The 57,671-nt window shown below is 49.9% G+C and carries 53 protein-coding genes and 17 pseudogenes (1 of these 70 running past the window's edge); 21 read left to right on the top strand and 49 right to left on the bottom strand.

Annotated features, from left to right (window positions below; all coding sequences use genetic code 11):
• The 12 genes and pseudogenes from CW267_RS15040 to CW267_RS14985 all read right to left on the bottom strand — a co-directional run.
• A protein-coding gene (locus CW267_RS15040; RefSeq protein WP_049117673.1) for an HlyD family secretion protein crosses the window boundary here: on the bottom strand, positions 1 to 901 show its 5' portion. Its footprint begins 374 nt before the window's first position; 901 of the gene's 1,275 nt are visible here — the first part of the coding sequence; its start codon is at positions 899 to 901; its stop codon lies off the left edge, out of view.
• A gap of 82 nt (positions 902 to 983) precedes the next feature.
• Complete coding sequence (locus tag CW267_RS30075; protein ID WP_123797895.1) at positions 984 to 1,265, bottom strand: hypothetical protein; 282 nt, start codon at positions 1,263 to 1,265, stop codon at positions 984 to 986.
• 2 nt (positions 1,266 to 1,267) lie between these two features.
• Positions 1,268 to 2,032: a hypothetical protein gene (locus CW267_RS15035; RefSeq protein ID WP_133124656.1), complete on the bottom strand. Its 765-nt coding sequence runs from the start codon at positions 2,030 to 2,032 to the stop codon at positions 1,268 to 1,270.
• Positions 2,033 to 2,946: 914 nt separating this feature from the next.
• Positions 2,947 to 4,055, bottom strand: a pseudogene (locus CW267_RS15030) (IS3 family transposase).
• Between the two features lie 433 nt (positions 4,056 to 4,488).
• Positions 4,489 to 4,644, bottom strand: a pseudogene (locus CW267_RS15020) (IS3 family transposase); the annotation flags it as partial.
• Between the two features lie 38 nt (positions 4,645 to 4,682).
• Positions 4,683 to 5,342 (bottom strand): ribonuclease activity regulator RraA, encoded by a 660-nt coding sequence (locus CW267_RS15015; RefSeq protein ID WP_100781737.1) that lies wholly within the window; start codon positions 5,340 to 5,342, stop codon positions 4,683 to 4,685.
• Between the two features lie 19 nt (positions 5,343 to 5,361).
• The gene (locus CW267_RS15010) at positions 5,362 to 6,147 is read right to left on the bottom strand and encodes an SDR family oxidoreductase (protein ID WP_100781736.1); all 786 of its coding nucleotides are present in this window, start codon (positions 6,145 to 6,147) and stop codon (positions 5,362 to 5,364) included.
• 40 nt (positions 6,148 to 6,187) lie between these two features.
• A complete protein-coding gene (locus tag CW267_RS15005; protein ID WP_227521861.1) occupies positions 6,188 to 7,336 on the bottom strand; it encodes a pyridoxal phosphate-dependent aminotransferase in 1,149 nt (382 codons plus the stop codon).
• Positions 7,337 to 7,456: 120 nt separating this feature from the next.
• Positions 7,457 to 8,707, bottom strand: coding sequence for a cysteine desulfurase-like protein (locus CW267_RS15000; RefSeq protein WP_206053249.1), 1,251 nt, complete (start codon positions 8,705 to 8,707; stop codon positions 7,457 to 7,459).
• A 20-nt stretch (positions 8,708 to 8,727) separates the two neighbouring features.
• Positions 8,728 to 9,456, bottom strand: a complete 729-nt coding sequence (locus CW267_RS14995) for an amino acid ABC transporter ATP-binding protein (RefSeq protein ID WP_206053250.1) — start codon at positions 9,454 to 9,456, stop codon at positions 8,728 to 8,730.
• Position 9,457: 1 nt separating this feature from the next.
• A complete protein-coding gene (locus CW267_RS14990; RefSeq protein WP_206053248.1) occupies positions 9,458 to 10,141 on the bottom strand; it encodes an amino acid ABC transporter permease in 684 nt (227 codons plus the stop codon).
• A 32-nt stretch (positions 10,142 to 10,173) separates the two neighbouring features.
• Entirely contained in the window at positions 10,174 to 10,998 is an 825-nt protein-coding gene (locus CW267_RS14985; RefSeq protein ID WP_100781734.1) for a transporter substrate-binding domain-containing protein, read from the bottom strand.
• Between the two features lie 259 nt (positions 10,999 to 11,257).
• Between CW267_RS14985 and CW267_RS14980 the strand changes: the two genes are divergently transcribed.
• Positions 11,258 to 12,366, top strand: a protein-coding gene (locus CW267_RS14980; protein ID WP_413773653.1) for an IS3 family transposase whose coding sequence is annotated in 2 segments (ribosomal slippage) — positions 11,258 to 11,513 and positions 11,513 to 12,366 — 1,110 coding nt in all. Because the reading frame shifts where the segments join, the coding sequence is not laid out codon by codon here.
• A gap of 175 nt (positions 12,367 to 12,541) precedes the next feature.
• On the opposite strand, the gene CW267_RS14975 is transcribed toward CW267_RS14980, so the two are convergent.
• From CW267_RS14975 to CW267_RS14965, 3 genes are read right to left on the bottom strand one after another with little or no spacing between them, the layout of a single operon-like run.
• Positions 12,542 to 13,468 carry a dihydrodipicolinate synthase family protein gene (locus CW267_RS14975; protein WP_100781733.1) on the bottom strand — a complete coding sequence of 309 codons (927 nt, stop codon included), beginning with the start codon at positions 13,466 to 13,468 and terminating at the stop codon, positions 12,542 to 12,544.
• Positions 13,469 to 13,479: 11 nt separating this feature from the next.
• Positions 13,480 to 14,847 (bottom strand): dihydroorotase, encoded by a 1,368-nt coding sequence (locus CW267_RS14970; protein WP_100781732.1) that lies wholly within the window; start codon positions 14,845 to 14,847, stop codon positions 13,480 to 13,482.
• Positions 14,844 to 15,506 carry an aspartate/glutamate racemase family protein gene (locus CW267_RS14965; RefSeq protein WP_100781731.1) on the bottom strand — a complete coding sequence of 221 codons (663 nt, stop codon included), beginning with the start codon at positions 15,504 to 15,506 and terminating at the stop codon, positions 14,844 to 14,846. The genes CW267_RS14970 and CW267_RS14965 overlap by 4 nt, the downstream gene beginning before the upstream one ends.
• A 199-nt stretch (positions 15,507 to 15,705) precedes the next feature.
• Here CW267_RS14965 and CW267_RS14960 point away from each other — a divergent pair, with 199 nt between their 5' ends.
• Positions 15,706 to 16,401: a GntR family transcriptional regulator gene (locus tag CW267_RS14960; protein WP_100781730.1), complete on the top strand. Its 696-nt coding sequence runs from the start codon at positions 15,706 to 15,708 to the stop codon at positions 16,399 to 16,401.
• Between the two features lie 46 nt (positions 16,402 to 16,447).
• Here the strand turns inward: CW267_RS14960 and CW267_RS14955 are convergent, their stop codons facing one another.
• Both CW267_RS14955 and CW267_RS14950 read right to left on the bottom strand, forming a co-directional pair.
• Positions 16,448 to 17,041 (bottom strand): TetR/AcrR family transcriptional regulator, encoded by a 594-nt coding sequence (locus CW267_RS14955; protein ID WP_100781729.1) that lies wholly within the window; start codon positions 17,039 to 17,041, stop codon positions 16,448 to 16,450.
• Positions 17,042 to 17,175: 134 nt separating this feature from the next.
• Complete coding sequence (locus tag CW267_RS14950) at positions 17,176 to 17,337, bottom strand: FAD-binding oxidoreductase (protein WP_264755083.1); 162 nt, start codon at positions 17,335 to 17,337, stop codon at positions 17,176 to 17,178.
• 91 nt (positions 17,338 to 17,428) lie between these two features.
• Between CW267_RS14950 and CW267_RS31330 the strand changes: the two are divergent.
• From CW267_RS31330 to CW267_RS14930, 4 genes and pseudogenes are all read left to right on the top strand, one after another.
• Positions 17,429 to 18,162: pseudogene (locus CW267_RS31330) on the top strand (IS5 family transposase); the annotation flags it as partial.
• A pseudogene (locus CW267_RS14940) lies at positions 18,161 to 18,349 on the top strand (TerD family protein); the annotation flags it as partial. The pseudogenes CW267_RS31330 and CW267_RS14940, both read left to right, overlap by 2 nt.
• Positions 18,350 to 18,526 (top strand): annotated as a pseudogene (locus CW267_RS14935) (tellurium resistance protein TerY); the annotation flags it as partial. It abuts the pseudogene before it with no gap.
• Between the two features lie 302 nt (positions 18,527 to 18,828).
• Entirely contained in the window at positions 18,829 to 20,682 is a 1,854-nt protein-coding gene (locus tag CW267_RS14930; RefSeq protein ID WP_100781640.1) for a GTPase, read from the top strand.
• A gap of 93 nt (positions 20,683 to 20,775) precedes the next feature.
• Here the strand turns inward: CW267_RS14930 and tnpC are convergent.
• The 3 genes and pseudogenes from tnpC to CW267_RS14910 all read right to left on the bottom strand — a co-directional run bounded on the left by tnpC (position 20,776) and on the right by CW267_RS14910 (position 23,180).
• A pseudogene (gene tnpC / locus CW267_RS14920) lies at positions 20,776 to 22,362 on the bottom strand (IS66 family transposase).
• Positions 22,363 to 22,392: 30 nt separating this feature from the next.
• Positions 22,393 to 22,743: an IS66 family insertion sequence element accessory protein TnpB gene (tnpB, locus tag CW267_RS14915; RefSeq protein WP_100781641.1), complete on the bottom strand. Its 351-nt coding sequence runs from the start codon at positions 22,741 to 22,743 to the stop codon at positions 22,393 to 22,395.
• Positions 22,740 to 23,180, bottom strand: a complete 441-nt coding sequence (locus CW267_RS14910) for a transposase (protein ID WP_100781642.1) — start codon at positions 23,178 to 23,180, stop codon at positions 22,740 to 22,742. The genes tnpB and CW267_RS14910 overlap by 4 nt, the downstream gene beginning before the upstream one ends.
• Positions 23,181 to 23,291: 111 nt before the next feature.
• Between CW267_RS14910 and CW267_RS14905 the strand changes: the two are divergent.
• Positions 23,292 to 23,411, top strand: a pseudogene (locus CW267_RS14905) (IS200/IS605 family transposase); the annotation flags it as partial.
• Between the two features lie 107 nt (positions 23,412 to 23,518).
• On the opposite strand, the pseudogene CW267_RS14895 reads toward CW267_RS14905, so the two are convergent.
• The 4 genes and pseudogenes from CW267_RS14895 to CW267_RS14880 form a co-directional block, all read right to left on the bottom strand.
• A pseudogene (locus CW267_RS14895) lies at positions 23,519 to 23,641 on the bottom strand (KilA-N domain-containing protein); the annotation flags it as partial.
• A 198-nt stretch (positions 23,642 to 23,839) separates the two neighbouring features.
• Positions 23,840 to 25,066 carry a pyridoxal phosphate-dependent aminotransferase gene (locus CW267_RS14890; protein WP_100781643.1) on the bottom strand — a complete coding sequence of 409 codons (1,227 nt, stop codon included), beginning with the start codon at positions 25,064 to 25,066 and terminating at the stop codon, positions 23,840 to 23,842.
• Positions 25,067 to 25,130: 64 nt separating this feature from the next.
• Positions 25,131 to 26,054: a dihydrodipicolinate synthase family protein gene (locus tag CW267_RS14885; RefSeq protein WP_100781644.1), complete on the bottom strand. Its 924-nt coding sequence runs from the start codon at positions 26,052 to 26,054 to the stop codon at positions 25,131 to 25,133.
• A 125-nt stretch (positions 26,055 to 26,179) separates the two neighbouring features.
• Positions 26,180 to 26,956: a LamB/YcsF family protein gene (locus tag CW267_RS14880; RefSeq protein ID WP_100781645.1), complete on the bottom strand. Its 777-nt coding sequence runs from the start codon at positions 26,954 to 26,956 to the stop codon at positions 26,180 to 26,182.
• A 125-nt stretch (positions 26,957 to 27,081) separates the two neighbouring features.
• On the opposite strand from CW267_RS14880, the gene CW267_RS14875 reads away from it, so the two are divergent.
• The 9 genes from CW267_RS14875 (at position 27,082) to CW267_RS14835 (ending at position 36,466) form a co-directional block, all read left to right on the top strand.
• Positions 27,082 to 28,131, top strand: coding sequence for an ABC transporter substrate-binding protein (locus tag CW267_RS14875; protein WP_100781646.1), 1,050 nt, complete (start codon positions 27,082 to 27,084; stop codon positions 28,129 to 28,131).
• Positions 28,132 to 28,228: 97 nt separating this feature from the next.
• A complete protein-coding gene (locus tag CW267_RS14870; protein ID WP_100781647.1) occupies positions 28,229 to 29,938 on the top strand; it encodes an ABC transporter permease in 1,710 nt (569 codons plus the stop codon).
• Complete coding sequence (locus CW267_RS14865; RefSeq protein ID WP_100781648.1) at positions 29,919 to 30,920, top strand: ABC transporter ATP-binding protein; 1,002 nt, start codon at positions 29,919 to 29,921, stop codon at positions 30,918 to 30,920. The genes CW267_RS14870 and CW267_RS14865 overlap by 20 nt, the downstream gene beginning before the upstream one ends.
• Complete coding sequence (gene pxpB / locus CW267_RS14860; RefSeq protein ID WP_100781649.1) at positions 30,917 to 31,633, top strand: 5-oxoprolinase subunit PxpB; 717 nt, start codon at positions 30,917 to 30,919, stop codon at positions 31,631 to 31,633. Before CW267_RS14865 ends, pxpB begins: the two co-directional genes overlap by 4 nt.
• Positions 31,633 to 32,592, top strand: a complete 960-nt coding sequence (locus CW267_RS14855) for a biotin-dependent carboxyltransferase family protein (protein ID WP_100781650.1) — start codon at positions 31,633 to 31,635, stop codon at positions 32,590 to 32,592. Before pxpB ends, CW267_RS14855 begins: the two co-directional genes overlap by 1 nt.
• Positions 32,589 to 33,266, top strand: a complete 678-nt coding sequence (locus CW267_RS14850) for a GntR family transcriptional regulator (RefSeq protein WP_100781651.1) — start codon at positions 32,589 to 32,591, stop codon at positions 33,264 to 33,266. Before CW267_RS14855 ends, CW267_RS14850 begins: the two co-directional genes overlap by 4 nt.
• 16 nt (positions 33,267 to 33,282) lie before the next feature.
• Entirely contained in the window at positions 33,283 to 34,221 is a 939-nt protein-coding gene (locus tag CW267_RS14845; RefSeq protein ID WP_100781652.1) for a dihydrodipicolinate synthase family protein, read from the top strand.
• The gene (locus tag CW267_RS14840; RefSeq protein WP_100781653.1) at positions 34,221 to 35,006 is read left to right on the top strand and encodes an SDR family oxidoreductase; all 786 of its coding nucleotides are present in this window, start codon (positions 34,221 to 34,223) and stop codon (positions 35,004 to 35,006) included. The genes CW267_RS14845 and CW267_RS14840 overlap by 1 nt, the downstream gene beginning before the upstream one ends.
• Positions 35,007 to 35,020: 14 nt before the next feature.
• Positions 35,021 to 36,466: an N-acyl-D-amino-acid deacylase family protein gene (locus tag CW267_RS14835; protein ID WP_206053242.1), complete on the top strand. Its 1,446-nt coding sequence runs from the start codon at positions 35,021 to 35,023 to the stop codon at positions 36,464 to 36,466.
• 103 nt (positions 36,467 to 36,569) lie between these two features.
• Here CW267_RS14835 and CW267_RS31325 read toward each other — a convergent pair.
• From CW267_RS31325 to CW267_RS14760, 14 genes and pseudogenes are all read right to left on the bottom strand, one after another.
• Positions 36,570 to 36,774: pseudogene (locus CW267_RS31325) on the bottom strand (hypothetical protein); the annotation flags it as partial.
• A gap of 197 nt (positions 36,775 to 36,971) precedes the next feature.
• Positions 36,972 to 38,003: pseudogene (locus CW267_RS14825) on the bottom strand (IS630 family transposase).
• Between the two features lie 407 nt (positions 38,004 to 38,410).
• Entirely contained in the window at positions 38,411 to 38,809 is a 399-nt protein-coding gene (locus CW267_RS14820; RefSeq protein WP_133124651.1) for a hypothetical protein, read from the bottom strand.
• Between the two features lie 277 nt (positions 38,810 to 39,086).
• Positions 39,087 to 39,473, bottom strand: a complete 387-nt coding sequence (locus CW267_RS14815) for a hypothetical protein (protein ID WP_100781655.1) — start codon at positions 39,471 to 39,473, stop codon at positions 39,087 to 39,089.
• Between the two features lie 229 nt (positions 39,474 to 39,702).
• Positions 39,703 to 41,358 carry a putative bifunctional diguanylate cyclase/phosphodiesterase gene (locus tag CW267_RS14810; protein WP_100781656.1) on the bottom strand — a complete coding sequence of 552 codons (1,656 nt, stop codon included), beginning with the start codon at positions 41,356 to 41,358 and terminating at the stop codon, positions 39,703 to 39,705.
• A 384-nt stretch (positions 41,359 to 41,742) separates the two neighbouring features.
• Positions 41,743 to 42,817: pseudogene (locus tag CW267_RS14805) on the bottom strand (integrase core domain-containing protein).
• Between the two features lie 368 nt (positions 42,818 to 43,185).
• Positions 43,186 to 43,404, bottom strand: coding sequence for an HlyD family efflux transporter periplasmic adaptor subunit (locus tag CW267_RS30615; protein ID WP_227521855.1), 219 nt, complete (start codon positions 43,402 to 43,404; stop codon positions 43,186 to 43,188).
• Positions 43,361 to 43,732, bottom strand: coding sequence for a hypothetical protein (locus CW267_RS14795; RefSeq protein ID WP_227521854.1), 372 nt, complete (start codon positions 43,730 to 43,732; stop codon positions 43,361 to 43,363). The genes CW267_RS30615 and CW267_RS14795 overlap by 44 nt, the downstream gene beginning before the upstream one ends.
• Before the next feature lie 328 nt (positions 43,733 to 44,060).
• Positions 44,061 to 44,447, bottom strand: a complete 387-nt coding sequence (locus CW267_RS14790) for a hypothetical protein (RefSeq protein ID WP_100781658.1) — start codon at positions 44,445 to 44,447, stop codon at positions 44,061 to 44,063.
• Positions 44,448 to 44,586: 139 nt separating this feature from the next.
• Positions 44,587 to 44,940, bottom strand: coding sequence for a hypothetical protein (locus CW267_RS14785; RefSeq protein WP_100781659.1), 354 nt, complete (start codon positions 44,938 to 44,940; stop codon positions 44,587 to 44,589).
• A 193-nt stretch (positions 44,941 to 45,133) separates the two neighbouring features.
• A complete protein-coding gene (locus CW267_RS30070) occupies positions 45,134 to 45,913 on the bottom strand; it encodes a hypothetical protein (RefSeq protein WP_133124652.1) in 780 nt (259 codons plus the stop codon).
• Between the two features lie 42 nt (positions 45,914 to 45,955).
• Positions 45,956 to 46,960 (bottom strand): hypothetical protein, encoded by a 1,005-nt coding sequence (locus CW267_RS14780; protein ID WP_100781660.1) that lies wholly within the window; start codon positions 46,958 to 46,960, stop codon positions 45,956 to 45,958.
• 12 nt (positions 46,961 to 46,972) lie between these two features.
• Positions 46,973 to 47,323 (bottom strand): helix-turn-helix domain-containing protein, encoded by a 351-nt coding sequence (locus CW267_RS14775; RefSeq protein WP_032455384.1) that lies wholly within the window; start codon positions 47,321 to 47,323, stop codon positions 46,973 to 46,975.
• A 768-nt stretch (positions 47,324 to 48,091) separates the two neighbouring features.
• A complete protein-coding gene (locus CW267_RS14760; RefSeq protein ID WP_100781661.1) occupies positions 48,092 to 48,460 on the bottom strand; it encodes a winged helix-turn-helix transcriptional regulator in 369 nt (122 codons plus the stop codon).
• Between the two features lie 101 nt (positions 48,461 to 48,561).
• Here CW267_RS14760 and CW267_RS14755 point away from each other — a divergent pair.
• Positions 48,562 to 49,272 (top strand): annotated as a pseudogene (locus CW267_RS14755) (NADPH-dependent F420 reductase); the annotation flags it as partial.
• Here CW267_RS14755 and tnpA read toward each other — a convergent pair.
• A pseudogene (gene tnpA, locus CW267_RS14750) lies at positions 49,268 to 49,501 on the bottom strand (IS200/IS605 family transposase); the annotation flags it as partial. The pseudogenes CW267_RS14755 and tnpA sit on opposite strands and share 5 nt — an antisense overlap.
• 35 nt (positions 49,502 to 49,536) lie before the next feature.
• Here tnpA and CW267_RS14745 point away from each other — a divergent pair.
• A pseudogene (locus tag CW267_RS14745) lies at positions 49,537 to 49,749 on the top strand (helix-turn-helix domain-containing protein); the annotation flags it as partial.
• A gap of 71 nt (positions 49,750 to 49,820) precedes the next feature.
• Positions 49,821 to 50,321 carry a hypothetical protein gene (locus tag CW267_RS14740; protein ID WP_227521859.1) on the top strand — a complete coding sequence of 167 codons (501 nt, stop codon included), beginning with the start codon at positions 49,821 to 49,823 and terminating at the stop codon, positions 50,319 to 50,321.
• Positions 50,322 to 50,431: 110 nt separating this feature from the next.
• On the opposite strand, the gene CW267_RS14735 is transcribed toward CW267_RS14740, so the two are convergent.
• Positions 50,432 to 50,860 (bottom strand): hypothetical protein, encoded by a 429-nt coding sequence (locus CW267_RS14735; RefSeq protein ID WP_227521852.1) that lies wholly within the window; start codon positions 50,858 to 50,860, stop codon positions 50,432 to 50,434.
• Positions 50,861 to 51,116: 256 nt separating this feature from the next.
• On the opposite strand from CW267_RS14735, the gene CW267_RS14730 reads away from it, so the two are divergent.
• Positions 51,117 to 51,359, top strand: a complete 243-nt coding sequence (locus CW267_RS14730) for a hypothetical protein (RefSeq protein ID WP_004144071.1) — start codon at positions 51,117 to 51,119, stop codon at positions 51,357 to 51,359.
• A 485-nt stretch (positions 51,360 to 51,844) separates the two neighbouring features.
• Here CW267_RS14730 and CW267_RS31315 read toward each other — a convergent pair whose 3' ends face one another.
• The 9 genes and pseudogenes from CW267_RS31315 to CW267_RS14695 form a co-directional block, all read right to left on the bottom strand.
• Positions 51,845 to 52,141, bottom strand: coding sequence for an HNH endonuclease (locus CW267_RS31315; RefSeq protein ID WP_227521858.1), 297 nt, complete (start codon positions 52,139 to 52,141; stop codon positions 51,845 to 51,847).
• 66 nt (positions 52,142 to 52,207) lie between these two features.
• Positions 52,208 to 52,477: a group II intron maturase-specific domain-containing protein gene (locus CW267_RS31310; RefSeq protein WP_227521851.1), complete on the bottom strand. Its 270-nt coding sequence runs from the start codon at positions 52,475 to 52,477 to the stop codon at positions 52,208 to 52,210.
• Positions 52,478 to 52,659: 182 nt separating this feature from the next.
• Positions 52,660 to 53,885, bottom strand: a protein-coding gene (locus CW267_RS14720) for an IS3 family transposase (RefSeq protein ID WP_165454839.1) whose coding sequence is annotated in 2 segments (ribosomal slippage) — positions 52,660 to 53,543 and positions 53,543 to 53,885 — 1,227 coding nt in all. Because the reading frame shifts where the segments join, the coding sequence is not laid out codon by codon here.
• A gap of 46 nt (positions 53,886 to 53,931) precedes the next feature.
• Positions 53,932 to 54,834: pseudogene (locus CW267_RS14715) on the bottom strand (reverse transcriptase domain-containing protein); the annotation flags it as partial.
• A gap of 419 nt (positions 54,835 to 55,253) precedes the next feature.
• Positions 55,254 to 55,490: pseudogene (locus CW267_RS31305) on the bottom strand (hypothetical protein); the annotation flags it as partial.
• A pseudogene (locus CW267_RS14710) lies at positions 55,415 to 55,570 on the bottom strand (type I toxin-antitoxin system Hok family toxin); the annotation flags it as partial. The pseudogenes CW267_RS14710 and CW267_RS31305, both read right to left, overlap by 76 nt.
• A 344-nt stretch (positions 55,571 to 55,914) precedes the next feature.
• A complete protein-coding gene (locus CW267_RS14705; protein WP_101148636.1) occupies positions 55,915 to 56,400 on the bottom strand; it encodes a GNAT family N-acetyltransferase in 486 nt (161 codons plus the stop codon).
• The gene (locus CW267_RS14700) at positions 56,388 to 56,654 is read right to left on the bottom strand and encodes a DUF1778 domain-containing protein (RefSeq protein ID WP_003026799.1); all 267 of its coding nucleotides are present in this window, start codon (positions 56,652 to 56,654) and stop codon (positions 56,388 to 56,390) included. The genes CW267_RS14705 and CW267_RS14700 overlap by 13 nt, the downstream gene beginning before the upstream one ends.
• A 133-nt stretch (positions 56,655 to 56,787) precedes the next feature.
• Complete coding sequence (locus tag CW267_RS14695) at positions 56,788 to 57,216, bottom strand: GFA family protein (RefSeq protein ID WP_004901287.1); 429 nt, start codon at positions 57,214 to 57,216, stop codon at positions 56,788 to 56,790.
• Between the two features lie 180 nt (positions 57,217 to 57,396).
• Between CW267_RS14695 and CW267_RS14690 the strand changes: the two genes are divergently transcribed.
• Positions 57,397 to 57,671, top strand: a 275-nt coding sequence (locus tag CW267_RS14690) for a helix-turn-helix domain-containing protein (protein WP_133124742.1), incomplete at its 3' end; no start/stop codon positions are given.

Below are 57,671 nucleotides of genomic sequence, written 5' to 3'. Positions count from 1 at the left end.
AGGTTTCGATATAAAAAGGAGAATTTGTACGTTGTTGAATACGCACCAATATATCTCCTGAAATTAGCATTTTTCCTCGTTCAGTATTTATGGAATCGACAGAACCATCGGTTGTTGCTTCTATAACATAGTTTCCCTCAGCTTCAGTATTCAGCTTTTCTTTTTCCAGCTCATATTTTTGTTGCTCAAGCTGATAAATTTGATGGTCATAGTCGGATGATTGTGACTGGAACTGGTGGTTAAGAATATCGATCTGGATCTGATCCTGGTTTTTTCTGGCGACCAGGTCGGAGATATTACTCTGTTGTTGATAAAGAAGGGCATTTTGGCTGCTCATTTGATCTTTAGTAACCAGTCCCTTTTTTTGATAGGAGCGGTAATCCGAAACGTTTTTTGCTATCTGGTTCAGTTCCATCTGCGCCTGAGCAAGAAGTCCGGAAGAGGTATTAAAACTGGACTGATAATGTTGTTTCTGCACCGTAAGTGAATTAAGCATGTTTTGTTTTGTCGACTTTAAATCAAGCATCATTGTACTAATGCTTTTAATTTGCAGGTCAATATCCTTTTTCTTGTTCTCATCCACGAAACCTGACTGAGTGGATATACCCGAATGGATGAGAAATAGTTTGTCACCTTTTTTTACGTGGTCTCCTTCAGAGATATATTTCTGCACAACCGTTCCCTGTGTAGGTGCATAAATATTAATCGGGCCGGGAAAGGTGGTAATCTCACCATGAACAACAACTCGCCGGGTATATGTTCCTTTTGCAAGGAAAACAGTAACCGCGCTAATAAAAAAGATGCTGAGAAAAATAATATACACAAATGGAATACCAGGAAGAAGAATAGCTTTACCTTCCCATCGTTTCTTTTGATATTCAATGGCTTCCTTGCGAAACAAATCTGGCCTCCTTTGGGTAAAGACATAGCCGCTACAGATAAGCGGCTATTAGCTATATGGCTCTATATTGTCATGTTAATTATTAGTGTCTCCCATGGTCGGTGTTGTGGCCCCCACCATGGTTAGAACCGCTATTACCTTTCGAACCACCACCACTTTTGCCACCGACGTTGACCGAACAACCGCCGCTGAAAGAGGTACTTTCAGAGTGGGAACCATCTTTGTTGGTTGTGCTGGTATGAGAATAGCTACCATTACAACCTGCGCTGCCCCCGCCAAACATCCCACCGATAGCATTACCGATAGAACCCCACATACCCGCGCCACTTACATGGCTTAATTCATTTTCATTCAGTTCACGCATAATTATTTTTCCTTGCAATAGTGAGCAAAAGGTATACCCATAATATCCATAGACTTTTTCCATATCATTTCACCATCCGTGTATGAAATGTTTTTTACGCCAAATTGCGCAAAATCCTTCTCGTTGTACGTAGACAGGCCTGTGTCTGGATCGCCAATATTTTCTTTTTGCCCACAAAGTGGCATCATCCATGACACATTTATTTTGTTATAGAATAATTTATCGGTTTTTCTTATTTCGGAGAAAATTTTATCTGTTATAGCCGGATCCGACGTTCTTGCCCCATCAACCGTAGTAATTAACTTACTGTCATCTGAATTGGGCGAGCCATGAAAACCAATGATTGAACCATAATTAATAATTTTATTTCTTGCTGCAGGGAAAAGATAGTTAGCACAGGAAGAAAGACAAAGTCGTCTCACTTCAATGCTAATTCCCCTATCATAAATAATACGACCGATATTAATTGCTGTTTCAATATCGCCACCACCACTGTTAATTGATATCGTACGGACAGGAATCAGGCTATTTGCTATTATTTCTGATAGTACTTTGTCATCGTTTTTAGAAATATTCCCATCCACATACAACGTATCAAATACAAGATGAGTGGACAATTTTTCGTTAAGCCCTTGCTTCACAATAATCTGATTCGATAGTTGATATAAAATATCTCTGCTGGCTTTTTTGAAGTGGTATGTATGGTAGGAATAAATAGCAATAGCACCGATTGTCACTATTAATAATGTCCATAATATGTACTTCATTATAATCTTCACGAAAAATGCCTTTTAGTGTAAAGTCATGTAAATTTATCAGCAATAAAGAGAATATAAATGCAATTTTTGTATCAAAATGTAAATCAGTGCTGTTTAATGTAAATTAGACAAAACCAATGAGGATGTGCCTGTTAAACCAAAGAGAGGAGATCGATAGAGCGCTTATTATTTCTTTTCTTTGTTTCATCCTTACATATTGAGGTGAACCGTTTTTGTTTAAGAAAACGGACTTTTGCTCAATTGCCGGAGAAGTTGATTCATAATCCTGGTAATTCCCTGCCAAAGCAGTTCTGAATAACCCACCGAGGTTCATACTATAAATGCAGATCCCGTCACCTCCTGACCGGACAATCACGTGTAGTTAACTGAATCTGGCCAGTAAGAAAGAACTGGGCTGATATGCTGTATTGATGCTAAAAATACAATTATAATTCATTATTTTTTCTTGATTAGCATTAATTCATTTTTATCATCAATGATGATTATTATTCAGCATAAACTCCTTACTACTTCACCAGAGATCCGAAAAAAGGTATTTTCGGAAGGCCATCTTTCCGATTTACACCAGATATCCCGGCAGAGATGTGTGCCAGCGTACATCACGCTTTTTCAGCGGATTTACAGTCTGAGTACGAAGAGGAAGCCTACAACCTGAGAATATATGACGAAATATTTCTGAATTACCAAGAGAATGCTTCTATCGTGGGATGGCCTCAGGCATCACATGAAAAAGAAACAATGGAGGTAGGATCAAGCTTGTTTTAATCTGATTTTCATAACCATACCCCGGTCTCAGATGACTACAAAGTACCTGACTTCCCCCCCGGGAATGGCAGCAGGCTTACATGCGACAGCAGATCGACTGTGTTGTTATCAGTGACCATATTGTAAGCGCACCCGTTTTAGTTCCACGCACTTTTTGAGAATTCCGGGGTTTCAGCCATCAGCCGGTATTCTTCCGGCGTCAGGTTATTCAGGGATTCGTGGGGGCGCTCGCCGTTATATTCAGCCAGCCAGCGCTCTGTAATTTCCCGTGCTTCATTCAGTATTCTGAACAGATAAAAATCCAGTATTTCTGTTCTGTATGTCCGGTTGAACCGTTCGATAAAGGCATTCTGCGTTGGCTTGCCGGGCCTGATAAACTCCAGCATCACACCATGCTCTTCTGCCCATTGTGCCAGCGTCAGCGAGACCAGTTCCGGACCGTTATCCATCCGCATCTTTAGCGGATATCCGCGGTTTGCCACGATCCTGTCCAGCACTCTCACGACCCGCTGCGCCGGGATATTCAGGTCAATTTCGATCGCCAGTGCTTCGCGGTTAAAATGATCCACCACGTTGAAGGTCCGGAAGCGTCTGCCGCACACCAGCGCATCGTGCATAAAATCGATGGACCAGTTCTGGTTCATCGCCTCTGGCGTCACCAGCGGAACCGGATTGCGCACTGGCAGGCGCTGTTTTCCCTTACGGCGAAAATTCAGTTTCAGCAGGCAGTAAATCCGGTGAACGCGCTTATGGTTCCAGCTTTTGCCCTGCCTGCGCAGCACCTGAAAAAGCTTTTTAAATCCGTATCGCGGATAGCGTTCAGCCGCCACGGTCAGCGCCATAATGACTGGCTCATCACGTTGCGTATCCGGCTGATAACGAAATACCGTCCTGCTCAGCGACAATATCCTGCATGCCTGACATAAGCTCATGGCAAACTGCGCGGTCAGATAGCTGACCAGCTCACGCTTTATCGCTGGTTTTATAGCTTTTTTCTAACGTCTTTCAATGCGCGGCACTCGAGGCTCAGGTCCGCAAACATCAGTTTCAACCGGCGGTTTTCATCTTCGAGGTCCTTCATCTTTTTGATATCAGAGGCTTCCATACCGCCGAACTTCGCTTTCCAGTTGTAGTACGAGGCCTCAGAAATCCCGGCTTCGCGGCACACATCTTTGACGGTGCGTCCGGCTTCGACGGACTTCAGAACGGCGATGATCTGGTGTTCGGTGAATCGGGCTTTGCGCATGGCGATCTCCTCCAGGAACATAATCAGTATGCAGGAAGATCTCTAAATGTGAATGGTCCGCTTTACCGGGATGCTTACATAACGTTTCAAAATCCGGACTTTACCTGTCTTTCTGTCTTCCTGGTCAACATAAACGCTGGTTAGAGGAGTGGCGAAACGATATCCATGTACAAGGACTTACAACGAATGATATTTACCTGCTGATTAACGACTGGTGGTCATCATTCTGGATCACTTCATACAGAAAGGACTATATCTGGTGTTACACACTGGCTGAATTGCTGGACGAGATTGATTATGTTCTTAGCTCTATTACAATTATGGAGTTTAACGTCTGTTTTTCGGCACTACCATTATCCCTTATATATAAAGCTGGATAGAATACAAAGCTTCAATCAGAAAAACTAAATTTTGTAAGCCCAGTATTTCTTGCCAGCGTTGCAAGCTCTACTTCGGCGCGGTTTTTCCAGCTCTTACGGTGTATCACCTCCGCTTTATAAAGACCGTTGATGCTCTCTGCCATTGCGTTGTCGTATGAGTCGCCTGTGCTGCCTGTTGATGCCAGCAGTTCTGCGTCCTTAAGCCGCTGTCTTGGTAGCGTGCTGCATGTTCGGCATTTGGAGGATATTACCCAGGTAACGGCAAACCTGAAGCCACCTGCTCCATCACCCATGACTCTAAGCGCTCTTGCTCGACAGCGAGTGCGGTTACCTCTTCCACCATGCCGCATGGAATCAGTACAGCTCCGTCTTCATCCATAACAATCATATCACCGGGAAAAACTGCAACCCCGCCGCAAGCAATCGGCTCCTGAGAACTTACATATGTGAGTCCGCCCGATGGCGCCGGCGCTGCAACTCCATTGCACCAAACTGGGAGCTCTGTAGCTCTAACGCCAGCGACGTCTCGAATCACACCATCAGTTAACAAACCTGCAATTACGCGTTTACGCATACGCGCACAGAGAATGTCACCGAGAATGCCTACATCCGACACCCCCATCGCGTCTACAACCGCAATGCACCCATCAGGCATCTCCTCGATGGCAGTACGTGTCGACTGAGCTGGGTTCCAATTGCGCGGGTCAGCAAGGTCTTCTCGACCAGGAATAAATCGCATTGTAAAAGCACGCCCAACAACTCGCTGCTGGCCGACGTCGAGGGGGCGTGCACGGCACACCCAGACATTACGGAGACCTTTTTTAAAGAGCACTGACGTGAGTGATGCGGTCGTAACCGCTGATAGAGCTGCTACCAGCTTTCCATCATCGTCAAAAGACTGGTTCATATCGCTCCTCCGCCAAGAACTAGATACTGGCGATAAGGCCGCCATCGACACGGATTACGCTACCGGTAATGTAGCTGGCACGGCTACTGGCTAAGAATGCTACAGTATCACCGTATTCACTTGGCTCCCCGTATCGGCCAACCGGGATGGCGCCAACACTCTCATCTGCCACCGCCTCAACACTGCGCCCTTCACGCTGAGCTTTCTGTTCGTCCAAGAAAGTAATTCGAGGGGTGGCGATACGACCTGGCAGTACAATGTTGGCAGTGATCCCATACTGGCCAACCTCACGCGCCAGAGTTTTAGACCACCCTACGAGGGACGTCCGCAAAGCGTTAGACAAACCAAGGTTCGGAATAGGCGCTACTACGCCCGAGGACGTGGAAGTAATAATCCGTCCCCAACCCCGCTCCCGCATGCCTGGAAGCACTCGGTCGGTCAGCGAGATTACCGACATTACCATCGATTCAAAGCTCTGCCGCCACAGTTCCGGACTTTGCCCACTAACTGTGCTCGGCTTTGGTCCACCAGTGTTGTTGACCAAGATGTCGACCGGTCCAAACGTTTCTTCGATTTTTGCGACATTGGGATCGATCTGGCTCAAGTCACCCAAATCCCACGCTAACGACAAAGCCTGGCCACCGGCATCGCGAATCGACTTCGCTGTTTTTTCTGCAGACTCAAGGTTGATGTCTCCCAGTGCGACTTTAACGCCTTCGGCAGCGAGTGCGCGCGCAATTGCACCTCCCAGCCCCCCACCAGCACCGAGAACCAATGCAACCTTTGAACTGACACCTAAATCCATTATATTAATCTCCGACGTATAAGTAAGTTAACAACACTCTTTATGAGAGCTTTTCACAAGCGACTTTGATCCTAGCACACGCAGCTTCTAGCTTTTGGTCCGACACGGCGAAAGAAATACGGAAATAAGATGAAAGACCGAAGGCGCTACCGGGCACCGTTACAACTCCAGCATCTTCGATAAGCCACATCACAAAATCCGTATCGCTTTCAATGAGTTTCCCATCCGGGCGCGTCATACCAATAAAGCCTGCGCACGAAGGGAAAAGATAGAAGGCACCATTTGGCTTACGGCAAGAGAGCCCCGGAATTTGATTCAACTGCTCGACACAGTAATCGCGCCGATCCTGAAAAACCTGATTACGCTCTTGAAGAAAGTCTAGCGAGCCACTCAAAGCTGCCACCGCTGCTGCTTGACTGACAGAGCACGGGTTAGAGGTACTCTGGGACTGCAGCACTGACATTGCCTTGATGATGTCTTCAGGGCCACCAGCATAACCGATTCGCCATCCTGTCATTGAATAGGCTTTCGATACGCCATTACAGGTAAGCACTCGGTCTTTCAATCGCGGCTCAACCGCAGCCATTGTGGAAAACTGCCAGTCGTCGAATCTGAGATGCTCATACATATCATCAGTCAACACTAAGACATCTGGATAATCCAACAAAACACTGGCAAGACTCTTTAGTTGCTCTGCCGAATACCCTGCACCAGTAGGATTACTTGGGGAATTCAGCAGTAGCATCTTAGTGCGAGAAGTAATGGAGGCACGCAGGTTGTCTGCAGTCAGCAGAAAATTATCAGACTCAGGGCATGCTACAATTACTGGAGAACCACCTGCGAGGCGCACCATATCTGGATACGAAACCCAGTACGGTGCTGGAATGATCACTTCATCGCCAGCTTCAAGCGTGGCGAGCAAGGCATTATAGATTACCTGCTTACCGCCCGTGCCCACACTAATTTCCGCAGGCAAATACGAAAGGCCATTTTCGCGCTTAAATTTGTCAATGATCGCCTGCTTCAATGCAGGCGTGCCATCAACATTAGTATAACGAGTTTGGCCGGACTCGATTGCTGCAATACCTGCCGCACAGACATGCGCCGGCGTGTCAAAATCCGGTTCACCCTGGGATAGAGCGATAATATCACGCCCCTGAGCGGCAAGATCGCTAGCCAAGCGTCCCATAGCAATAGTAGGAGACGGTTGAATCGCTGAGAGACGAGAAGATACCCTCGGCCTTGCGAGTTGGCTTCTGCTGGAAATCATAATTATTTTTACCTAAGTAATATCCAACATGAAAATTTACTAGCCGAGTCTGACAGGAGCTACGCATTCGCATGCTTTTATCAACGCCTCGACATCGGCAACAGTGTTGTAATGCGCAAGGGAAACACGCACGGCTCCTCCGTGCTCGTGAACTCGTAGCGCCTCACAGAGTCTACTAGCATGAAAATCACCGCAGCGGATTCCAATCTTTGACGCATCAACAGCTCGGCAGAAGTCCGCACTATTGATGCCTTCCAACTTGAAACTGATTATTGGCAAGCGTTTTTCATCATTCAGGAGCGCCTTGCCAATCACAAAGCAATCCGAACGTGAACTCAAGTATCTCAATAGAAGATCGCAAAGCTCAGATTCATGCCTTGCCATGATGGCAAAAGCAGCGCCTAAAGATTCCCGAACTGAAAAATAACTTCCCGAGCGTCGACCAAGCCCCACCAAATAATTTACAATCTCAGAGCTAGAGCTTGCAATCTCGTAATTCAGGTTACCTGGCTCCAATTTGGCAGGAAGATCTGATTTACCATAAAAATAATGATTTATCGAATCAAGTTCTAGAAGCAAATCACGACGACCATAGAGCACCGCACCATGAAGCCCAAAAACTTTGTACAAGCTAAAGACATAGAAATCGACATCAAACGCTTTTACATCAACTAATCGGTGAGGTGCAAACGCAACACCATCAACACAGACTTTTGCACCAACACTCTTCACGATTGAAACTATATCATCTAAAGGCATCACGGACCCCAGCACATTGGAAGCATGCGTAACGCACACCAATTTCGTGTACCGGTTAACCAAGGCCCTCAAATCATCTATATCCAGGGTCAAGCTCTCTTCACTGACACTCCAAAATCTAACCTTAACACCTCGCTTTTCCAGCGCAAGCCAAGGACCTATGTTGGATTCATGGTCCAAATTGGTGACAATGATTTCGTCCCCTGGTCTAAAACTGGTTTTCATCGCCTCTGCCAAGTTTCGCAATAGCACAGTCGATGAGCTGCCGAAAATAATTTCTTCAGGGTAATCGGCCCCCACCAGACTTTGAATGGAGGCTCGTCCTTGCGCCACCGCAGCAGTTGCTAATTGCGAAATCTCGTAAGTGCCACCAAGCTGGACGTTGTGATTGTAAAGGTAGTCCGTTAGCTTATCGACGACGCCTTTGAGTACCTGAGTTCCTCCAGCGTTGTCAAGGTATACCCATGGGGAGTCGAGGGCCGGAAAGTTTGATCGCACATACGGCATATCAATTGATAGAAGTTGGCTCACGTCAGGCCCTCGCATTGACTTCAGTGATCAAGAACAGCGCGCAAGAAGTTACGGGTTCGCTCTTCTTTCGGAGTGTCAAAAATTTCGTTGGGAGCTCCCATTTCTACAATTCGACCGCCATCCATAAATATGACTCTATCCGCTACCTGCCTGGCGAAGCCCATTTCATGAGTGACAATGATCATTGTGACCCCAGTCTGGGCAAGCGTGCGCATTACTTCCAACACTTCCCCCACCATCTCAGGGTCTAGCGCTGAAGTTGGCTCATCAAATAGCATTACCTTCGGCTCCATCGCCAAGGCTCGCGCAATTGCGACTCGCTGTTGTTGCCCCCCGGACAGTTGCTCAGGGTACTTTAACGCATGCGCATGCAACCCTACGCGCTCCAAAAGCGACAAAGCAGATTCTTCAGCCTTAACAGCTGACAAACCTCGCACCCGCATCGGTGCGATCATAATGTTCTTCAAGACACTTAGATGTGGAAATAAATTGAACCCTTGAAACACCATCCCTACTTCAGCGCGTACTTTAGAGAGATTTTTACCGGCTTTAACCTGGATTCCTTCTACTTGAATAGTACTTTCCGGAGAGAAGGCTTCTAGCTGATTGATGCAACGGATAAGCGTGGACTTACCAGACCCGGAAGGCCCGATGACGCAAATAACTTCGCCTTCACTCACCTCAAGATCGATACCATGCAAGACATGTACGTCACCGTAGGCTTTTCTAAGATTTTTTATTGAAATGATATTATTCACGCCCCCGCGCTCCAATTTTGTATCGCTTCTCCAAACGCGCCACGATGGTAACCATCGGCAGCAGTAATGCTATGTATATGACTGCAGCGCCAATCAGTGGAGTAGGATTAGCCATTAACGCCTGAGCCTGTGTCGCTTGTTTGAGAAGGTCAGGCATGGCCACGACCGAAGCAAGCGATGTATCTTTCATTACATTGATGCAGTTGTTGGTCAGTGCCGGAACAACAATTTTCACAGCTTGCGGCAAAATAATCTCGCCCATCATATGACGATATGACAGCCCCAATGCTGCAGAAGCTTCAAACTGCCCACGAGGAATTGCTTCGATGCCAGCACGGAAAATTTCCGCGGTATAAGCTGTAGAAACCAAAGTAAACGCTGTGATAGCAGACATGAAGGGAGATAGCCGTACACCCACGAATGGTAGCGCATAATAAATAACGATCATCAACACAAGCAGTGGAATCGACCGGAATATATCAATGTACATTCGCGCAAAAAATTTCGTCAGCGGATTACCGTATAGACGCATCAAAGCGACCAACAACCCCCCCACTAGGCCAGCAACAATCCCTACAACACCAAGCTTTAAGGTCGTCCACAAACCCGGCAGCAAAAGCGGCAGGGACTGATGAAGAACTGATACATTGAAGAAATTTGTTATGATGTCCATCATTAAGCACCGACTTCTTTGAGCAATCTGGAACGTTATTGAGCGCTAGACAACTGGCCAACCATCGGCATTGCTTCGACTTTAGATGTTGAACTACTTTCAGCAGGCAACGTGCCGAACCAGGTCTGGTGCAACTTAGCAATATAGCCTTCTTGCTTCAACACGGTGATGACGTCATTGACTTCCTTGGCTAAAGGCGCATCTTTGGCAAACATCATGGAATACTTTTCGCCAGTAGGGATACGATCCACGACTTTAAACTGGGGCTTATCCTTTACATAGTATTGTAGCGCTGGAATGTCAGCGACATAGCCATCGATTCTACCAGCAGCAAGATCAAGCATAGCCAGCTGCAGACCTTCATAACGGCGGATGTCAGCAATTTTATACGTCGTTTGATTGGCCGTAGCCCAAACATCACCAGTTGTACCCGTATCAACACCTACAGCCTTGCCATTCAAATCATTTACAGTCTTAATTTGACTGGTAGCCAAGACGGACAATGACTGATCGCTATCAAAGTATGGCTGTGCGAAGCTCACTGAAGCGAGCCTTTTCTCAGTAATGGTAATGCCTGAAATAGCAATATCAATTCGTTTTGATTGAACCGCCGAGAACAATCCATTGAACGGGATATTCACAACTTCAAGATTACGATTTAGGCGCTTGGCAACCTCACGCACTAGGTCAACTTCAAAACCAACAATCTCACCAGTTGCATTTTGAAATTCAAATGGGACGTAACCAACGTTAGCCCCCACTACCAAGTCTGCCGCATAGGCCGCAGGGGAAGACAATTGAGTAACAACTGCAAGGGTTACACAAACTGCCTTGATCTTACTAATAAGATATTTGTTCATCTATTACTCCCGCGCTCTATGTTGTTCTTAGCCTTCACCCAAGGCTGGTGAAGGTAGATGTTGTGAATGAAGTTTGTGATGTATTACGTAGTATATCTTATTAAACTGCAGAACAACGCCTTTCGTCAAGATGGATGGCGATGAAAATTTATTGATTTTCAAATGATCTCAAAGCCCACTTGACCCTGACCCAAAATCCTGCGCCATTCAGAAACAGAATGCCGGCATGATCTACACTCCCTGAACGGAGGTGGTGCCGATGAAAAAATCACGATTCACCGAAGAGCAGATTGTTTTTGCCCTGAAGCAGGCTGAACTGGGGACGTCCGTGCCGGAGGTCTGCCGTAAGCTGGGTATTTCTGATGCCACGTTCTATACGTGGCGCAAGAAATACGGTGGTATTTCGCCCTCTGAGTTGAAGCACATGCGCCAGCTGGAAGAGGAAAACCTGCGGCTGAAGAAACTGGTGGCCGATCTGAGCCTCGACAAGGCGATGCTGCAGGACGTACTGGCAAAAAAGACCTGACGCTGGCACGGCTGCGCGAATGGGTCCGGGACCTGCAGGTGCGTTACGGGGCCAGCGAAAGGCAGGTCTGTTTTGCGCTGCGGGTCAGTCGCAGCTCGTTTCGCTATCGCTCCGTGGCGGCCGATGACAGTGCGCTGCACCTGCGTATCCGTGAGATTACGGAAACCCGCGTGCATTACGGATACCGGCGGGTTCATATCCTGCTCAGGCGGGAGGGCTGGCAGGATAACCATAAACGCATTTACCGTCTTTACCGTGAACAGGGACTGTCCCTGCGTCTCAAAAGACCGCATCGCAACAAATCAGCACTACGCCGCCAGCCACAGCCTCAGGGGCTGTATCCGAACCATGTCTGGGGCATGGATTTTGTCTCTGATGCGCTGTTTGACGGCCGCCGGTTGCGTCTGTTGACGGTGATTGATCTGTACACCCGCGAATGTCTGGGGATCTGCGTGGGCCAGAATCTGCGCTCAACGGAGGTCGCTGAGATGCTGAACACCATTGCGCTCAGACGTCCCTTACCACAGTTGCTGAAAACCGATAACGGCTCTGAATTTGCAGGAAAAATGCTGGATAAATGGGTGTATGAACGGAGGATCCGTATTGATTTTTCCCGGCCGGGAACACCAACGGACAATGCCACAGTGGAGTCATTCAATGGCAGGTTACGCCAGGAGTGCCTGAACGAGAACTGGTTCATGTCTCTGGAGGATGCACGGTGCAAAATCGAGGCCTGGCGCATACACTATAATCAGAGGCGTCCCCATTCTGCACTGGGCTGGATGACGCCATCCGAATTCGCTGAGAAGTCTGCCGGTTGCCAGAATATGCAGCCAACATGAAGCCGGTTATTCCTGATTATGGCTGGATCATATTCGGGGTCATGGTTATATGAAGACATTACTAACATCGCGGTGTATTAATCAACGGGGAGCAGGTCAACTGATATACAACGCCTATGAGAAACACTTAAAAATACAGTGCCCGCCCCTTATAAGTGCAGGCACTGCATGGTTACTAGCGGAGCAGCGACAAATTTTTCTCCTGCCTTTCCAAAAGACGGTCTACTTCGCGCTTCGCAGTATCACTCAAGGTTAAGCCTGGGCGGCGCTGGGATGAGGACGCTATTGCACCCCGTTTTTGTAGCACATACTTTCTGACTGCCAACCCCAAACCAGGCTGTTGTTCATAACGCATCAGCGGGAGATACGCATCAAATACGTCATGGGCTTCGGAGAATTTGCCCTCCTCACTGAGACGTACAACATTAACCATCATTTCTGGGAAGGCAAAGCCAGTCATCGCACCGTCTGCGCCACGCTGCATCTCTTCAGGTAGGAAAATACCCGCATTTCCGCACAGGATTGAGATTCGCCGGCGACCTTGTGCCTCCGCGAGTCGAAGATCGGTAACCTTCTGCAGGCCAGGCCAGTCTTCGTGCTTCAACATTACTATGCTCGGGTGCGCCTCGAAGATCGCATTGAGTGTTTTCGAAGAAATCTGAACGCTTGTTGCAAGCGGGAAATCTTGCAACACCACCGGAACATCAGGCCCAAGGGTTTCAACCACATTTCGGTAGTAATTAGTGACCTGCTCATCGGTCCGCAGGATGGATGGAGGAGCCACCATGACACCCGCAGCGCCAAGGTCCATAACTATTTTAGATAGCTCTCCAAGAGCAGCGAGACCTGGAGCAGAAACACCGACCACTACGGGCTTTTGACCGGAACGGCGCAGCACACGACGCGTCACTTCAACCGACTCAGCCTGTGTCAGTTTCGGCGCTTCGCCCATCATTCCGAGGATGGTCAGACCATCAGCACCTTTCTCGTAATAGAAGTCGACAACACGATCGAGACTTTCAAAATCAATCGCACCATTATCCTCGAACGGCGTTACGCCAATAACATAGACACCTTTAGAGTTCGCGTTGATCAGAGCCACTTTTTATCTCCTTATTGAAACCAACGGTTTTTGCTGCGTTTGACATAATCACCAGAGCCCGGCGAATTCAGAACCTCTTTACCGTCCCACGCCAACTTGCCGCGAAGATAAGTTCGCTCAACAGTAATGCTGAATTCTCGCCCATCGAATGGACTCCAGCAAAGTTCATCATGTGCTTTTTTCGAATCCCAAACCTGAGACTGATCAGAAATGACCGCGAAGTCAGCATCCGAACCTACACGAATAGTCCCCTTTTGTGGCCACAAACCGAAAAACTTGGCTGGGCGCTCGCACAGTTGCTCGACCGTCATACGGGGCGCATCGTAACCCCGACTTTGAGCTCCTGTATAAAAGGATGGGAGCAAAGTCTCAAGACCAGGAACTCCGGCACCCGCATCAAAAATAGATTCCGTGAATTTGTTGTTGATTGGCCAACTTGAATGGTCCGAGCTCACGAACGCGACACGCCCCGCGGCTACTTCTTTCCACAGAGGCTCAATTTGGGCTGGGCGGATAGGTGGATTGACCTTCATCTTCGCGCCCAACTCCTCTCCGTGGGTCAAGGGGTCGAACCATAGATAATGGACGCAGAGCTCTCCCGTCGCCCGATATCCGTCTTTTACATAGTGATCAACCAGCTTGTAGCCACGCTCAGTAGTGAGGTGCACAATATGCGCATGTGCACCAAGTGAAGCGCCAAGCTCCAGGAATTGGGCTGTTGCAGCTAGCTCCGCAGCCGGGGGACGGCTTTCTGAGTGCACTGTCAATCCATTTCGCCCTTCTGATTTCGCTTTGGCGATTAGTGCGCGTACGATTTCCTGATCTTCGTTATGCACTCCCAATGGCACATCAGTATCTGCCAGTGCTCCAAAAATCGAGTAGATCTGATCAGTAGTAATCCTAGGGAAGCGCGTAGGACTGCTTTCGAATGTAGATATCTTGAACGCTGCGATACCGTGATCAATCAAAGGAGCGATATCTTCCATCGTCTGCCCTGGAAGCACGGTTCCGTAAAGGGCAACATCTGAATATGCGTGCTCTTGAATTGCCGTAACCTTCTCGTTCAAACGCTCCAAGTTATTCAGCGGATGGGGGTTGTCGTAAGGCATGTCTACAATTGTTGTCACCCCGCCCGCAATTGCAGACCGTGTGGTTGACCTGATCCCTGGAAGACCACCAGCACTACAAGCATGAGTCTGCCCATCAACAACACCTGGAATGATAAGTTGGCCAGTCGATACTGAATAAACCTCTTGCGCATCAGGAACAGCGCCTTCACCAATAGCGGCGATTTTTCCATCTTTTACCGCAATCCAACATTTATCGACCGGCCCATCTGAAAGCACCGCAGGCCCCACCAATACCAGATCGTATTTCATGCTCTACTCCCGTGATAACCGAGATCCAAAGTGAGAGTGGCCAGCGATACCCCAGCTTGCACTGGGTCGATTACTGGCACGCCTAGTTTTTCTTGTAACGCTTTTCGGTAATTACCAAGCCCTGCACAGCCAAGCACTATCACCTCGGCATCATCACACTCGATCAATAGCTCAGCGGTTTTGCTAACGACCTCCACAACGTCCTCAGCTAACAACTGCACAACAGTTTTGTTGATTGACCTATCACCCGCGAGACGCCCTACAATTTCCAATTGCTGTAAATAACGCAGGTGGCGGTCGATTGATGATTGACCTAGAGAAATGACACCGAATTTTTTACCTAGGGACAACGCTGTGAGATATGACGATTCAGCGATCCCAAACACTGGCACTTGAACAGCATTGCGCACCTGTGCGATGCCAGGGTCAGAGAAGCAAGCAATTACGATCGCATCCGCATCTGACGAGTTAGCCGCAGCAACGATGTTGGGGATCACAGCTGCCACATGCTCATCCGTTTCAATACCGGGCGGCGACTCAGCGAGCTCAATGCAACGGATCTGATGACTTGAGGCAGAACGCAGCCCCACAAGCGCAGCCTCCATTCGCTTCGTCACTGCTTCGGAACTGTTGGGATTGATGACGAGAATCTTTGGCACAGAGCTCTCCCATGGAGTGAAATCACATGCGCACGCAGCGGAACACCTGTGCTACATTTCGTGATATACCACAGCGTATATCTGTACATTCCTCGAGTCAAACACTATATTTTGCCACCATGAGCTGCTTACTCAGCTTCATCCGCCGCCGTCCTTAGCGCCCTAACCAGCGGCTGCATCTACATCTAGGAGTTTTCACATGCAAATTTTCACCGGAGAGGCCGTCAAGCGGCGCGCCAGCTCCCTTACTCAACAAGCGTACGAACTGCTACGGGAAAGGATCATTACTGGGGACCTGCCCCCAGGCCGAGATGTGTCCGAACCCGAGCTCGCTGAACAACTACAAATGAGCAAGACGCCGGTAAGGGAAGCGCTGAGTCGCCTGTGCATCGAAGGTTTCATGGAGGCGTTCCCTCGCCGCGGCTACAGGGTGACACCGGTGACTGTGAAGGACGTGAATGATCTGTTCGCTGTCCGCGCGGTCCTGGAAGGGATGGCTGCCAGCGCCGCTGCTGTCAACTTGACCGAGTCCGAGCTTGACGAACTGGAAAGGCTCGCCAAAGCGAGTTACGTCATTGGCGAAGACAGAAGTACAAAAGCTTTCGTGGCTAGCAACGAAAAATTTCATACAGCCATAGCTCAGGGAGCAAGAAACCCCCGATTATTGGCACTGGTAAAGAGCCATATTGAAGAGTCTGATCGGCTGTTTTATCTTGGCACACGAAGCAGAGACATAAATCCTGAAACGAATAGCGATCATTCGCGGATTGTCGACGCCCTTCGCAAGAGAGATCCTGAGTTGGCACGCCAGACCATGATTTCTCACATCGAGAATACTCGCCAAGGATTATTGAGCACTCTGCTTTCTGCAAGCGAAGCCAGTGTTTCCATTTAGTTGATCTCTCTATAAGCGCATCGCTTCCTCTCAGTGCTTTCACGCTTTATTTGAGAAGAAGGCGATGCGTTAGCTCAGTAGCTACTCTGACCAGCCGAGCTTCACTCGTGATTCCTGTACGTGGCACCTCCGCAACCCGACTACACAGCCCCAAAATACAATGACTAGATATCTCTAGGCTCTCGACCTGGAATAGATTAGCTTGCACACCTCGATAAATAATTTTCTTCAGCTCATTACTGAATAACGCATTCTGATCTTCAGCCTGGACAAGCTGCCCCACCTTGAAATGACTCGCCCCTAATCGGATCAATTGCTCGTCCGCTGGAAAGCTAATGCTATAACGCACGCTAAATTCTACAAACCGCGCGACAGCTTCCCGCGGATCGTCAGTTTCTCGTTTAGCATTCATCCATGCGAATAATTTTTTGTCATGGACGAACTCTATAACAGCCTCAAGAACATCCTCCTTCCCACGATAATGGTGGTACAAACTACCCGCATGCAGACCCACTTGAGCGGCAAGTTTACGCATGGACATTGAAGAGTAACCATGCGCCACAATAAGCTCATACGCAGCCTCCAAAATCCGCTGCCCCATAAGCTCATGCGGCTCAGTAGCAGGCCTGAACTCTTCCACTCCTTCTCCTCATAACTAACAAAAAAGACAAAGCGCGGCATTAATACAAACCTTGAGCACTTAGCAAGCAAACATGCATCACAAAATCTGAGCCGCGCAGCCCATTGAAAAAACTAAACTTATGAAATCCCAGATCAAATGAGCTTTCCGGAATTAAACAACTGATTTGGATCAAGCGCCTGCTTGATAGCAAGCATCAAATCCATCTCCACAACGGACTTGTAGTGCCTCAGCTCTTCTCGATGCAATTGGCCAACGCCGAGCTCAGCACTAATACTACCACTGTAATTCATCACAAGGTCATGCACCACCCTGTTTAACTCACTAGGCTGTGTCCCTTAATTGCCTGGGCTATAGTAACTGTCTGTTTCCACAACATATTGAACTATGGCTCGCTACGACCTACCCGATGAGGCATGGGCTCTCATCCAGCCCTTATTACCTGCTGAACCAGCAACACCACGGGCCGGACGTCCATGGGCAGAACATCGTATGATAATCAACGGTATGTTCTGGGTGCTGTGTTCAGGCGCACCATGGCGCGATTTGCCTGAGCGATATGGTCCATGGAAGACCGTTTACAACCGGTTTAACCGGTGGTCAAAGTCGGGAGTGATTAATATTATCTTCAATAATTTACTTTCATATCTTGATGCGCATGGCCTCGTGGACTGGTCGGCTACTGCACTGGATGGCAGTAATATCCGTGCACTCAGATGTGCAGCCGGGGCTCAAAAAAACATCCCGATATCGCCGGAGATAATGGGCTGGGTCGCTCTCGCGGCGGTTTTGGCACCAAAATCCACGGAAGCGGTCTGCCGTTAAATATCGTACTGAGTCCCGTTCAGGCTCACGGAAGCCAGTTTGCACAACGTCTTCTGGACGGCATTATTGTTCAGCGTCAGAACGGGAGCATGAAGCGCCGTGGTCATGCCATACTGGCTGACAAAGCCTACTCCGGACATGCGCTACGTAACGAACTGAAAAGAAAAGGTATAAAAACCGTCATCCCTCGCAAATCAAATGAGAAAATGGCGTCAGATGGCCGTTCACAGCTCGATCGTGATGCTTACCGTAATCGCAATGTTGTTGAACGTTGCTTTGGTCGCCTGAAAGAATATCCGGGCCGTGGATGGAAGAAATGTCGAAATGGCCCGGTTTGACCTTTCAGGAGGCGCTTCCTTTAATGGTCAGAGATCGATGGTCTTTGCTGAACTCGTTCGTGAACCAACCGGCTGGAAACTGAATGCGATCGGTGAGCCGTCAACCACAGATTCCTTTGTCAGCCATCTGAGGAATTATATCTAAATGCGCAGACTACCTGTTTATCTCCTTATCGACACTTCGGGCTCGATGCGTGGCGAATCAATACATTCAGTGAATGTCGGTGTTCAGGCGATGCTGAGTGCCCTGCGACAGGACCCCTACGCTCTGGAAAGTGTCCATATCTCTATCATTACCTTTGACAATGAAGCCCGGGAATACACGGGTTGATGTCTCTACCCGACCGCAGAGTGATAGCCATTGGTGATAAGCTCCGTCTGGATGACAACGCTCAGTTTATTCTTTCTGCTGAGGAAGGCGGGCGATTGGTGGTGGTTCAGCTTTTGGATAATTAGATACGGTTTCTCTGTTTAATCCTGACCATTGATATCATAACGTCAATATGAGCCCACCTTTAGGTGGGCCATAAATATCGCAGCCGAAACGGAATAATTGCGGCTATAAGGTTTTACTTCAGTGACGAATAAACCTGATGACTCATTCTAAAATGTAAAGAGCATATTGTGACTTTAGAACTTAAACACCCTCGTGAGATCTATCAGATTATCTCTGAAGAGCTGGACAAAATCATACATTCATTACAGAGCCAAAGCGGTGATAAAGATTTCGATGACACCCAGGCCGACGCGCTCAAACAATTAGATCTGCATCAGGCAAAGTTACGTGCTCAGCTAGTCCGGTTGGAAAAGAATGCCGAGTGGAATACGTTTACTGTCGCTTTTTACGGGGAAACCGGGGCAGGGAAATCCAGCATCATTGAAACGCTGCGTATTCTGCTTCGCGAGCCCGGAAAAATGAATGACCAACTTGCTTTCCGGGCATTTCAGGAAAAGTACAGTTTAAGCGAGAGTAGTTTTCAGAAACTGGCACAAGATACGGAACAAGCAGAGAAGAAACTTACCGGGATCATTAAGCAAATCGCAGGCGTTAGACAGGTTTTTGATCAACAGCATCTGGCCGACCTGAAGCATATTGAGTCTCTGCAAAGTCAGGTCAATGAACATAAACGTACGGCTTCGCTGTGGCAGAAGCTACTCTTCTGGTTTCGAAAGTTGCCACAGGAAATCGAACTCGACACGGTCAGACAACATTTGCAGGATACCGTTGCCTCACATGAATGCGCTATCCGCAAGTTACTCAACGTTCAGGAGGAGGCCCGGCAGAAAAAAAATGAGTTGATTCAGAAGAATCTGGAGTCTAAAAGCCACCTGCCGGAATTGGGTGCAATGGCCGACGGTGCCATCATCGGTGATGGTAGCTCTGACTTCACTCGACAAACTCAGCGTTATAACGTGGAGCTTGATGGTTATAAGTTCGCTTTGCTGGACGTCCCCGGTATTGAAGGTAAAGAAGGGTTAGTGCTTAAAGAGATCGAAGATGCAGTTCAAACGGCTCATGCGGTGTTCTATGTCACCAACCAGCCTGCTCCGCCGCAAACAGGTGATGATCAACGTCAGGGCACACTGGAAAAGATCAAAACACATCTCAAAGATCAAACCGAAGTGTGGACGATTTTCAACAAGAAAATTATCAATCCGATGGCAATCATGAAACAGCCACTGATTAAAGATGATGAAGAAAATAGCCTAGCTGAGCTCGATAAAAAAATGCATGAACAGTTAGGTACAAACTATCGTTGCGTGTTTCCCCTCAGCGTTCTGCCAGCTTTTTTAGCCTCTACGGATCATTTTGCTCCCGATTCACAAAATGCTAAACGACGCAAAAAATTTCTTGATAGCTTTAATGCCGATGAACTTTTGGAAATATCTCACATGCGGTCCTTTATCCGGATGCTCAGTGAAAAGTTACTGGGTAACAGTGCCGACAGAATTAAAGCCGCCAACTTCAGCCAGGCCAAAGGCAGGATTGATGAAAGCAATGCCAAAGTACGGCATATTCACGAGATCTTCTCTACTGTGGCCGAACAACTGGAACTGGACAGTGACAATTCCTGCAAACAGCTGCGTCAAAGTTTCAGTTTGTTCCGGCACCGGCTGGAAGCCCTCAGTGCCAAATTGGTTGATGAACTGGTCATCTCCGTACGCGCTTCTGTCTACTCACTAATTAATCGAGATATCAGCAGCGATGAATTCAAAAGTAACCTGAGAAGTTGCATTACACAGCAGCAGGATGCATTCAGCGAAAAGTTAAGAAAAGGCATTCAGGAGGACGTTGAAATATTCCAGCAAGATTCCAAAAATTTACTCAAACGGTTTGAACAATACAGTCAGGAATTGTTCAACACCTATGGCAAACTCGGTGCTACAAAGTTCAATTTAGACTTTGATATCAATGTCAAAATGGATAACGGTGTTATCAGCGAGAACAAGCATTCCAGAAAGCCATCGCAGGTATGATTGAGAACTTTGAAAAGCAGCGTGAGAATTTGAAAAAACTGATTGAAAACACTCAGTTCAAGGGTAAGCGTTAAGTGAGCGCCGTATTGACGGCTATTTATTGGTGAGATCTACATTCCATGGCAGGAGTTCGGCAACTTTGTTCGACGGCCATTCAGGTAGCACGCTCAGGATATGGCGAAGATAAGCTTCCGGATCGATGCCATTTAGTCTGCATGTACCGATCAGACCGTACAGCAATGCACCACGCTCGCCACCGTGATCGCTACCGAAGAAGATGTAGTTCTTTTTACCCAGGCATACCACCCGTAAGGCCCGCTCCGCTGCATTGTTATCTGCTTCTGCAAGACCGTCATCGCAGTAGTAGCACAGAGCATCCCACTGGTTCAGAAGATAACCGAACGCTTCACCCAGCCGGGATTTTTTCGACAACGTTGCGCTTTTCTCCACCAACCAGTCATGCAGGGATATCAGCAACGGCTTACTTCGGGAGTGCCTGGCTGCCAGCCGCTCAGTTGCCGGGAAGCCGCGTATTTCCTCTTCCACCGCGTACAGTTCACCGATACGTTTCAGGGCTTCCTCTGCCGTCGCTGTCTGAGTGGTTATATAGACGTCGTGGATTTTTCGACGCGCATGGGCCCAGCATGCCGCTTCGGTTAACGGGCATCCGTCACGCTCTGCACTGAACAACCGGTCATAGCCTGCGAAGGCATCGGCCTGCAGTACACCATGATAGTGCCGAAGATGGTATTGAGGATGCTTTCCCTGCCGATCCGGCGAGAAGGCGAACCACGTTGCTGGCGGGTCTGACGATCCCTTGCTCCTGTCATCGCGTACATACGTCCAGATGCGCCCGGTTTTCGTCTTCTTTCTGCCCGGTGCCAGCACTGGCACCGGGGTGTCATCCGTATGCAGTTTGCGGCAGTTCATCACGTATCGGTGGAGGGCCTCATCCAGCGGGGCCATTAACCGGCAACACGCATCCACCCAGTTGGAGAGCAGCGCCCGGCTCAGATCCACGCCCTGACGGGCAAAGATTTCGCACTGGCGATATAGCGGCAGGTGTTCACAGTATTTGGCTGTTAACACGCGGGCCAGCAGGCCCGGCGATACCCCGATCGATGGGGCGTGATGGTGCAGGTGCTTCAACGATACAGTCGCATCTGGCGCAGGCCTTTTTCACCCTGACCGTGCGGATCACTTTCAGGGCGCTGGAGACCACTTCCAGTTGCTCCGCGCTGACTTCGCTGAGGTATTTCATATCGCTGCCGCAGTCCGGGCAGCTGGTTTCTGCTGGCTCCAGACGATGATTCTCGCGGGGAAGGTGTTCTGGTAACGGGCGACGATGGGGGACTGGCGCAACTGACGAGGGACCAGTGGATCGTCCTCCCGTCCGTTGTAGCGATCGCTTTGCTGCTCCTGCTGTTTCAGCAGGGCTTCGGCTTCTTCAACCTGCCGGCGAAGTTTTTCTGAGCGGGTACCGAACAGCATTCGCCGCAGTTTTTCTATCTGTGCCCGCAGATGCTCTATTTCACGCTCTTCGTTCTCTATTTTCTCTTCTGCGCGGGCCAGCGCCGAACGCAGGAACGACTCAGTCTCTGCAACGAGACTGAGCTGGCTGTCTTTCTGGCGAAGCGCGTCTTCCAGCGCAGCGATACGGGCGAGATAGTCCTGACTCATGACCCCACTTATAATGCGGTCATGTTCTTTTTACAACATTGTCAGAGAGTTAAGGCGAACTTTTTTGGGCTGACGCCAGTCCAGCTTATCGAGGAGCATGGCGAGTTGTGAGCGGGTGATGGCGATTTTACCATCGCGTACAGCAGGCCAGATGAACTGGCCTTCTTCCAGCCGTTTGGTGAACAGGCACAGACCGTCAGCATCAGCCCAGAGTATTTTCACGGTATCGCCACGGCGTCCCCGGAAGATGAACAGGTGGCCGGAGAAGGGAGCCTCATCCAGAACGTGTTGTATCTGTTCGCCCAGCCCGTTGAAGGATTTACGCATATCCGTGGCACCGGCGACCAGCCAGATGCGGGTGCCTGACGGGAGGGATATCATTGTGTCCTCCCGGTCAGTTCGCGGATCAGCACGGCCAGCAACCCTGGCGACGGGTTTTCCAGCGTCATTTTGCCGTGGCGGAACTCAACATGACAGGAAGTCGCGCTGGAGTGAGCGGAGGAGAACGTACACAGAGTGTCATTCTCTGCAATGGGCTGCGGGTCGTTGATTACGTCGACGGACAACAGAGTCGGGGAAACCGGAAGAGATTGTGGTACCACCGGCCCCACGATAGTTGCAGGCATTCGACGAGAGATTCGCCCCTCTCTCTGCCAGAGGCGTAGCCACTTAAAAATGAGATTATTATCAACGCCATGTTCCCGCGCCAGTTGCGCGACGTTGGCATCCGGTCGTGAAGCCAGTTCGACCACCCGAAGTTTGAAGTCATTGGAATAGACAGTACGCGATTCAGTTCGCCAGTTGGCAGCATTTTCCATAAACAGAGCTCCTTCTAAATTAGACGGAGCTCTAAGCTAGCGATCCCGGGACCAGAAGCACAGGCGGCGGTGGCTTGACGCTTACACTGTCTGGTGTTTCAGGTGGCTACTTCAGTGGGGAAGAACACCGCGAAGATACAGGAATACATAAAGCACCAGCTTGAAGAGGATAAAATGGGCGAGCAGTTATCGTTCCCTTATCCGAGAAGCCCGTTTACGGGCCGTAAGTAAGGAAGTCTGATGCAAATGTCAGATCGCATGCGCCTGTTAGGGCGCGGCTGGTAACAGAGCCTTATAGGCGCATCAGAAAAACCTCCGGCTATGCCGGAGGATATTTATTCCAACTCGGCGAGCAAAGATTTGGCGGATTGAGTACGCAACCACTGTGCGGGTGCTTTGTTAGCGCCAAGTCCACTCGCCTTATGAAGCGCGTTCAGGTTAAAACGCCCGGCGGCCTGCAGTGGGCTTTTCCACCATTAGTGGTAAAGTGATTGTGAGAGATTCAGCAAGGCATTCAATGGTGCGCTTAACATCTGATGGCCTACTCCTAAAGAAGGCGCAATGCTCTTCTTTTTACTAGTGAGCGGCCATGAGTAAAGTACGTATCAGCCAATAATGTTCGCTACACCTTCATCCCCTGCGGCATACTCTCCAACGTTTTAATAATACATCAACGTTGCGCGAAGTTCCCCGCAGGCGTTTGCTATATTCCGGCAGGCTAATTCCAGTAGGGTATCATCCAGTGCATAGGCCAGACGCAGATAACCCGGCGTACCAAATGCTGTCCCCGGGAGCGTGGCGACATGGGCTTCGGTTAACAGGTAATCGGCAACCGCAACGTCATCGTTGAGCCTAACGCCTGCGGGGGTTGATTTACCGATAAGGCCGGAACAATTGACGAAGACATAAAACGCGGCCTGCGGCGTCGTGGCGCTTAGCCCGTCAACCTGGTCTATCAGCGCCATCACCCGATCGCGGCGTTTACCGAGGATAGCCAGCCACTGCGGCAGGAAGTCGGCGGGCTGGGTCAGCGCTGCGACGCCCGCCGCCTGCGCGAGCGAACAAGGGTTAGAGGTGCTTTGCGACTGAAGAATGGTCATCGCGGAAATTAACCACGTGGGCCCGGCCCCATAGCCCAGACGCCAGCCGGTCATGGAAAAGCCTTTCGAAAGCCCATTAACCGTCAGGATACGTTCGCGCAGCGCCGGCGCAACCTGAGCCAGCGTGCAGAAAGGTGCACCGTCGTAACGCAGCGCCTCATAGATATCGTCCGCCAGAATCAGTACCTGCGGCGCGGCCAACAAGACTTCCGCGAGGGCCTGCAGCTCCTCGCAGCTGTACAGCGCCCCCGTTGGGTTGGAGGGCGAGTTGAGGATCAGCCAGCGGGTACGGGGAGTGATGGTTGCGGCCAGAGAGTGCGGCGTGAGTTTCCAGCCATCTTGTTCCCTTGTCGGAACGATAACCGGTTCTCCCTCCGCCAGCGCCACCATATCGGGGTAAGATACCCAGTAAGGGGCAGGAATAATGGCCTCCAAACCGCTGCTGAGCGTGGCCTGCAGCGCATTGAAAATAAGCTGTTTAGCGCCGGTACCGGCAATGATCTGCTGGGGAGTAAAGTTCAGGTCATTGTCGCGAGCGAATTTATTGATAATGGCCGCCTTCAGCGCGAGGCTTCCGCCGACCGCGGTGTACTTTGTCTCACCGGTATTGATGGCATCTATCCCTGCCTGGCCGATAGCTGCAGGCGTTGCAAAGTCCAGCTCGCCCAGGCCGAGGCTGATAATGTCGATTCCCTGCTGTTGCAGAATGCGGACCCGGTCGGCGATGGCGGCGGTTGGCGACGGACGAACTCGCCGCATTCGCGGCGCGAGAAATTGTGCTGACATAGCGATCTCTTTGGTTAGATACCGCCACAAGGGCAGCGGCGTATTAATCTGTTTCAGGGTGAACTCAGGCCGGCAGAGTGACGCCGCTTCGCGCGTCGGCGGCGAGTCGCTGAAGCTCCGCCTGCGTTTCGGCAATCACCTCCGGAGTGACATCGATCAGCGGTGAACGCACGTGTCCGCCGTTGAAGCCGCGCATATTCATTGCGGCTTTTACCAGCTGCGGCTGGCCGTGGCGACGCGCCAGCACGCGGAAGCCGTACCACAGGCGGTGCAACTCTCTGGCAGCGACGGCATCGCCTCGCTCCAGCGCCCGGAAGCAGGCCAACACCAGCTCCGGCAGCGCACCGCTGTTGGTGGTGCTGATGCCATCGAAGCCGCACATCATCGGCCCTAAAAACGCCAGATCGGAGGCGCAGAACAGACGCAGGCGGCCGGATAAGCGATTGGCGATTTGGTCAATGACGGTCGGATTAAGATCGCCCTGCTTAATACCCACGACCTGCGGGATATCCGCCAGTTGCTCCAGCAGGGCCGGGGGCAAGGTTATGCCGATACCCGGCGCGTTGTAGACCAGAATACCGGTCTTCGACAACGGCGCCATCTGCTGAAAGAAGCTAACGATTTGCGCATCGGTCACTTCCGATACAAAAGGCGGCGTGACCATCGGCAGGCCGCCCAGGTCGCCTGCCAGAGCGGTCAGTTCGCGGACCACCCGGGCGTCGGACCCGGCGCTGCACAGCATAACCGGAACGCGATCCCCCACGACCTGCATGACGTGGCGGAAAATAGCGACGCGCTCCTCAACGCTCAACGCCGGGAACTCGCCATAGGTCCCGCCAATCAGGATACCGTCATAGCCCAGGGCTACGACTCGCTCAATATTGGCAGCCAGCCCCGCGAAATCAATATCCCCTTGTGCAGTGAAAGGGGTTACGGTGATATTGAAAATACCCCGCAGTCTTTCGTGACATTCAACCTTGTCTTTCATCTTTCTCTCCTTTACGGGTCGTGCCAAAACGGCATGACTTGGGTTTGGTGGTTCGGCGTTTGCATACCGGTGGTGCAATTACGCACGATTAGTGCGCATCATTTGTTCATTTATGTCGCAACGGACTACAGATGACTCAGTTGGCTAAGTGGGCGAATGTCGACGCCCGCGGCAGTCAGACGTTCGCGTAGCGTGCGGGCTATGGCCACACCCTGCGGGTTATCACCGTGGACGCAAATGGTATGAACAGGCATCGGGATTTTGGCCCCGCTGATGGTGCGAATCGCCTGCTCTTCAATCATTTGCAGCGCACGGCTGGCGGCACGTTCGGGGTCGTGGATGATGGCGTTAGGGAGATGCCGCGGCAGGGTCAGCCCATTTTCACCGTAGCTGCGATCGGCGAACACTTCGCAGGCAATGTGAAGTCCGGCCTTGCGCGCCGCTCGTTCTGTCGCATTGTGCGGCGTGGTAACCAGCATCAGCCGGCGATCGACGGCAAGAATGGCGCTGACAATGGCCTCCGATAATGCATCGTCGGTGAAGGCCTGAGTTGCCATCGCGCCATGCAATTTAACGTGGTTCATCACATGGCCGCAGGCCCGCGCCACCGCCTGCATCGCGCCTAACTGATACACCACCATTTTGCCGACATCCGCCGGGCTATCGCCGGTAATGGTTCGCCGGCCAAAGCCCCACAGATCAAGAAAACCCGGGTGAGCGCCGACATCCAGCCCGCGCTCTTTGGCGTGGGTCACGGTGCGGTGCATCACCAAAGCGTCACCTGCATGAAAACCGCAGGCCACGTTAGCAGAGGTCACCAGTTCCAACATCGCTTCATCATCACCGACGGTGAATTGACCAAAACTTTCACCCAGATCGGAATTCAGGTCCACTTCTTGCATGATCACTCCTCGAAACACTTGGTATACCAAATGCATGCAATGAGAATGCCAAAGGATAAAAACCAGAATTACACCGCTGGCGAATACGCCGATGAGCGAATGTTTAACCAAGAGAGAGCGAGCAGATGAAACCATCGATAAAAGCAGGCTGTCTGACATTGGGCCTGTTGACCATGAGCTACAGCTTGTCCGCCAGTGCGGATGAGCTTTACTTTGCCAGTTGGGGAGGCGCTTACCAGGATGCTATCCGCGAAGCCTGGCTTAAGCCCTTTAATAAAGAAACCGGTATTGATGTCGTCGAGGATACCGACCCGCAGGTCAGCAAACTGAAAGCGATGCAGGATACCAACACCGTGTCATGGGATGTGGTGACGGAAAACAGTTCGCGCCTAGCCCGCGGCATTAAGCTGGGCGTATTTGAAAAAATCACCCCTGAAATGGTCAATCAACAACACATCATCCCCGGCGCGCGCAACGATTACGGCGTCCCGTCAGAAATTTTCTCCACCCTGATTGGCTTCTCAAGTAAAGCCTTCCCGGAGGGCAAGCCGCAGCCGAAAACCTTCGCTGATTTTTGGGACGTGAAAACCTTCCCTGGTAAACGCACCTTACAGGATGAGCCTACAACGGTTATCGAAGCGGCGCTGATTGCTGACGGCGTCAAGCCTGAAGAGGTGTATAAAACGCTGAGCACGCCGGAAGGGGTCGATCGGGCAATGAATCAGATTAAGAAAATCAAACCTTACGTGGCGAAATGGTGGAAGAGCGGCGCGGAGCCGGTGCAGGCGCTCTCCAGCGGTGAGGTGGTGATGGCGCTGGGCTGGAACGGTCGCTTCCAGTCGGGCATTGACGCGGGCGTACCAATCACAATGTCCTGGGACGATTCCGTCGCTCAGGTCGGTTACTTCGCGCTGGTTAAAGGCGCGCATAACCGCGACGCGGCGCTGAAGCTGCTTAACTACATTATTTCGCCGCAGCATCAGGCGGAATTCAGCAAGTATATCGCCTATGGTCCGACCACCGGCGAGGCCATGCAATATATCGATAAGGCACGCCAGCAGCGTTTGCCGTCGACCCCGGAACGGCTGCAGCACACCCTGTTTATGGACGCCGGATGGTGGGATAAAAACGGCCCGGCCATCATTGAGCGCTACAACCAGGTGCGTGCGCAGTAACGACGGCCTGTCGTTCATACGAAGCATACGATGATTCAGAAAGTGACTGGGCGGACGGGGCGCCGCTGGCGGCATCCCGTCCAAAACGGAGTGTGTTATGGTGGCAACGATATTGACTGAAAATCTTAACCCATCCCGGCGGATCCGATGGCCCGGGCTGGCCCTCGTGGCGACGCTACCGTTGCTGCTTTTTTTACTGCTGTTTTTTGTCTGGCCGATTGCAGGACTGCTTAAGCAAGGGTTCCTGGTGCAGGGCCGCTTTAGCCTCGAAAACTATCTCCATCTGTGGGATACCCCCATTTATCGCATCGTGCTGGAAAACACCTTCGTCATTGCGACGGCAGTCACCGTTGGCTGTATTGTGATGAGCTATCCGCTGGCCTGGCTTATGGCCTCGGTGCGCCCGGCGATGGCGAAGCTGCTATTTTTCGCCGTTCTGCTGCCGTTCTGGTCCAGCGCGTTAGTCCGGACCTCGGCGTGGATCGCGCTGCTGCAACAAAACGGCCCCCTCAATAATCTCCTGATGACTCTGCAGATAACCTCACAGCCGGTGGCCTTTCTTTATAACTTTACCGGCGTACTGATTGGCATGGTTCACGTCCTGATGCCTTTCGTGGTGCTGCCGCTGTATGCATCATTTCGTTCGCTGGATAGTACGCTATTGCAGGCTGCGCAGAGTTTAGGCGCGGATTCGCTCAGCGTCTTTACCCGCATCATCCTGCCGCTGACCCGCCCGGGCGTTGTCGCCGGGGCGGTTATCGTATTTATGAACGCGGTAGGCTACTACATCACGCCATCGCTTATGGGCGGACCGGCACAACGCATGGTGGCGGAGCTCATTTCGCACAACATTACCGATGAGCTGAACTGGGGGATTGCCGCCGCGCTGGCCTGCGTACTGCTGATAACCACCCTGGTCGCGCTATGGCTATTTAATCGCCTGTTCGGACTGGACAAACTGATGGATGGCTCCAGCGGTAAGGGCAGCCAGTCGGTGGTGGTCGCTCATCGCAGCGGCGGCGGGCGGATTAGCGCGGGTGCCGGCGTACTGGTAGCGCTGTTTCTTATTCTGCCGATTGTTATCGTTATCCCGATGAGTTTCGGCACCGCAAGTTTCCCCACCTTTCCGCCTGCCGAATACGGCGTGCGCTGGTACGTCAACTTTTTCACCGATCGTAAATGGATGCTGGCCCTCGGCGAGAGTATGCGGATCGGTTTGATCGTTACGGTTGTGTCGATGGTGCTGGGAGCTACCGCCGCGATGGGTATTCATAAACTGCGCTCACCGCGCAAAAGCTGGCTGGAGACGCTATTTATCGTTCCTATGTCGGTGCCCGCCATCATTACCGCCGTCGCGCTTTATTATCTGTGCGGCCCTTTAGATTTGATTAACAACTCGGTGGCGCTGATCCTCGGCCATACCGTTCTGGCTACGCCTTATACCTTCATTACGCTACGCGCGGCGCTGAAAGGATTCGATCCCAGCCTTGAACTGGCGGCCTACAGCCTCGGGGCTAAGCCCTGGCAGATGTTCCGCCGGGTGATGTTCCCCATTTTGCTCCCCGGCATGGTCGGCGGCGCGGTGTTTGCCTTTGTCACCTCCTTTGACGATGTGGTGATGTCGCTGTTCCTGACCACTATCCGCAATCGAACCCTGCCGAAGCTGATGTATGAAGGGCTGGCGTTCGATTTCGACCCAACGGTGATTTCAGCCTCCTGCGTACTGATCGCGGCGACGGCGGGGATCCTGATTTTCCAGAGCCTGGTAAAACGTAACGGAGGCAAACATGCGTCAAATGCAGGGTAAAGATGTCACTCTCAACGCCATTCGCAAAACCTACGGTGCTACGGTGGCGCTGCCGCGTATCGATCTGCAGGTGGCTCGCGGCGAGTTTTGTACGCTGCTGGGCGCCTCCGGTTCAGGAAAAACGACGCTGCTCAAAGTGATTGCAGGATTTGAGCGTCCCGACGGCGGCAGCGTGCAGATTGCCGGTAAAGACGTGACCCGCGAGCCGATTTCCGATCGCAACATCGGTATGGTATTTCAGAACTATGCGCTCTTTCCTCATATGTCGGTATTTGAGAACGTCGCGTTTCCATTACGCATGCGCCGCCTGGCGAAGGTCGATATTGAGCGGCGGGTCGGCGAGGCTCTGGCGCTGGTCAGCCTTGAGGAGTATCGCAAACGCCTGCCGGGGGAGCTTTCCGGCGGCCAGCAGCAGCGCGCCGCCCTAGCTCGCGCGCTGGTATTCAACCCGGATATTCTGCTGATGGACGAACCGCTCGGGGCGCTGGATAAAAATCTGCGTCAGTCGATTCAGATACAAATAAAGCAGCTGCATCAGGAGCTGGGGCTGACGGTGGTGTTTGTCACCCACGATCAGGAAGAAGCGATGAATCTGTCCGATCGGATCATCATTATGGATAAAGGAGAGATCGTCGGCGATGGTTCCCCGCAGGCCCTTTATCGCCAGCCAGACAGCCGCTTTGTCGCCGGTTTTCTGGGGGAATGTAATTTTATCCCCGACGATTGCATCGGCTCGTTAGGCGTGCGGCCTGAACATATGCTGGTTGGGCGCGCATGCGAAGGGGCTGCCCGTTGTTATCAGGGCAATATCGTGATGTCGACCTTCTGCGGCCTGCACTGGAAATTATTGATTGAGCATCAGGGACAGATGCTGGTGGCCTACGCGCCGGTCGATCTCCCGGAGCTGGAACGTATGGCGGGTCAGAGCGTCAGCTTTGGCTTTCAGCCTGAGCAGGCAATGACCTTCAGGGAGACGGTGTGAACGGCTATCCACGTTTTTTAGCGGTTGGCGAACGGGCGCTGTTAGTCGAATTCGGCGACTGCATTAACGACCAGCTCAACGCCCGGGTGCTGGCGCTGGCGACGAAGCTCAGCGGGCTCAATGGGGTGAGCGAAATTATCCCAACCTATCGCTCCCTGACCGTCATGTTTGACCCGCTAACGGTCGCTTTCGCTGAGCTTTGCGAGCAGGTTACGCTGTCTGTCGATTCGCTCTCATCGACCTGGACTCTGCGCCGCTACTGGCGAGTGCCGGTGTGTTATGGCGGCGAGTATGGCGAAGATCTTGCCGCGCTGGCGCTGGCGCATGGGCTGAGCACGGAGCAGGTTATCGAGTTACACAGCTCCGCACGTTACCGGGTTTATATGGTGGGATTTATGCCGGGGTTCGCCTATCTCGGCGGGCTTCCCGAATCGCTACATACGCCGCGTCGCGCATCGCCGCGAGCGATGACGCCGGCCTCCAGCATTAATATTGGCGGCCAGCAGACGGCAATCAGTTCGGTGGCGGGCCCCAGCGGCTGGCATCTGATCGGCCGGACGCCGTGGCGCTCATTTGACCCGAAGCGGCGCAGGCCATTTTTGTTTCAGGCGGGGGATGAAATCGGCTTTTCGCCCATCACCCCGGCGGAGTTTGCCCGGTTGAGCGACGAGTGTCGCGCCGCGGATTGGTATCCTGAACCGGAGGGGGCGTAATGCGCTGGCTGGACGTCATCTCTCCTGGTCTGTTGACTACCGTGCAGGATGCGGGGCGCTGCGGATACGCGCATTTGGGCGTACCGGCATCGGGGCCGATGGACATGATTGCTTTTCGATTAGCGAATGCCATCGTCGGAAACGGCCCGGAATGCGCGGCGCTGGAATTAACCGCGCTTGGCGGGCGTTATCGGGTGATGGGCGGCGAGTGCATCCTGTGCCTCGGCGGCGCGGTTGAGGCTCAGGTGGATGGTCGGGTGCTGGAACCCTGGGTCGGCCACCGGCTGGCGGAAGGCAGCGAACTGGTTATCGGGCGCGTGCAGCGTGGGCTACGCGCCTATCTGGCGCTGGCCGGCGGTGTCGATGTCTTACCTGTTTTGGGCAGTCGCGCTACGCTAACGCGCGCGGCGCTCGGCGGCTGGCAGGGGCGGGCGTTGGCAAAAGGCGACCGTTTGCCGCTGAAAGAAAAAACCGATGCAGGACGTCGCCATTGTTCGCACCCACAGCTGGCGGCGCTGTACCGCCGCGGCCCGCTGTCCGTTGTGATGGGGCCGCAGCAGGAGGCCTTCACCGCCGCCTCGCTGCTGACGTTTTTACATGGCCGCTATCGGGTTAGCGCCCATGCGGACCGGATGGGATACCGCATGTCTGGCCCGGCGCTGGCGCATTTGCACGGGGCCGACATGGTTTCCGATGCGGTTGTGCCAGGGAGCATTCAGGTTCCCGGTAATGGTCAACCGATTATTGCGCTGCACGATCGTCAGACCACTGGAGGGTACCCAAAAATCGCCACCTTAATTGGGGCAGATCTGCCGCGCGTTGGGCAGTTGCGGCCAGGACAGAGCGTGGCGTTTCGGGCGGTGACAGCTCAAGAGGGCGTTGCGCACTGGCGGCGTTTGCAAGAGGGCCTCGCCGACTGTTTACAGCATATTCAATCAACGGAAGTGAGCTGGCTATGAGTGAAACACAGACTGATGTAGACAATATTTTCCTCAATCCGGGCAGCGAGGATCTGACAGAAGCGACCTATCGGCAGCTACTGGAAATGATCCAGCAGGGACGGATCCCCACCAATATGCCGTTGCAGGAGCGGGCACTGGCGGCCGCGCTGGGGGTCTCGCGTACGCCGCTACGTGAAGCCTTCAGCCGCCTGGTCGGCGGCGGCTTCGCGACCCGGGTCGGTCGCGGGCAGCTCATCGTGAAAGAGCCCACGCTCCGCGAATATCTGGAGATCCTGCAACTGCGGATTCTGCTTGAGGGGGAAGCGGCGTTCGCCGCCGCGACCCGTATACCAACGGCGCAGGCGCAATCGGTGATTAGCGCGCTGACCGCCCACCGCCAGGCGCGGGACTTTTCCGCCTCTGAGAATCATCGTATCGATAACCTAGTTCACCAGACCATTGCCACCCACTGCGGTAACGGCATGCTTGAGAGCATGATTTTTGATTTACGTATTAAAGCGCGCACTTTTGACCAGAACGGCACCGTCGCACGCTTCGAGCCCGGCTGCCTGGAGCATATCGCACTAATGGAACGCATTCACGCCGGTGATGCGCCGGGGGCCAGAGAGGCAATGGTCTTTCATCTGACACAGGCGCGGGCCGGTATCGTAGCCCGATTTACGGCAATCTGAGTAGGGAAGAAGATTAATGAACAAACTGAACGAACAAGCAAACGGGGTTTACATTATTTCCGCCACGCCGTTTACCGACAGCGGCGAGCTGGATTTAGCCAGTGCTGACAGCCTGACCGACTTCTATCTCGAAAAAGGCGTCAGTGGGATCACCATCCTCGGCATGATGGGCGAGGCGCATAAGCTTACTGAAGAGGAAGCGCTGAGTTTTATGCAGCGGGTGCTGTCGCGGGTGAACGGACAAGTGCCGGTGGTAGTCGGCGTCAGTCATGCTTCCCACCGCCATGTGGAGCGTCTGGCGAAAACGGCGATGGATAAAGGGGCTGCAGGGGTCATGCTGGCACCGGGCCCGAATCTGACAACCGATCCGCAGGTGGAAAACTATTTTCTTAGCGTCGCGCAGCTGCTGGGCAATGAAGTGCCCATTTGTCTACAGGACTTCCCGCAATCGACCAAAGTTCACACCTCCGTTCCCGTAATGCTGCGGCTGATTGAGATGCTGCCGCAAATTGTGATGCTGAAGCATGAGGACCTGCCGGGCATGCGCAAACTCAGCCAGCTTCGCAACCAGAGCGAGACGCTGGGGCTACGCCGTATCAGCGTGTTGGTGGGTAACGGCGGGCTCTTTTTGCCGCAGGAGCTGGCGCGCGGGGCCGACGGGGCGATGACTGGCTTTGCCTGGCCTGAAATGTTAGTGCAGGTGTGCCAGGCCTATTCCGATGGCGACCCTGGTCGCGGCGAGGATATTTTCGATTGCTATCTGCCACTGCTGCGCCATGAGTTTCAGTACGGTATTGGGCTGGGGCTACGCAAGGAGGCTCTGCATCGGCGCGGGGCGATAAAAAGCGCGGCTGTTCGCCAGCCGGGGCCGATTCTCGACCGTACCGATCTCCAGGAACTGAGCGGGCTGATGGCTCGCCTGGAAAGCAAACTTGCCGACAAGGGGCTGAACTGATGGATTTTATGATTAGCGGAAAAACAGCGCTGGTTTGCGGTGCGGGCAGCGGTTTAGGGCGCGCTATGGCTCTGGCGCTGGCCGCTGAAGGGGTCAAGGTAGCGGTCACCGGGCGCAATGAAGAAAAACTGACGGAGACGGCGGCGCTGATTACTCGGACCGGCGGGGAAGCCCAGGCCTGGCAGCTAGACCTGACGGATCCGCAGACCTTTGACAAGGTCCTTGGCGAGATACGCCAGCGCTTCGGCGCAATCACCATTCTGATAAATAACTCGGGCGGCCCCTCCCCTTCCACTGCTTCTGGCGTTGACGCGACGGTCTGGCAACAGCAATTCAATGCGATGGTCAGTTCACTCATTCAGTTAACCGATAAGGTGCTTCCAGATATGTACGCGGAGGGCTGGGGGCGCATTATTACCAGCACCTCTTCCGGCGTGGTCGCGCCGATTGCCCGGCTGGGAGTATCTAATACCCTGCGCATGGCGCTGGTAGGCTGGTCTAAAACGCTGGCCGCGGAAGTTGCCGCCAGCGGAATTACGGCGAACGTGCTGGTACCGGGGCGCATTGCCACCGAACGCGTTGGTCAGCTTGACGCCGCGCGTGCCGCGCGTGAAGGCGTGAACGTCGAGACGGTACGCAGCAACAGCCAGCGGACGATCCCGGTCGGACGCTACGGTCGCCCGGATGAGTATGGCGCGGCGGCGGCGTTCCTGGCCAGCCAGCAGGCGTCGTTCATCACCGGCAGCGTATTGCGGGTTGATGGCGGCATGATCCCCTCTCTTTAATGTGGAAAATGTCGATGAATGAGGCTATACGCAGTACGACGCTGGTGATTCGCGATGTGTTGCTGTTTGATGGCGGCGGCGAGCCGCCGGTCCCCTCGGATGTGGCGATTTCTGGCGAATATATTACGACCATCGGAGCTCCGGGTTCACTGGTCGGGGAGCATATCGTTGAGGCAAACGGTCTGGCGCTAGCGCCGGGGTTTATTGATGTTCATACCCATGACGACCGGGCGTTGTTAATCCCGGGAATGATGACCGCGAAACTCTCCCAGGGCGTGACGACGGTGATTACCGGCAACTGCGGCCTGAGCCTGGCTCCGGCGCAGATGACGAACGTTCCCGCGCCGCTGGATCTGATAGCGACTCCCGAGTGGCTACGCTTCCCCCACTTTGCCGACTATCTGGCCGAGCTGGCCAGTAGCGGTATTGCCGTCAACGCAGCCTGCATGGTGGGACATACCACGCTGCGCGCCAGCGTGATGGGCGATTCGCTGGATCGTAGCGCCAGTGAAGATGAGTGTTCCCGAATGCGTGAACTGCTTGAAGAGTCTCTTGCCGCCGGTGCGTTTGGCTTCTCGACCGGCACCTTCTATCCACCCGCTCGGGCAGCCACTCTCGATGAGATTGTCGCTGTGGCTGAACCGCTGGCGCGCTACGGGGCGTTCTACGCGACCCATATGCGTAACGAAGCTGAAGCGGTACTGGACTCGCTTGAAGAAACCTATGAGATTGGCCGTCGGTTGAGAGTGAGGGTGTTGATTTCTCACCATAAATTAGCCGGAGTGAAAAACCACGGTCGCTCGCGGGAAACGCTGGCCAGTATTCAGGCTGCCCGCGATCGCCAACCGGTATCGCTGGATTGTTACCCCTATAACGCCTCATCCACGACCTTAAATCCGGCCTTTATCACTAGAGCGGCAAGGGTGCTGGTGAGCTGGTCTACTCCGTATCCGCAGCATGCTGGAAGGCTGCTGGCTGAGATTGCGGCTGAATGGGGTATTAGCGATGAAGCGGCAGCGCAGCGGCTGATGCCCGCCGGGGCTATCTATTTCATGATGGATGAGGACGATGTCCAGCGTATTCTGGCTTTCCCGCCAACGATGATCGGCTCTGACGGCATGCCACACGATGAGCATCCGCACCCGCGCTTATGGAGTACCTTCCCCCGCGTGCTGGGTCATTACAGCCGCGAACTAGGGCTGTTCCCGCTGCACACGGCGGTCAATAAAATGAGTGGACTTCCCGCTGCTGAGTTGGGTATTGACCGGCGCGGGCGGATTGCAGCTGGATATTATGCCGATCTGGTGCTGTTTAACCCTCAGACGGTAAAGGACAGCGCAACTTTTGCGCAGCCGCGAACCCGGGCTGAAGGGATTGAGAAGGTGTGGGTCAATGGCCACCTCGCCTGGGATGATGGTGAAATTCGTCATCAGACGGCGGGGCAGGTCATTCACCGGTGAACAGTAGATTGTTGTCCTGAAGGGAATGAGAGGTTCGAAAAATCGCTCATCAAAACTCATGTGCGATTCCCTTTCTTCAATGTCCTGATATAGCTTAAGTTACTTGCTTAATTGACATTTCAGCGATTTCAATCTCAGCACCATTTTTGCGACCTACACTTTTTGTGTAGGTCTCCCCATCAAGTTCATCAATGATTTTCTCAATGAACTTGTTATTTGCGTACAGGCGGCTCCCCGCACTGCTTGCGAGCCTGATTGACCATATCCAAAAGAGGAAAAGAGTTAACGTTGGATAACAAATGGATGATATCTGTCCAATCATATCCACTACGGCAGAAACCAGGAGTAATCCAATGCATACAAGGGGTTATGATTGATAAAAACATCACACCCAAACTAACTGATGTAAATTGATGAAATATGCATTGAATAAAAAGCAACTGGTTGAAAAGGTAACTCTTTGCATGAGCACCATAGATCGCCTAAATAGCTGCGCCTAATACCGCTACACTTTTGCCAGACCATGTTTCCCTCCGGGGAATGGGCTGGCTGTTTCCATAAAATGGCGAACCTTTTTCAGTAACTGCCACATTGAGCGGCACTGGTGATTACGGGTTATCGTGTCATGAAGCGCCTGCCATAACCGCTCAACGTGGTTCACCCACGGCGAGTAAACCGGTTGGTAAATTACCCTGAATTTGGGATTTGCTTTCAACCAGCGCTGTGTTTCACGGCTTTTATGGATAATATAGTTATCCACGATGAGCGTGATGGTTTTTGCCCGTCGGTATGTGGCTTTAAGGTGCTTCAGCAGGCTGATGAACAGCACCGAACTTTTGCTGTTGCCGCCCACATAGCTGACTTTGCCCGTTCCGCTGTGCAATGCTCCGGCCAGATAGTATTTTTCGTTCTGCCCCGGCGTCACAACCCGTTTTTGCTGCCCGCGTAACTGCCAGTCTGCGCCGATTTTGGGGTTGAGATGGATATCCACTTCATCCTCATAAAAAACCGGGTGTTCTGCGCTGCATTCGCCCAGTGCTTTATGGATTGCAGCCATTTTTTCATCCTTATGAGGATCGCGGATACACAACGTTGGTGCGGCTCTGCCCCATACCAGTCCGGCAGAGGGCAGCCAGCGACGCACAGTCCCGGCATGCAACTGGAACCCGGTTATCTCATTGATTTTTATCGCCAGTAATTCGGTGCTCCAGCGTGAACGCTGATAACCAAAATCACAGGGAGAATGTTTTATCAGTTCACGTAACAAGGTACAGATATGCTAAAAAGGCCAGCGTCGGGAACGTCCTGCGGGCAAGGATTTCAGGCCTTCAACACCTGATACAGTGAACCAGCCAATCCAGCGCCCAACGGATGAACGGGCACAACAGAGTGTTCTGGCAACATCGCTGATCCGTTCACCCCGATGAAGCATCAGCATGGCCGTGAGTCTGCGGGCATGATTTTTATCGCGTGTTTTATGGATAGCTTTCTGCATCAGGCGTCGTTCGTCACGAGGTATTGGTGCTATGATCGGCATCGCTCAGTCCGGTTGGTGATTTGTTTTGATTTGGCGATTGATCAGATCGCACAATCCGGGCTGAGTTCCCTATAAGTGATCTACTATTCTGCGCAGCTATTTAGATAGCTGCATACTAGACCTATATTTTCCATACTGGAGTGAAACTAGCATGCTAACACTCCCCAACACCGGCTAGTTTAGTATGCCAATGTTTAAGTCATATGTAGCATTTATGGACGTAGTATGGAGGAACATTGGCCTATTGTGATAAAACATATTTCATCTCAGGCGCTTTAGAATGTATCTCTCTGACTTTTGAAAATGGTCACTACAAGGGGGGACATTTAGGATTGATTTGTTGTGACAGGATGTTTACACCCTGAAAAGAATCAGGGGATAATGCTCTTCGATTCTGGACGATAACTTCAATCGTTATTTAATGAAAATCTTAGTGCTACAGCAGCGAGGTCAGAAAGATAAGTTTCATCAAATACCGCATTTTGCATAGCTTCGATAGCAGATTTGTAATATTTTTGGCAGGCATAATCATACTGATTAGCAATTCTTTCTATTAAGTCAGATGTTATACTTTTCCGCTGTAGTTTATCAGAGTTGATAATTTCAATAGCAGTATTAATTTTGGCTAATTCTTGCGCCATAGACTGAAGCAACAGAGAAGAAATATTCTTTGGTAGATAACGTTCACCTGAAAGAAAACGGCGGAAGGTTTTTAGATCTACTTTCATTTCTCGAGATAAAGGTGATTTCCACCGATTTCCGTATACGACTTGACCAACTTTCTGGATTTTTTCTCTAGGATCCATACTATTTTCCTACTATATCTGTTAGATATCTAAAAGTATAACCTTTTTTTAAATCATATCTACCTGATTTATGAATTAGAATGTGGTAAGCTGAAATAAGTCGATATGGTTAGTTCCCCCAGATGAATGTAAATAGCATTGTTTTACTTTGATAAACCGTGTGCGTAAGTCATCGCGGCTAATTTAGACGTGGAGACATCACAGCCCATATAAACATATGGACTTTTATTTAGTCATTCTCATTATGTGTATCTGATGATTCTGGAGTATCTCTGATCTATTTACGATAGAGACTTCCCTTACCTGCCCTGGCTCTATCCCAAAGTTCATCATCCGTCAGTGTTGTTTGAATAAGTTCAATGGGTACACCAGCGTCATTGATAACTGCCACGAAGTAATTATCAATCGGTTCATAGGGGCCGAGGATTACCTCTTCTCCACTGATGGCTGCTGTCAAGTTGTCAACTTTAAAAGCAACGTGAGGTATAGTTTTCAGTAGGGGGTGCAGTGGAGACTCGTCAGTAAAACGATGCCACTGGACTTTAAACTTTCCGGGATTATCGATCGTGAACATTCCAGCCTTCTCACTAAACATTCCCTCGCATTTCCTATCCTGTAACGGAATTCCAAAGTGATGAAACTCATAATGTAATTCTTTTTTCATTGCCATATTCCTGGATTAAAAAGTATCCTTAATTCTACAAGAATGAAGCTCAATGCAGATGCAACAGCAATCCACCTCTGTATGTATCCCGCATAATCGTGCCATTCATATTTAGACAGCATCCGGCATAATGAATCTACCAATCAAGGAGCGCGCTATGTGTAAGACCCGTTTTACTGAGCACCAGTTCATTGCCGTGGCTAAGTCGATTTAGGCAGAAAACATACAGCTACTCCTTACGAGGCAAATGTCTGATATCAACTGGCAAACCGAACAGATAACCCTGAACCTCATGACATCCCTCTTCCTCCAGAATCCGCAATTGCCCGGTGGTTTCAATTCCTTCGGCGATGATCGGTGTATTAATCGAGTTAGCCAAGGAAATAATAGCTCGCACGAAAGAGCGTATCTGGGGATTAATTTCTACATCGGTTATAAAGCTGCGGTCAAGTTTTATGATATCAAAACTAAACTCACGTAGCATACTCAGCGACGAATAACCGGTACCGAAATCATCAAGCGCAATACTGATACCCATTTTCTGCAGATGATGCAGGACACTGTAGACCAGTTGCTTATTAGTAATAAAAGCAGTTTCTGTAACTTCAAACTCAAGCATACTTGCTGGGTATTCCGTCCGTTTCAGGATTTCTCTGACTTTTTCAGTTAATTTTCTGTGACGCAGTTGCACCGGTGAGATATTGACAGAGATTTTTTTGTCCAGTTTATTAACCTGCGATTCAGTACAGACTTGCTCCAGCACCCAGTAACCTAAAGGCACGATAGATCCGCTCTCCTCGGCAATCGGAATAAATATCTCTGGCGAAATCATACCTAACTGTGGATGATGCCATCTTAATAGCGCTTCGTACCCGGTCACATTAAGGTCTTTAATGCAGCGAATTTCCTGGTAGTGAATTGTAAACTGCCCTTTCCCGATGCCAGAGCGAATATCTGCCGCTAGCATGTTACGCAGGCGGGTTTTATTATCCATTTCCGGTTCATACCAGCAGATCTTATTATCGAGGCTGTTCTTAGCGCGGTACATAGCCAGATCGGAGTTGCCAAGCACGGTGTAAATATCCGCACCATCCCTGGGGTAAAGAGAAACTCCAACACTGGCCGAAACGGTAATGTCCGTGTCGGCGAAAACCTTTTTACCACTAAAGCAGTGCCAGAGTCGTTTGCTGAATGCCACTGCTTCACTTTCATGATCAAAAGGCTTAATCGCTACAAACTCATCGCCACCGAATCGGGCGACCATCTCTTCTTTCTGAAAGGTTTTAAGCACAGCGCTTGAAATGTGCTGTAATAGCTTATCACCAATAAGATGACCTTCCTGATCATTGATTTCCTTAAATTTATCTAGATCAAGAGTGAAAACGGCAAAGCTCCGAGCATCGTTGCTGACAATCAGCCTTTCAACATAAGCAAAGAACTCTCCCCGGTTGGGTAAACCGGTTAGGACATCATAGCGCGCCATCCACGCCATTCTGTCAGTAATCTCTTTTTGTTCACTGATATCACGAGTGATTTTAGCGTAACCTTGCAGATTACCTTGTTCATCACGGATCGCATCAATAAGCACATGTGCCCAGAAACGGGAGCCATCTTTGCGGTATCGCCAGCCTTCTCCCTCAAACTGACCGGTACGCAGTGCCATTTCCAGATTTTTTTTCGGGGCTGATGTGTGCTGCTCAGTCTCGCTATAAAAGATACCAAAATACCGACCGACAATCTCTTCGCTGAGATAGCCTTTCGCCCGACGGGCACCTTCATTCCAGCTGATAATTAAACCTTCAGCGTTCAACATGTAAATAGCATAATCTTTAACACTTTCAACAAAGTGTCGATATGCAATATCAGTTAGTTTATTGTCAGTTATGATAAATTGCTCTCTTTTGCTCGATCGTGGAAAAACGCTCCTGGTATACCAGAATCAAGTTACGTTAGAAACATACTTGACTACTCCCATTGACATAAGCATACACTGAAAATCAAAACTTCGTTGCAGTATATTTCCTAGGCAGAACACTTTGCCATTGCGGTAGTTGCTGGTCTAGTTGATCTGCAAGTTGATGATAAAATAAAGTACATGATTGAAGTAGTGTGCCTGAGCTAACCGATATGCCAGTTCAGTTACCAGCTGGCATTGACGATACGTACATGCTGTGACCGGCCCCCGGGATTAGATACAACCTTCAGTTAGTAATGTCGGTTGTGTGACCCTGACCCCGGATATGATCCAGTCGTAAAGGAATAACCGTCTTCATGTTGGCTGCATATTCTGCCAACCGGCAGACTTCTCAGCGAATTCGGATAGCGTCATCCAGCCCAGTGCAGAATGGGGACGCCTCTGGTTATAGTGTATGCGCCAGGTTTCGATTTTGCACTGTGCATCCTCCAGAGACATGAACCAGTTCTCGTTCAGACATTACTGTCTAAGCCTGCCATTGACCGGCTCCACTGTGGCATTGTCCATCGGTATTCGCGGCCGGGAAAAGTCTATGCGGATCCCCCGTTCATACACCCACTTGTCCAGCATTTTCCCTGCAAATTAAGAGTCGTTATCGGTTTTCATCTGAGCGCAATGGTGTTCAGCATCTCTGCGACCTCCGTTGAGCGCAGATTCTGGCCCACGCAGATCCCCAGACATTCGCGTGTAGAGATCAATGACTGTCAGCAGACGTAACCGATGCCCGTCAAATAAGGCGTCAGAGACAAAGACATTATTCGGATACAGCCCCTGAGGCTGGGGCTGTCGGCGCTATGCCGATTTATTCCGGCGTGGGCGTTTGAGACGCAGGGACAGCCCCTGCTCGCTGTAGAGTCGGTAAATGCGTTTATGATTATCCCGCCAGCCCCCCGCCTGAGCATGACGTGAGCCCTGCGGTAGCCATAGTGAACCCGGGTTTCGGTGATCTCCCTGATACGGAGCCGCAGCGCACTGTCGTCTGCTGCTACAGAACGGTAGCGGAAAGAGCTGCGGCTGACCCGTAGCGCAAAACAGACATGCCTCTCACTGGCTCCGTAGCGTGCCTGCAGGTCCCGGACCCATACGCGCAGACGCGCCAGCGTCAGTTCTTTTTTGCCAGCACATACTGCAGCATGGCCTTGTCGAGGCTCAGATCGGCAACCAGCTTTTTAAACCTGAGATTCTCTTCCTCAAGCTGCCGCATGTGTTTCAGCTCCGAAGGAGAAATCCCGCCGTATTTCTTGCGCCATATATAGAACGTGGCATCAGAAATGCCCAGCTTACGGCAGACCTCCGGCACGGACGTCCCCAGTTCAGCCGGCTTCAGGGCATAGGCAATCTGCTCTTCGGTGAATCGTGATTTTTTCATCGGCACCACCTCCGTTCAGTGAGCGTAGATCATGCCGGCATTCTGTTTCTTAGTGGCGCAGGATTTCAGGTCAGGGTCAATCAAAACCACATTGTACAACCCAGTTCAATTGCTGACCGGGATTGATTGCGATATCCATTAACGACTCCTCAATATCGAGTAAAAATACATTATGCTCAGTCATAAAAGCTCACCACCGCATTCTGTCCGACTCGGGTTGATGGTTGTTTATCAAATGCCAGAATGCATTCTACAACCCGTCCCTGGCTCTGCTGGGCATTCTCTTGCAATTGGCTTGCCGCAAAGGTGGAGCTGATGCGGATGACGTGCGCTGGGGGTAAATCCACCCGTTCGCTGTCATTATCAATTTACACCTTGGCCTGCATACCGACTTTCACCCCCGCTAAATAACTTTCATTTAACTCAGCTCTAATAATGAGCGGTTTAATAGGTAAAAAGAGTGCGGCTGGCTGCCCGCTGGGAATAAATGTTCCGGGCTGATCGTTTAATTTCACGATAGAGCCAGCAAAGGGGGCTTGCAGATCAAGCTGTGCTCCACGTGCTGTCAGTCGGGCTACCTTCTTCATTGAAACCAATGTCAAAGAGCCTGCATGTCCCTTTTTTGCGTTCTTCAGGTACCGCTTCATGGGCACCAATTTTATCCTCCAGCATTTTGGAAATTACGCATAGATGATAAACCCCTGCCTGAGCGGAGTAGCGCCACACTTTGCCAGGCGCAACATCCTTACGGGTATGTTCCCGGTCATCCCAGGGAAGCATGGCTCCTGCGCCTACTTTGTAAACCGGGTTGAGTTTGTCCCGGGCATTTTCCTTATCAATATCCTGAGGGGTTAATGCTTCAATGGCTTCCCAGAAGAGGAACACATTTTCGGTTTTTATTGATGATTCATTCACGTAAACCTCACTGTTCTGTCTGTTCCTGACGTCGTGACTCCCGGTAACACACTACGAAGACGGTCTGCTTACCCGGCCGGGAGAAGAAAACGTCAGCTCCCTGAATTTACCGGGCAGAACTGCCGGGGTGCTGTGTCGATGGCCGAGGAAAAAAGTAACTTTCCGGACCTGTGCAGCGCATAAACAATGACTGTTTTTCATAGCCAGTCAGCGATAACAACTGTGTATCCCACGGATACACTATGTTCTATGGCCTGTAAAGCCCCCTTTTTGAGATGAGTCCATAAAGTTTCCTTTCGTTTAAGCCGGTGTTAGTGGATAGATATTATTAATAACTTGAGCAATATACTGATGTGCCAACTTGATGACAGTTGGTTTGTACGGGGGTATTCTGCTGCATGATTTGACCAGCCGCTATCATTCTTTCCCCCATGCCCTTATCGTGATAAATATTGGTCGCACCATACTGAACAACAAAACCGTTATTTAGTAACACTTGATAGTCCGCTTTATCCCATGACCAGTCGGACATGAATCGATTCGAATAGGTTAACAGTTCAGCTGTACCTTGTGTTTGCACACCATCAGGAGACCCCAGCTTGTTAATCACATCTGTACGACTCATACCTTGTCTGATTTTAGAAAATTTCTCTCCCGTTACACAGGAAGTTAGTACAAAAGTGACAAAACACAGTATGATAGTACGAATGAACATAACATTTTCCTCTTTATGATTTTGTTTAAAATATGTGGCATTAGTTGATTTTATTCGTTAACGTTCATCTTATGCTGCTTACCATTTTATGGGATCAAGCTGCTATAAAATTAGATTATATTTATGGAGTTGTTATTGTTTATTGTTTATTGTTTGCATCTTTAAGTGTCTTCTTAAAGTAAGGGTGTATCTTTATTGCAAGAAGCATTGATAGCGCTGGGGATAAAATACAGGCAATTAAACCAGTAAGTAGACTTGCCCCCAAAAACATCATGAGTCCGTGAGGGAATCCTACAATACTAAAAACGATCAAGAAAGTTCCTCCCCAGCGGCTTGCTTTCTCAATAAGCCAGTAAATGGCTATATTAACAGGCTTGAAAAATATTCTTGCGTAGTCAGTGTAATGATCAGCTCCTAAACTGTACTCAGCAGGTAACATGAAACCGCGAAATAAAACATTCAAAGAAAACACTATAATTCCAGCAACAAGCATTTTATTCCCTATTCTATGTCAATATATTAATTCTGAGCGGTTGTCATATCGCCCATGTTTCTTCAAGGTCGCTTATTTCTTCTAATAAGCTTTCGTCCACTATTTTAGTAAAATGTACTTGTCAGTGCCTCCCCTACGAATTTATCCCGCTGCCATAGAACCTGTTCCAGTAGTCGGGATCTTTCTCCGCTTTCTACGCATGCCAGGGTATTGAGGAATATCGTTCTTTTAAGTGTAGCGCCCCGGCGCCTGCCGCTCTAACTCGTGGACAGGAACTCCAAGCGCGTAGCATTCCATCAGTAAGGGGCTGGCCTTCACCTGTGCGGAAGGTTCGGGTTGTGAAGTCGTATCTGACATTATCTATCTCCGGCAGAGTGTTTTTCACTGAGCACAATGATGCTTCTATCATTGAACTGATATTGTAAATATTATTTCCTGATCGCCATTTTAAAGGTGGTATTCCTAGCATATTTTCACCGCTGAGCTGGCGTTCATGCGGCTCAATATGTTCGGTGCCACCATGTTTGATCGCTGAAGACAGCATCGCCTCAGTACGTCTTCGTATCGCGATATCAGATAGCCCTGCTGGATCGCCAATAAATATTCGCCCGGTATTCAGAGCATAATCGGCTACTGCCTGATATGCAGCGGAACCAAACTCTCCCTCCATCAATTGACTAACATCAAACCACACAATTTCTGGTTTACGGTAAATGTATATATTGACATCGTTTTTGATGGTAACGCGAACAAGCTCAACACCATCAGGATTACAGTTATCATCTAAGCATTCTTCTGTGAAGTTGATAGTTCCCCATGGATATATCAAGTCAAATGTACGTTGCAATGAGTGAATTCCTGTGGCTTTCGGATGTTGAAACAATGTATTCATTGCCGATAATTCAATGATAAATTCAGCGGCAAATTCATATCCGTGGCGATCGGAATTTCTTACTTTATTTTCTGTCATCATCAATAAGTTTGTAATCGAATGATAAACTTATTCATGAATGAATCATAATTTACCATTGCGTACGACCTCATCACTTTGACGGATAAGAATAGTGTCATTTTCATTTGCAAAAACATTCTCTCTTTGTTTTTTACCTGATAAAAACCGTATGCTTTTTATTTTTTTTAGAATGACTGAGCCAGTTAGTCCCTTTGTGTTTTCCTCGTAGCATTTAAACCACGGCAGCTTATTCTTTTTGTAATCTCTGCTGGTTATGGGGGGGCGGGGCATGGGATAACCAGTTAGTTTGTGCCAGTCAGATGCATTAATCAAATGGATAAAACAGCGTGAACTATTATTTGTATCCCACGCTGCAGGTCCAAATACATCCTCTTTAATTTTCTGAGCAATTCGGCCACCAGCTCCCATTCCCATCAGACAGTAAAGGTCATTGTATTCTGGCTCCAGATAGTTCTTGCGTCGTTGCTTTCGTTTTGCCTCTCGTTCTTCTCTTTCTCTTTTAGCCTTCTGAATGGTATCATATACGGATGCTTTCATCGGCCAGGCGATAATCTGTAATCCGCCAACTTCTGCAGATCCTGTGACTTGCTCTTCTACTGTATAACCTGATTGTAAAGGTACAGAGGTAAATTGCCGTACTGTACCCTGGCCGTCATTAAAGCCATCCAGCCAATATTGACGTGATAAATCGATGAAGTCTTGAGGTTGATGAGATAATTCATTATGCCATGGTAATCCCGTGATGGCATTAATTTTTCCTGTAGCAATCTTCATAGCTATAGGATAATCACTGCTGAAGTTAATCCACATGGACTCTGAATTATATATTGGCATGACTACACCGCCTTTTTTGAGCATACAGGCGGGAATTTTTTCAGCGTAGTTATCTATATGATCCAACTGAAACCTTCCAAGCCCTGCAGGTAATGGATATATGCGGTCATTGTCTGGTACACGTAATGTTCGCTGAAATGAGACTGTTCCAGAGGCCTTCGGGTGCACTTCCGGAAATGAGATAACCAACTGATTCTGATGAAGTTCAATCACAATTCTCTCCTTTTACCATTCACCATCTGTCACCTCACGAACGATACGCAATACAGCTGCTTCAGGTGCGTCTTTTAACTGTCTTAACAACTGGGAAAAAAGCAGCGGACGTGAGCAGATAATTTCCTGTAAATCCGACGATATTTTCCCTGACATGGCTAGGACGACGTCAGGATCCAGTTGTAGTTCATGTGCAATTTTTTTCAGTGTAGCTTCTGAGGGAGGCGCGGTTTCTCCACGTTCGATCTTGCTGAGATATGCCGGTTCGATTCCTACACGCAGAGCAACCTGACGCAAAGAAAATGATTTGCTGTGTAAGCGCAGAAATTCACGCTGTTCTCTGAGTACGGTTCCTATGTTCATAGGTGTGTACTATATACTACACACAACACATCATCAATTATTAATTATGAATAAAATGTTCAGTGCGTTCACTTCAGGTCTGTTGCAATCCATCTTTGTGATTGAACACATAACTACCAAGCAACCGATTTTAAGGCTGAAGTGACCTGCACCCGGTGAGAGTTAAAAGGTTCCTACCATCGGGGACAGCGTGATGTGTTCCGTCGCTGGTACAGACACGATAGCCCTGGCCTGTGCGGCCTGAATCTGAATTTCCAACAGCGGATGGACGAAGCCGCAGATACGGCGGACGACCCAACCGCCGTGGGGCTGGAGATGGCGCGGCTGATACGCACGGAGCTTGCCCCTTCGGCAATTTCCAGTTCGCCAATGCCGGAGGCTTCAACCAGAGCGATCAATTTTTCAAAGCTGGCAATATCCATAATTTTCGGGTTCCGCAGAAATAGGAAATGATGTACCCGATTGCGCAATCAGCGGTGATGCAGTTATAGCTGAGCTGGTAGGCGATATTTCATAGGAAGCTCAGGTGGTGGGATAAGAAAATATGAGGGTCAAACTGGTTACGGACGTACCTCTTGCTATCTGGATTATCATCTGAAGTAGAGGATCGCCTGTAAAACGGAAAGTCTCAAACGGTAAGGACGTTTTTTAACAAAGCGAAGCTGACAGGCTGCTTTAAGCGAACAGCGAACGTCGGTTTTCACGAAACAAGTTTCGCACATCATTTCGGGAAATATAAACAATCCGGGATATACCGGCCTGATAATCTCAACCAGACTCAAGGCCAAGAGTTTCCCGACGCAGTAGGGCCCATTCAATCAATGCCGCCATAGATGGACCCAGTGCTGTTCCTAGTTCCGTGAGGGAATATTCAACACGAGGCGGGACTTCAGGATAAAGCGTCCGTAGTACAATCCCATCCTTTTCCAGTTGCTTAAGCTGCTGTATGAGCATCTTTTGATTTACACCCTCTATCCTACGTTCAAGCTCAGAAAAGCGCAGTGGAACTTTAGCGGCGAAAGGCTGGCATAAAATTATTGTCTTCCATTTACCTTCAATAATCTTCAGTGCTTCGCTGGTAACCTGCGTCCATACGAGTCGTTGTTCAGGTTCATCACAACGCCAATCTCTTTCCATACTTACCTCCAGGTAAGCAACCCACTATCTTGTAGGTTCTTGTTGTTATCACAGTATGGGATTAGTGTACCCCCTATTGCATACAACTTCAGGAGTTAACTATGAAAATCGGCGTAATTGGTACAGGCAATATTGGCGGTACGCTTGCACGTAAGTTAAGCGAAGCTGGGCATGAGGTAAAAGTGGCAAATTCACGCGGTTTAGACGCTGTAAGGAAATTTGCCAGTGAAATTAACGCAGTGCCGGCGGACATTCATGGTGTAGTTACTGACATAGATGCCGTTATTCTGTCAATTCCATTCCCGGCGGTGAGTAGTCTGCCTGATGGGCTTTTCTCGGGTTTACCTCCACATGTCCCTGTCATTGACACGAGCAACTATTATCCAGGTCTGCGTGATCCGCAGATTGCTGCGCTGGATGAAGGTCAGACGGAAAGTGAATGGGTTCAGGAGCAGATTGGGCATCCAGTTATCAAAGCCTTCAACAATATACTCGCCGACTCTCTGGCAGGACTGGGACTACCTGAAGGAAGCCGCGGTCGCCTGGCAGTTGCAGTAGCAGGAGATCATCCAGCCGCAGTACAGGTCACGATGACTCTGGTTAATGATACCGGCTTTGACCCCGTATTTTCCGGCTCTATCGCTGAATCATGGCGTCAGCAGCCGTGCACACCATCCTATTGTTGTGACTGGGAGGCTGCCACCATGCTTCGCGCTTTCCCTCTGGCGAAAAAGGGAGAAGGACGGGCCCGTCTGCCTTCACTTTATGCCAGCTTCGGTAAGCTGGGTGAGACACCGACTCATGAAGATATTCGACCAGCATGTGAACATGATCGGCTTCTCCGTCACATTCTTTCAGTACAGCACCGAAATCACCGCAAACTTCACCTGCATACTGATTTACTTTTTCCAGATGTAACTCACCGAAAACTTTACGGCGGTACTTAGTCACAAAAACAATGTGAACATGTAATAAATAGGCAGAATGACGACTTCTGTTTATTTCCTGCACCTGTTGACTCCGTGATGTGCATATGGTTATTTATACAGGTCATCTCAATACACACTGAGTGCAAAATGCTAATCCAGAAAGCGTATAAATACAGACTCAACCCGACAGATGCACAGGCGCAACGACTGCGTCAGATGTGCGGCTGCGCCCGTTTTGTCTGGAATTACGCCCTGGCAGAGACGCAGCGTATTCTTGAGGCCGGACAAAAACTCCCTTCCGCCTTTGACCTGAATAAAATGCTGACAGGATGGAAGAAATTACCTGACCTGGCGTTTTTATCTTTTTGGGATTATTACAGACGATGTCTACATTAAAGGCACTGTTAGATTTTTAAAGGATGGTCTAATTGATGGATTTAAAAATAATGAAACCAACAGAAGCATATACAATGCTTATGGAGAACGTAGCTTCAGTGTTAGATTGCCGAGAACAGGGCATACAATCTGGTGTCTTGCTAGAGGATATGGAAGACCTGGAAGCAATCAATTGGTTGAATTCTTTAACATTATGGCATGGTGGATACGATAGAGTTTTCTCACCTGGCATCTTTAACGGTTTTCTTGTTGAATACTGTAAGCCCGAGTATGCCATCGGCCTTCAACACTTTTACCCTCAACTCGCAGCGCGAGAAGGGATTGAATTAACTAATGAAATATGGGACTCATCAATCGATATTCTAATAAACATTTATGATTATGCTTTAAGAACTCGCGAATTAGATGGTAAACAGCATTGGGGCGTAGTCTTCAGAGATGACTATTTGCAGCAATGGGATAATGCATTCCTGAATAAGAGAAGACCAGGTCTTATAATACCAAATTTCTTAAAAAAATGGTTGAGGCTAAGCTAATCGTCCAAAAGTTAGTTACGAAATTTGTTGGTACTAAATTTCTTACTTTACGATGAGCGATAAAGGGAACCGCATGGCTCCCCCATCAGCAACTGGCAATGTTTGTCCAGTCAGACAGACACCAGCGTTTTAATTTCTTCCACACCAAACGCTTTGCACTTCATTTGCGTTTTCTGCCCAACAGTTTCAGGTGCTTTCCACATGCCGTATAATTTGTCTTTCTCTGCCATAAATTTTGCGCCTTGCAACTCGCATGACGGAGCCTGTTTTTTATCATTCCATGTGGCATTTACAACGAACGTCAAGACCTTACCCGCCTTTAATTCTGTCGGCATATCGTAGGAGAAGGAGACAGTCGACGCGTGTTGGCTGTTATCCGCAACCGTCATCGATGAGGTATCTACCCCGGCAGTTTTGAGCTCATTGATAGCTGCCTCGCGGCTTGCACCGCTACTTTCCTGCTCTTCTATCTGTTGCTGAATCCACCCTTTATCACTGGATGTAAGCGAGGATGCATGGCTGTTGTTGCTGCTCATCATCCAGTACATAAGTGCAAGAGTTGTCCAGTCTGTCCCACTTCGCTCACGTTCACGAATGACAGTGCGTACGTTATCCGGAGCCGCCTGACGCAGGTTACTATAATCCCGCCCGGAGGTTCCCGGGATGTGCTGAGTTGGCGCGATTGACGACGATTTTTCGGAGGTTGGACTTGATGCAGGTAGAAGCGCTTAACAACATGTCAGGTAATGGTACTACCCAAAACTGATATCACTCATAAGGAAAAGGAGATTCACTATGCCCGTTAAACCGGATCTCATGGCTTCCTCAAAGCCCCATACAGGAGCTCAGCGTAAAGAAAAGAGAGATATCGCCGGCAAGCATTTATCTGAGTGTATCGCTGTGCTGGAGGAACTGGTAGACACATATGACCCTGATACCGAGGGTCCATTCAGTGCATGCCATCCTCGCACAGGTGCCGCGAGCATGAAGCGACAGCTTGAGAACATCCTCAAAGCGCTGAAAACAGCAAAAGTTTGATTTGATACAACGACAATTGGAAATGCTCCATTGTTTTTGTTTAGCTGTAAAAGCTGGCTTTCAACGAAACTGTCAGACAGTCCAACCCCTCTTGATGAAGAAGATTTCGCGATATAGAAGGTGTTCCTGAACTGGACTATTTCAGACTGGTGACCAGGTATGACCGGTAATACTCTGTGTTAAACTGGTTTGCGATTCATTTCCTCCCTGTGTAGATAGATGAGTGTCTTTGCCCGCCGATCGTGCGGGCTTTTTTATTTTCCTGTCTACAGGAAAAAGGGGCTACCAGCGCACTGGTAACCCCTTCATAAAGCGCTTCAGGCATGTCCAGACAGTTCAGCCCCTGTATGGCGGAGGTTGCCCTCCGCCGGGGTTGGCTACTTAGCGGATGTCGGGTAGCAGCAGCACATTACTGTACCACCGCCCCCTAAGAACGGTACGTGCGAGTTTCCCCGCATACCGCTCAAGCCTTTGAAAGTCCTCATTCAACTGGGACCGGCGTCATTACTGTGTAGTTGCCGATGGCAATTTGGATGCAGCAGGACTAAGTTTTCCAGATTGTCACTTCCGCCAAGAGATTTCTTGAGGATATGATGTATGTTCCACCCAGTCTTTCGAGTTATGGGTTGTTCACACAAAGGACAGTACGATCCTTGTTTCCTCCATATTACGAGGATTTTCTTCTGACCCTGTCGGGATTCTCTCCAAGAGTAATCTAATCTCTTTTCAAAATACTCTTCCCATTCGGTATCAAACGGATTTGCCGCCCCTTTGATTTTCACATGATGGAAAATGTGCACAGCTCCGGCTCGCTGGAGAACATATTTTCGTCCATCCGAGTCGATACCTTAGAACATCCCGTTCCGCATTTTGATAGTCGTATGGTACTTACGAAATACCCATCGGCGGCTCTTGCCTGGATGCCTTCTTGCACACCATTGCCATATTTTTCGCCAGATCTGGTGATCAACATTGTTGAATGTACTGGCCGATGCCACATGTCGATGATAGTTTGCCCACCCCCTAATTAGAGGGTTTAGCTTATAGATCAACAGCCATGCGGGGACGGTTTTATTTTCATCAATAGTATTTCTGACCTTTGCGAGAAAGGATTTCACGTTTTTCTTCGCAGGTCTGATAATAAGCTTATTATCAAAGCGTCGAATGTGTTGCCCAAGAAAATCAAACCCATCTGTTATATGTGTGATAACGGTTTTCTCTTTCGATAGTGTCAGTCCCCTCTTTAGGAGGAATGAAGTCACGAAAGGGAGTGGAGTTGCCCCCGCTAAATCGGACACGGTTAATTTATAGCTAGTAATGAGCTTCTGTATTCTCTCGGTGACTGCATTTTCAGTCCTTTATGGGGATGCCAGTTATTATAGTCTTCCATCCATTCTGTCAGTTTTTCCATTACGGTCACCGCATCCGGCAGGTCATTCACATACACGTAGTCACGCTTGAACGTTTTCACGAACGATTCAGCCATCCCATTGCTCTCCGGGCTACGCACTGGCGTCGTACACACGATGAACCCGAGTGAGGCAGCGAACGTCCTTGTCGCGTCCGCTATGTAGCAACTGCCGTTATCGGTCAGCCACTCAACGGCGTGTGGCAGGTAAAGCGTATTTCCAAAGCGCTTTTCTACACTCTCTGTCAGCAGATCCTGCACCATAACGCTGTTTATACCGCCTGTTGTGGCCGACCAACTGATGGCTTCACGATCACAGCAGTCAAGGCTGAACACCACCCGCACGACTTCCCGATTCCAGCAGCGGATTTCGAAGCCATCTGAGCACCAGCGCGTATCCGACTTAAGTGTCACGACGCTGCCGGTATGGCAGCGTTCTGGCTTTTTATGGCCAGATTTTGCCAGTAACAGGTTATTCGCCTGCATGATCCGATAAATACGTTTGGGGTTAACTCGCCAGTTATGTTCCTTCAGCGCACGATTGAGGTGCGCAGTCACGCGACGATAGCCGTTTGTTGCCCGCTCGCTGCATATCTGGCGGATAAGCGGTAACAGTCGGGCGTCATCGTCTTTGCTGTAGCGGGCTGACCGGTGCTGGCGTTTATCCAGTAACCGGTCATACAGATTCGAACGCGATACACAGAGCACTTCTGCTATTCGGATGAGGGGATATCGTCCGGTGGCAGCAATGGCATGCGCGATATCAACTTTTTTGCCTGGGCTATCTCAAGCGCGTCGCGAAGGATTTCGGCTTCCATCGTTTTGCGTCCCAGCATCTGTTCAAGCTGTTTGACTTTTTTCTCCAGCGCTTTGAGCTCGGAGACGCTGACCACCTCGTCGCCTGCGGCGATCGCAGACTTGCCACCCTCGTTCATGAGTCGTTTCCACTTAAAAAGAAGACTGGGAGTGATGCCATATTGCCGGGCAACGAGTGAGACGGTGTAGCCGGGCTGCATGGCGAGCGCTACAAAACGGGCTTTCTCTTCGGGAGTATAACGGCGGCGCTTTTGCTCGCCAGTGATCACTTCGATTCTTTGCACAGGACACTCCTTAAACATAGCTCTATGCCTATGTCTTACTGGTGAAGTGTCCGGTTTAAACGGGGGCTATTACAGGGAGCACCTCATTTTCCAAGATTTCTTTTGAACATCCAGATATGATGAAGTCATCAGCATAGCGAACCAGATGAACTTGGTTCTTCCATGATTTCTTCGAACGTTTCTTCCCAAAGCGAGTCTGAAGTTCGCCCTCCAGCCCATCCAGAGCCATATTCGCCAGCACAGGGGATATAATCCCTCCCTGTGGCGTTCCGGAGAACGTTTCGCTAAAAGAGCCTTTCTCGATGATTCCGGCTTTCAACCATTTTCGAAGTATATGCTTGTCCATAGGGATATGTTCAAGCAGCCAATCATGATTGATGTGATCGAAACAACCTTTAATGTCGCCTTCCAGTACCCATTTCGATGCATATCGGGAACTGTACATATTGCATACCTGTTGAATGGCATCAGCCGTGCATCGCGCGGGTCTGAAACCGTAACTGTTGTGGTCTGCAAGTGTCTCCGATACGGGTTCGAGTCCGGATAAGTGTAAGGCCTGCATTGCCCTGTCCAGCATTACAGGAATTCCTAATGGCCTCGTTTTGCCATTAGATTTTGGTATATGAACTCTCTTGAGTGGTCGGGATTTATACCCCTTCCTTTCGAGTTTAAACACCGCTGCCCATTTTGCTTCTGGGGTATTCCATATTTGTCCATCGACTCCGGGTGTATTACGCCCGTTGTTTTCAGTAACTCTTTTCACTGCCAGAGCTTTGGCACTGAAAGAGCGAACCAGCAATCGCTGCAATCGACTGACCGCGCGCCACTGTTGATCACTTGCTGCCTTCGCGATCCTCGTCTGTATGGTCTTAACGTGTCGGTGAGCTCGTTTCCAGTTAATGGAATGCCATCCGACGCCGTTGATGGCCGCAGTTACGCTATTCGTCGTAATTTCCTTACCTGCCATCCCTGAAGACCTTCTCAGATGTCACACGAACAAAGACCCGATGGAAGTCTGCCCGGTTTCCCGTGAGGCAAATTTTGAACCTCTATCCACACGATTACAGTATGGCATTCGCTTTCTCCATCCTCCTTTACCTGCATCTACATCAGGTTATCTTACGATTTCCCTGCCCATAGGGCATAAATACAGGCTTACCAAGTTCCGAACAACATACACATGAACGGGTTAGATTCTGTCTATCCGCCGGGGGAGTTATAGCCCATGCATTCCTACTACGAACAGGAATCACCATACCCCTTACCTTTTGGTGCAAGCCTGACAGCATCTTTGGCTTGTTTTATGTCACGACGTTTAAAACGACAGTTCACTATGTTAATCATACCGTTCAGCCTAGCGCCTTCGCCGCACGATGCTAGCAGCGATCAGTTCCTCTCACGATTTACTGAAGCAATATTTACTAAGCTACATTGTTCCAAGGGCTCCAGACAGAGCCGTTGCCAGCTTTGCCTGCCTCGGTAGGCTACAACTAATGGGATAGTTGGTTTTGTATAAATATCTATCAAAACAATATGTTGGACGACTTCTTGTCGCACTCGTAGGCCATAAAAGCCGCCACCTCCCTGGTTGTGTCCCTGTACCGGATTTCGCAGAGCGATTTTCTGGTCAGGTAGGTGAATGCCAGTAGTGTGAGACACACTATTAATACACACCATAACAGGTTACTAGGTGGCAGTTTCATAGCCTTTTTCTCCTTGCCTTACGGCAGCTAAGAGGCTACTCTGTTGGTGTCTAGTCAAGCAGATGGCCTCGTGTGGTGTACTGACCCCAAAAAGTTGGACAGATTAACCGAGGCATCAGAGAAAGAGTCCATTTAATACATGGGCTCTTTTTTGTTCCCTATAATGCTAAATAATCAATTTCGCAGCTGTATTATCCATTCCACAGCATTCCTACTGCACGTGCATTCTTGTCTAGCCAATAACTCGTTCACCATCTTCTCACATGAAGTATGTCTATTGAACTAACCGCATGCGCACTATTTAATTATTGCTCATAAAGTTCCGAACAAAAGGTCCTTTCGCATTACTGAGGGAGTCTGAGGAACAGTGTCCGCGGCTGAGTTTGTGATGGTTTGAAACCATGGTGAATGTAGAAATTTTTGGCTTCTTCTGTGAGCGCATGAACCATGATTGCACGTACACCTATATTCTCGGCAACCCGATAGCAACGAAGTACTGCATCATGAAGTAAATCAGCGCCAAGCCCTTTTCCGCGCAATGAGACATCTACCGCCAGGCGAGCGAGTATAATCACCGGTATAGGATCTGGCATGTTACGCCGAAGACTGCCTGTAGCTTCCGTATGGTTAACGCTACCGGTGGCCAAAGAGTAAAAACCAGCTACTTGCTTCGTACCCTTCTTGCAAACAACGAACGTTCGGGCAGCGCCAAGAGCTTGTTTTTTTAAACCTCTCTGTTTTAGCCATTCATCGAGGACGGTCTCTCCACTGACGAACTCAGCCAGCTGATGAGCGCTGGATAACGGCTCGGGCGCGGTTATACGTCCCACTGAGGTTTCCTTGCCAGTAGTTTATTAATGGCGGGCTCATCCTCGACTGGTGCATCGAGCATATCGATGAACTCTGCATACTGTTCGTCGTTAAAATTGAAAACACGGCGATCAAGGATCACATTCTCCGCTGCCTTGCAGGCCATCTCCAGGATAAAGTCGGTTCGCGATTTATGAAGGATCTCTGCAGCGGCATCGATGAGTGCTCTCTGAGACTCTTTAGCTCTTAGGTTGAGTTGAACATCTGATTTCATACACACCTCTCTTGTATAGCATTTGCTTTACAAAAATAGCACAACCACCACGTATAGCAAATGCTATACGTAAAATCATCGTTTTTTATATTTTTTTGAATACTGATGTCCGCTTTGTGCTGGGTGCGGACGCTCAGGAATTGAGTTTCAGGCACTTTAAAAGCGAGGCAAGCGACTCGACAGGTCCAGCGTGGCCACTAGGTGAGCGGGTTTCATCCCAGGGCATTGCATCATCAGTGCAGAAGTCTCCTGCACATTCCATGTCAAGACGTTCGTCAATTAAACCAACAGGAACCCAGACATAAGGTACGTCTCGCAGACTGTTAGGCACAGTTGAGCCACATACATTGCAAAAATCTGTACGGTACCCCGTTGGCTTAGACCATGAAGCAACGCAGTTTTTCCCCTTTATCCAGCGAAACTCACTGTCTTTCACTAGTGTGGCGAGATTGTAACCCACGCCGCTCTGCTTTCTGCAAAGCGAGCAATGACAACGATAAAACACTGCTGGTTTATGAGTAAGTTCAAATTCAATTGTTCCACACAAACAAGATCCATTCATTTCAAAACCATTCCTGCAAGGCCTAAGAGATTTTATGAAACATTACCATCTTTTTAGTACTGAATAGGAGTGCTCTTTTTGGTAACTCAAAATCAGCTATCAGTCGGTGTGAATATCCGCTCATCGCTGTGAGTTCAATGGGTCGATGCAACGCTATCCTTAATCAAGGGGGACGTTGCCATGAAACGAAGAACTCGGATTAACTACACGCCAGAGCAGAAAGCAATTATCTGGGACAGATATAAGCAAGGTGATTCTCTGCATGATATCGCCAGAATGTTCGACAGATATCATTCTTCCATTATGCCCACTATCCACCAGACTGGCGGCTACCGTCCTCCCGTGCGAAAACGGCACCGATTAGCGCTTTCGCTTGATGAAAGAGAGGAGATATCCAGAGGGCTGGTAGCAAAACTCAGTATCAGGGACATTGCCGCCAAATTATCAAGAGCGCC

Source organism: Klebsiella sp. X1-16S-Nf21, assembly GCF_002837615.1.
Classification (GTDB): domain Bacteria; phylum Pseudomonadota; class Gammaproteobacteria; order Enterobacterales; family Enterobacteriaceae; genus Klebsiella; species Klebsiella variicola.
Note: the sequence above shows the minus strand (reverse complement) of the source record. Positions and strands in the feature narration are given on the sequence as shown.

Bases quoted from the DNA above. Each gene is read 5' to 3' on its own strand.
- CW267_RS30075 (WP_123797895.1), bottom strand. From the start codon at position 1,265: ATGCGTGAACTGAATGAAAATGAATTAAGCCATGTAAGTGGCGCGGGT.
- CW267_RS15035 (WP_133124656.1), bottom strand. From the start codon at position 2,032: ATGAAGTACATATTATGGACATTATTAATAGTGACAATCGGTGCTATT.
- CW267_RS15015 (WP_100781737.1), bottom strand. From the start codon at position 5,342: ATGAACCAGTCTTTTGACGATGATGGAAAGCTGGTAGCAGCTCTATCA.
- CW267_RS15010 (WP_100781736.1), bottom strand. From the start codon at position 6,147: ATGGATTTAGGTGTCAGTTCAAAGGTTGCATTGGTTCTCGGTGCTGGT.
- CW267_RS15005 (WP_227521861.1), bottom strand. From the start codon at position 7,336: ATGGGACGCTTGGCTAGCGATCTTGCCGCTCAGGGGCGTGATATTATC.
- CW267_RS14990 (WP_206053248.1), bottom strand. From the start codon at position 10,141: ATGATGGACATCATAACAAATTTCTTCAATGTATCAGTTCTTCATCAG.
- CW267_RS14985 (WP_100781734.1), bottom strand. From the start codon at position 10,998: ATGAACAAATATCTTATTAGTAAGATCAAGGCAGTTTGTGTAACCCTT.
- CW267_RS14970 (WP_100781732.1), bottom strand. From the start codon at position 14,847: ATGAAATACGATCTGGTATTGGTGGGGCCTGCGGTGCTTTCAGATGGG.
- CW267_RS14960 (WP_100781730.1), top strand. From the start codon at position 15,706: ATGCAAATTTTCACCGGAGAGGCCGTCAAGCGGCGCGCCAGCTCCCTT.
- tnpB (WP_100781641.1), bottom strand. From the start codon at position 22,743: ATGATATCCCTCCCGTCAGGCACCCGCATCTGGCTGGTCGCCGGTGCC.
- CW267_RS14910 (WP_100781642.1), bottom strand. From the start codon at position 23,180: ATGGAAAATGCTGCCAACTGGCGAACTGAATCGCGTACTGTCTATTCC.
- CW267_RS14890 (WP_100781643.1), bottom strand. From the start codon at position 25,066: ATGTCAGCACAATTTCTCGCGCCGCGAATGCGGCGAGTTCGTCCGTCG.
- CW267_RS14885 (WP_100781644.1), bottom strand. From the start codon at position 26,054: ATGAAAGACAAGGTTGAATGTCACGAAAGACTGCGGGGTATTTTCAAT.
- CW267_RS14880 (WP_100781645.1), bottom strand. From the start codon at position 26,956: ATGCAAGAAGTGGACCTGAATTCCGATCTGGGTGAAAGTTTTGGTCAA.
- CW267_RS14875 (WP_100781646.1), top strand. From the start codon at position 27,082: ATGAAACCATCGATAAAAGCAGGCTGTCTGACATTGGGCCTGTTGACC.
- CW267_RS14870 (WP_100781647.1), top strand. From the start codon at position 28,229: ATGGTGGCAACGATATTGACTGAAAATCTTAACCCATCCCGGCGGATC.
- CW267_RS14865 (WP_100781648.1), top strand. From the start codon at position 29,919: ATGCGTCAAATGCAGGGTAAAGATGTCACTCTCAACGCCATTCGCAAA.
- CW267_RS14855 (WP_100781650.1), top strand. From the start codon at position 31,633: ATGCGCTGGCTGGACGTCATCTCTCCTGGTCTGTTGACTACCGTGCAG.
- CW267_RS14850 (WP_100781651.1), top strand. From the start codon at position 32,589: ATGAGTGAAACACAGACTGATGTAGACAATATTTTCCTCAATCCGGGC.
- CW267_RS14845 (WP_100781652.1), top strand. From the start codon at position 33,283: ATGAACAAACTGAACGAACAAGCAAACGGGGTTTACATTATTTCCGCC.
- CW267_RS14840 (WP_100781653.1), top strand. From the start codon at position 34,221: ATGGATTTTATGATTAGCGGAAAAACAGCGCTGGTTTGCGGTGCGGGC.
- CW267_RS14835 (WP_206053242.1), top strand. From the start codon at position 35,021: ATGAATGAGGCTATACGCAGTACGACGCTGGTGATTCGCGATGTGTTG.
- CW267_RS14820 (WP_133124651.1), bottom strand. From the start codon at position 38,809: ATGGATCCTAGAGAAAAAATCCAGAAAGTTGGTCAAGTCGTATACGGA.
- CW267_RS14815 (WP_100781655.1), bottom strand. From the start codon at position 39,473: ATGAAAAAAGAATTACATTATGAGTTTCATCACTTTGGAATTCCGTTA.
- CW267_RS30615 (WP_227521855.1), bottom strand. From the start codon at position 43,404: ATGAAGAAGGTAGCCCGACTGACAGCACGTGGAGCACAGCTTGATCTG.
- CW267_RS14790 (WP_100781658.1), bottom strand. From the start codon at position 44,447: ATGTTCATTCGTACTATCATACTGTGTTTTGTCACTTTTGTACTAACT.
- CW267_RS14785 (WP_100781659.1), bottom strand. From the start codon at position 44,940: ATGCTTGTTGCTGGAATTATAGTGTTTTCTTTGAATGTTTTATTTCGC.
- CW267_RS30070 (WP_133124652.1), bottom strand. From the start codon at position 45,913: ATGATGACAGAAAATAAAGTAAGAAATTCCGATCGCCACGGATATGAA.
- CW267_RS14775 (WP_032455384.1), bottom strand. From the start codon at position 47,323: ATGAACATAGGAACCGTACTCAGAGAACAGCGTGAATTTCTGCGCTTA.
- CW267_RS14760 (WP_100781661.1), bottom strand. From the start codon at position 48,460: ATGGAAAGAGATTGGCGTTGTGATGAACCTGAACAACGACTCGTATGG.
- CW267_RS14740 (WP_227521859.1), top strand. From the start codon at position 49,821: ATGGATTTAAAAATAATGAAACCAACAGAAGCATATACAATGCTTATG.
- CW267_RS14735 (WP_227521852.1), bottom strand. From the start codon at position 50,860: ATGATGAGCAGCAACAACAGCCATGCATCCTCGCTTACATCCAGTGAT.
- CW267_RS14730 (WP_004144071.1), top strand. From the start codon at position 51,117: ATGCCCGTTAAACCGGATCTCATGGCTTCCTCAAAGCCCCATACAGGA.
- CW267_RS14700 (WP_003026799.1), bottom strand. From the start codon at position 56,654: ATGAAATCAGATGTTCAACTCAACCTAAGAGCTAAAGAGTCTCAGAGA.
- CW267_RS14695 (WP_004901287.1), bottom strand. From the start codon at position 57,216: ATGAATGGATCTTGTTTGTGTGGAACAATTGAATTTGAACTTACTCAT.